Source organism: Saccharothrix lopnurensis, from assembly GCF_042658445.1.
In the GTDB taxonomy this organism is placed as follows: domain Bacteria; phylum Actinomycetota; class Actinomycetes; order Mycobacteriales; family Pseudonocardiaceae; genus Actinosynnema; species Actinosynnema lopnurensis.
The window spans coordinates 1-57,671 of the sequence record NZ_JBHSQO010000046.1; the positions used below are offsets into that span (position 1 = coordinate 1).

Sequence of the window (57,671 nt, forward strand, 5' to 3'; positions counted from 1 at the left end):
ATGCTCCGAAACAAGACCCACTACCGGCATCCCGAGAAAACTCCCGCCCCGGCTGCGGCTTGACAACCACATAGGGATACCCCCCGGTCTTGCCGGTGGCCGGGTCGGCGGCTTGCACGGTGTCACCGGGCGCGACTTGTTCGATCCGCTTGCTTTCACCTCGGCGGCCTTCTCGGCGGCGGCCTTGCCGGTGCGGAAGACGGCCTCGGCGATCAGGCCGGCGCCCTGGGGCAGGGTTGCTGGTGCAGCGGCCGGTCGGGCGTCGTAGCGGGCCTCGATCCGTCGCCCCTCCGGCGAGACCACCGCCGCGAGCAGGCCGGAGTTGGTCTGCCCCGGCGAGATGTGCTCGTAGCGGGTGACCTTGCCGCGCTGGTCGGTCGTGGTGGTGCGCAGGCCGCGCTCGTCGTACCTGGTCTTTTCGTCGAACCCCTGAGGCGCCACGCGTCGGTCGGGTTGCCGTTGAGCAGCAGGTTCCGGTTGAGCGAGCCGTCGTAGCGATGGTTGTGGGTGTCGCCCGCGCGGCGCCGGGTGTGGAGCGGCACGTTGCCGCGGTAGCCGTCGCGGACGACCACGCCGTCCGCGACGGTCGTGGTCGACCTCTGCTCGCCGGCGTTCCAGGCGAACGTGGTCGCGTTGTCCAGCGCGCCGGTCTGCCGCGCCATGCGCCCGTCCGCGCCGTACTCGTTGCGCAGCAACCTGGTGCGGTGCGGCTGCGGGTCCGTCACCTCGGTCAACCGACCCTCGGCCGAGTAGCCGTAGGGTCATTGGCCGCCGCGGGCGTCCTTGTGGATGCCCAACCGGCCAGCCTGGTCGTACTCGTACTGCGTCTTGCGGTGACCAGGCAGGGTGATCGAGCGGATCAGGTCGCCCTCGACGCCCACGCGGACCTGCGCGTCGAAGCCGTGGACCAGTTGGCTCACCGTGACCAGCCCCAACCGGTGCCGGTCCCGCGCAGTTCCCCGGCGGGCGCTGGTAGGCGCCGTCAATGAAGCGGTACAGCACGCTCCCGCCGTCGTCTGCCAGCACGATCGCGCCCTGATCGGTCCGCGTCACGCGCATCCCGCAGGACCACGCCCAGCCCGGCTCGAACACCTCGGGCCGGGTCAGCGTGGAGGAAAGCCCACCGAACGACGCCATCGCCAGGTCCGGCTCGACGCGGGTGAACGCGCCGGTCGCCGTGTTCACGTTGTCGCCGCGGAACGCCTGCCGCGCGCCGGTCGTGCCCAACGCCGTCCCGCAACCACAGCCGGATGTCCGCTCGACCGGAATCTCCGGTACCAGGACCGTCGTGCGCGGACGCGTGTCCGGTCCTGCTCGGACACGACCTCGCCACCGCCGTCCAAGACTGCCACCAACGTGACGGAGTGCTCCTCGCCCAGGTCGAGCACCCAGCCCTTGGCGGCGCCGAACGTGCGGCAGAAGTGCCGCGCCGCACCGCAGCCGACCGCAGCCGCACCGGCTCACCGGCGGCCTCGACGCCCACGAGCACGGCCGGTGGCCACTGCTCCGGCGGCACCGCCTCGTCCGGCCTGGCCGACGCGGGCACCGGTCGGTCCACCGGTCCCGCTCCCGCACTCACCTCGGGCACCTCGCCCCGCGCCGCATGCACCCACGTCACCGGTTGCAGCAGGCTCCCCGCCGGCAACACCACGCACCCCGTCCCTCCACCGCTCCCCTGCACGCCGAAATCGATCAATACGCGAATCGCGCGCAGCACAAAGCCGGACATGGAGGAGCCGGCCGAAACAGAATCGACGCACGCCGGATTCAGCCGATAAATGCCGAACCGCGACGGCGGGGTGTCGACCATCGCGACCGTCGAACACATATGCGCAAATCAGGCGATCGACATGCCAGTCGCCCCTCATGCCAGAGCTGCAACACCAGCCCTCAGCACACCGCATCGCTCAATACTTCAGCTTCGTAATGATCGACTCGACTTGAGCAGCACGGTTCTGCTTCGCATAAAGATCAAGCGCTCGCCGCCACTGCACCCTGGCCGCAGCAAGGTCCACGACGGCGTAAGCATCCCCCAGGCTGGCCATGACATCGGCTTCCTTGTAGGTGTTCTCCAGGTAGCGGAACTTCCGCACGGCTTCCCGATAATGCGCTACGGCCTGGTCGTGGTGACCGCTCATGTGAGCTATGTGCCCCAGGCAAGCCGCCGATTCGGCGACACCGTAATGATTGCCGTGCAACCGCTGCGCCCACATCGACTCCAGGCCGGAGCTCCGGGCCTCGGCGTAGTTCCCCACTCCCGCCTGCGCCCACGCCACGGTCGTGAGGCCGAGCGCCGTTCTCAGCGGGTTTCCGACCCCCCGGTACCGGTCCAGGGCTTCCAGGGCGTGGTCGACCGCTTGGCGGTGCCGGCCACGGCGAGAGGAGTTGCGGGCGAGTGTGCGCAGTGCCGCCGCTTCGCACGACAGGTCGACGCCGCGCGCCAGGGCGACGGCTTCGTGGAGGTGGTCCTCGGCCTCGTCGAACCGGCTCAGTCGGGAGCACGCCTGCCCCATCTGCCGATGCGCCCACGCCAGTCGCCATCGATCGCCCAGGGCGTGCGCGGCTTCCAGGGCGGTCGTCCAGGTGTCGTAGCAGTCGTGCAGGTGTCCCCGCCACCGCTGGAAGTCCACGAGGTGCCAGGCAACGCTCCAGGCCCGGTCGTACCACCTCCGCCTCAGCGCCTCCTGTTGGACGGCCAGCAGGTTGCGGTGTTCCGCGCTGAACCACGGCAGCACGTCGGACGCCTCGATGCGGGCGACCGGTCCGACGATGTCGGCCGCCGTCTTGTACGGGGCCAGGAGGAGGTCGGCCGCACGCGCGGTGCCCAGGTAGTGGTCGACGAGCCGTCGGAGCGCGGCGTCGTCGTCACCGGCCAACTCGCGGGCGTACAGGCGGACGAGGTCGTGCATCCGGTAACGACCCTCGTCGGCCCACTGGACGAGGTTCATCGTCTCCAGGTTGTCCAGCAGCGGGACGACGTCGTCCACGGGGCGGTCGGAGAGGGCCGCCAGGGCGTCCACGTGGAGGTCCTGACCCGGGCTCACGGCCAGCAGCGCGAAAACCTCGCGCGCCTCGTCGCGGAGTGCCGCGGCCGAATTCGCGAGCACATCGCGCACGCTCCCCGAGCCGTCCCTGGTCCTCATCGCGTCAAGACCCCGGGCTGCCAATTCCCGGGCGAGCGTCGACAGCGGCAGGGCCGGGCGGTCGATCGCACGCCCGGCGGCGATCAGCAGCGGCAGCGGCCACCGCCCACAACGCCGGGCGATCTCGGCCACGGCTCCGGGCTCCCCCATCGGCCGGTCGTCGCCGTCGGGCAGCGATCGCCCGAACAGGGCACCCGCCTCGTCGGCGCTCAGCGCCCCCAGCCGCCGCAGGTCGAACCCGCTGCCCCGGAGGCCGTCCAGGTGGGCGCGACCGGCCGCGATCAACACGGCGTTCGACGGTCCCGGCAGCAGCGCCCGGACCTGCTCCAGGGAACCCACGTTGTCCGCGAAGACCAACACCCTCCGCACGCTGAGCACAGTCCGGTAGTGCTTGACCAGCTCGTCCGGATCGCGGGGAATCGCCTCGTCCGGCTCGCCAAGCGCCTCCAGGAAACGCCGAAGCACCACAGCGGCCACCGGTCGGACCTCCGCCGCGTCGGCACCGCGCAGGTCCACGTACAACTGGCCGTCCTCGTAACGATCCCGACGCGAGTGCGCCCAGTGGAGGAGGAGACCCGTCTTCCCCGTCCCCCCGACCCCGCTCACGTACGGCGCGTGCCCGTCGGCGACCGCCTGGTCCAACCACCGCAACTCCGCGGACCGCCCGACGAACGGCGAAGGCCCCCTCGGCAACTGCGCGGGCCTGTTCGGCGGGCGCCTGGGGACCGAGATGTGGATGCCACCCGCGATCGCCCCCGCCTGCACCACGACCCCGACGGAATCGGCACCAACCTCGTTGCGCCATAAGGCGGCATCATCACCAGCCCTGTCCACGCATCAACGGTATCCCACCGAACAGGACACCGGAGCACACTGCCACGCAACCTCTGCTCCCGGTTATCTGCGCAACCCGAGAGTCGACTTCAACCGAGTCTGAAGAGACGACGGCGAATTCAGGCGGTGGAAGCATCTGCTTCGATTTCGGTGAACACCTCGCTGGTTTTTCCAGTCGTGGATCTTTCGGGGTCGGCCGTTGATCTCGGCGGCGATGGCGGCGAGGTAACGGGGATCGGAGGGGATGTCGACGCCATGGGCAGGAAATCGCGTACAATGCAGTTGAGCTTCTCGTTGCTGCCGCGTTCCCAGGGCGAGTGCGGGTGGGCGAAGAACACCGGCAGCTCGGCCGCGGCGACCTCGGCGTTCATCGCCACCTCCGACCCGCAGTCCCAGGTCAGGAAGCGTTTGATCGAGGCCGGGAGATCGCTGACGGCGGCGATGACCGCGTCGCGTCCGCGCAGCGGGACCGGGACCAGGAAGCGGCTGGTGCGTTCCACCACCGTGGCCAGCGCACTCCTGTCGCCCTTGCCGGTCACCAGGTCCCCTTCCCAGTGGCCGGACACGGCGCCGGTCGTCGGCCTCGACGGGGCGTTCGTCGAGGTAGTGGAGCCCGCGGATGCGCGGTGCCGACGCCGGACGCGGGCTGCGGCGGGTCGTGCGGCCGGCCCGCAGCGCGATCTCCTTGTACCGCAACAACTCGGCCAACCCTCGGGAGGTCCCGAACCAACTGCTACGCCTAACGGTTCATCGGCACCGTCAGACGCGAAGCCACCGACCACCTACGCATGATCAATGAATTCCACCTGCGAGGCGGCACTCGACCGCTACGCACCCCACTACAACCACCGCAGATCACACCAAGCCCCACAACCCACACCACCACGACCAGACCAGCCGATCACAGAGCCGGGCCGCACCTCGATACGCCGCCGGACAGGATCCTCGGCGCCACCGCGCACCCGACCGCCTCCTGTGTCACCCAAGCCGCCAGGGACCTCGTCATGGACCTCGAGGACGAGGGCCGACGCACGAGCACCTCCACAACATCCACCGACCCCACCAAGGCATCACCAACGCCCGACCACTACACCCGCTACCACAGTCGGCCACCGAGCAAGCACCTTCCTGACATCCGGGTCTCGATCGATTCGCTCCAAAGAACCGAACCTCACCGGGTCAAGATCGATTGTAGTGACACCACCGGCACCCCTATCGTTTACAGTTGAGAAAAGAAGGAGACATCGATAAGCTCGCACACTCCTCCTCCTTGACTCTTCTGTGAATTTCGCCCCAGCGGTGATGACCTCCAAGGACAACTCCACCGCGCGAGACAACGATCCCATCCCCCTCCGCAGCGTTGTTTATCGTACCCACAAGTTCCTCGTTGCTCAACTCTTCGTGGTACCACTGCAACGCCGGGTTCCGAGTCGACTACCTTTCGGTATAGTTCCCAGCGATATCACCAGCCTTCTCATGACGTGTCGACCACCGGTCATGGGCGAGAACGGACTCAAACCCGTCCTCACACAACAGGTGCGCAAATCTTCGACGGCGAGGTTGTGCATCATCGCCATTAAAGCCCATATCGAAACAGCGGCAATCGCGAGACCACCAAAATCAGGCGCAACACTGACCGGCGATGGCAGCGGTACGCCGCCGACCAGCCCACGGCGGCCTGATCAACGAGTACGAACCCACAGCAGCCTAACCGCAGATCCGTGTTGGTCGTCGCAGCCACCTACACGGGTCTGCCCCGGGGCGAACTGGCCAAACCGCTCTAGCACCGCGTCGACTTGACCTTCGGGATCATCACCATCGACCCGCAAGACGGCGCACTACCGCGCCAACCAACTTCCGACGCACACCTGGCTGACCCACGGTCGAAGGCGACACCCACGTCGAAGCCGCTTGACCGACTTTCTGACTAGTCAGAGGCCATAGGCCGCAGCGCCCATACAGCCGGGTGACCACCTCCGAGCGCGCCGATGAAGGCAATCGTACGAGCAGCACCATCGTCAGACAGCCGACGAAGAAGTCTCAGCCTACTTTGTCCTCTTTGACGACCGGGACACACTGTCGATCGATTTCACCGGAAATCTCACCACGAATCCACTTCAGCACGAAGCGCTTCAACCGAATCTTCAACACAGAGAAGGAGAACCTTGAACGGAATCCCTTCGCCGTTAGGTTTACCGACCGGGTTTGCCCACTCCTGTGCAGCTTGCGACAAAATCGAGAGGAGACTTCCGCGCTCCTCGGCTCCACCCAGGAGGATACTTTCTGCATGATCGATAATAACTAGGTAGCGGTCAGCCGGCCACCACGAAAGGTCACGCAGGCAGTCGGACAGCGCGTCCCAATTCCAGCCGAAGTACACCGGAAACCTCAGCGCCCTTGAAAACTGATCGAAAACGTCATGCGTCTCGATCATTGCCGCACCATCCAAGCGAGCCACGGCCACCGAACCCGATGGCGGCATCATGGCAGCAAACAAAGATTGGCATTCGACAGAGACCACCAAGAGCGAAGGTCCACCGAGACCCCACAGTTCAAGGTTCTTCATGATCCAGGCACCGCCACAATCCAAGTCTGATAGTGAGTCGGAGTATAGTAGATCGATCCATCTGAGCCTGTCACGATCCGCTCACCGCCAGGTCTCGGGTTCGCCGACGACTGCACCGTGCCCCATTCTCGGTATTCGACGGGTTTGCCGGTGCTGCTATATTTTGGAAGTTGGTGTCCGCCACCTTTCCCCGCATTATTGAATACGCGCGGCACAGAAGGTCCCACAAATAGCTCGCCAGCAGCTTGAGCTTCAACACCGTAACGCCGAATATCGCCGATTACAGCCCAGGATTCTTCGGGTATGCCGGTCGGCATCCAGCCGGAGATAGCCGAGACATCTCCCAGAACTGTCTCACATCCACTATTATGCACCAGGACCGGGGTGTTGCCGGCGAGCACGTAGTACGTGTGGATGTTATCAACTGTGAGGTTGTACGTCCGCAGGTCGGCGCTGTAGTGGCGCGCGCCGAGCACGCTGGCCCGTCCGTTGCCGCGTGTGGCGAGTTGTTCGTCTGCGGTCAGGTCGGCCGCGTCTTCCCAGACGCCTTCACCGGCGTTGTAGAAGGGGTGGTGGGCGGTGGCGCGGATGGTCCTCGGGCCGTCCGGTGTCGCGATGGTGAGGTCGACGTAGTCCTTGTCGGCGTCGGTGATGTGGACGGCGACGACCTCGTGCGCTTCGAGGTCCCCGCCGCCGGGTTCGTTGTTGGCGACCTCGTCGCCGACCTCGATCTCGTCGATGCGTTTGGTCGTGCCGTCGGCCATGAGCACGTGGGTGTCGCCGGTGAAGCTGTTGACGCACTTGACCGCGGTCTTGCCCTCGTCGGCGGCGTCGCCGAGCTTCTTGCCGCCCTTGGCGAGTTTGACCAGGCCGGCGACGACACCGATGATCGGCACGGCCGCCGCGCAGGACATGGCCGCGTCGCCGTACTCGCCGTGACCGGCGTGGATGCCGCAGTTCGCGGCATCGGCCGCGTCGCCGAGGCCGGGCACGACCGTGCCGATGGCATCGATCAGCAGCTGCAACTTCTCCCGGGTCATACCCCCGTTGCAACCCGGACAAGCCGCATAGCCGGGGTCCGGTGCGCTGCTGGTTCCGGGACCACAGGGCATCGCGGCGTAGCTGCTGTTGTGGCAGCCCCGCTGGGGGGCCGGTTCGTTCGAGTTGGTGACCGACACCGTGGTGGGGGCGGGGCCGGTGTTGTCGTGGCCGAGACCGTTGGTCGTCCGCTTGCCGTTGCACACCCCGTCCGGGCACATGTAGGACGCCAGGCCGGCGGGGTCGGTGAAGGTGAGCGGGTTGTTGTTGGCGTAGGCGTAGCCGTGCAGGGACTGCGGATCGGTCAGGTCCATGAGCGGGTCGACGGAGATGAACCGGCCCAGTGCCGAGTCGTATTCGCGGGCGCCGAGGTGGATGAGGCCGGTGTTGTCGACGGTGCCGCCGACGAAGCCCTTGTCCAGCTTCTGGGGCCAGGTGCCGTTGCCGCCCCGGACCTCGCCGAAGGGCAGGGTGCGGCGGATGCCGGTGGTCTGGGTGGGGTTGTTGGCGATGGTGATCTCGGCGGTGCCGTGGCGGTCGGCGGAGATCCAGGTGAGGCCGCCTACCGGGGACTGGCTGTAGACCCGCATCGCGATCGGCTGACCGGCGTGGGTGTAGTAGCGGGTGCAGGTCTTGACGCCCGAGGTGGAGACGCGCAGTTCCTGGCCGGGCAGGTACAGGGTCCGGCCGCCCGGGTCGCGGCGGATCAGGCGTTGGCCGTCGGCGTCGTAGGTGAACGAGGTCTCGCCGGAGGCGTCGGTGGAGGTGGCCAGGCGGCCCTCGCGGTCCCAGGTGAGGGTCTGGGTGCCGTTGGCCGAGGGGCGTGAGGTGGTGTTACCGGCCGCGTCGTAGGTGTAGTCGGCGGTGCGGGTGCCCGTGGTGTCGGTGGTGGAGGTGCCGGCGACGGCGTGGGTGCTGGCCTTCGGGGTGTAGGTGGTGGTCCGGTCTCCGCTACCGGTGCCGTGCTCGACCAGCGCCGACCGGTCACCCGCGGCGTTGTAGGTGTAGGAGTGCCGGTACTTGGCGGGACCGCCCAGGCCGGTGGTGGTCGGGTTCTGGGCGCAGTTCCCGGACGCCGGGGTCCAGGCGTCGGTCAGGCGTTGCAGGTGGTCGGTGCGGAAGCACTGGGTGTCCCCGCTGACGGTGTCGGAGACCTTGGCGAGGTTGCCGTAGGGGTCGTACTCGTAGTTGACCTTGGCGACGTCGGTGGGCGCGAGTTGTTTCGAGGTCCAGATCTGCTTCAGGCGCCGGGTGGGGGTGTCGTAGTCGCGGACGATGTCGACGGTGTCGCGGTCGCTGCGCAGGGTGTAGGCCGCCAGCTCGCCGAAGGCGGTATAGGTGGTGGCGGCGACGAGGTCGGTTTCGTAGGTGCCGTAGCCGGTGCGCACGGCCGCGGGTTGACCGAGGCTGTCGTAGCGGTAGCCGAGCGTTTCGCGCTTGAGGTCGGCAACAGCGGGGATGCGCGACGAGGACGGTGCGCCGGCGGCGCCGTAAGTGTTGACGTAGTTGTAGCTGCCGGCCAGGCCTCCTTCGCCGGCGGGAATGGTGTAGGTGGTGCTGATCGGGTTGCCGTCGTGGTTGAAGCTGAAGTGCTCCTTGGTGTAGGCGTCGGCGCCGATCCAGCGGGTGGACTTGATCTGGTGCCCGTAGAACGTCTCCCCGCTGGAGAGGGTGTCGTAGGTCCACTCGGCGCGCAGGGGTCCGGTGGTGGTGTCGTCGCGCGTGCTGGTCCTGCGGCCGAGCACGTCGTAGGTGTGGGCCAGGGTCTGGCCGCGGCTGTCGGTGGTGGAGGTCAGCTGTCCGGCGTCGTCGTAGACCGAGGTCGTGGTGCCCTTGTCGGGGTCGAGGGCGCGGACCTGCCGACCGCGCAGGTCGTAGTCGTACTCCCAGCGCTTGCCGCCCGGGTCGACCACGGTCTTGAGCCGGTCCAGCCGGTCGTGGGTGTAGGCGATCTTGTCGAATCCGGTGGCGCTGCCCGCGGCGACCCCGGTGTGGTGGTGCCGCAGTTCGGTCGTGCGACCCAGGGTGTCGGTCAGGGTTGAGGTCACCACACCGCCGGCGGGCGGCGTCACGTCGACGCGGTCGCCGGCGTAGGCGGTGGTGGTGCGGTGCACGAGCTCACCGCCGGGGCTGGCGACCGAGACGTTCTTCTTGAGCGCCTCCTCGACGACGCGGCCGGCACCGTCGTAGGCGGTGGTGATCTGGCTCGGGATGACCTCGGAGGGCTGCGTCGACGGCACGTACAGCTCGGCCGCCGGCGGTTTCGTGCCGAGGTAGGGGTTGTTGACCCGGGCTGCCCGGCCGACGCTGTCGTAGAACACGTCGGTCACGACGGCGTTCTGGCTGCCGCCCGAGGCGTCCAGCCGCTGGGTCTGGCGCAGCCGCAGCAGGCTGTCGAACACCTCGTAGGTCGTGGTGTAGGCCGCGGCGGCGTTGAGCGTCTGCGTGGTGGTCACGGACGGCGCGGTGCGGCGGACCGAGTAGGAGTGCTTCGCATAGGGCGTCCCGCCGGCGCGGAAGTACCCGGGCTTCCAGACCGCCGTCACCCGTCCGAGGGGGTCGTGGTCGAACTCCGTCAGTTGCCGGTTCTGGTCAACGATCAGGGTCGGCGAGCCCCAGGCCGGTTGCAGCGTCGTGGTGGTGACCCAACCGGCCGCGTTGGTCGTGGTGTTGCCGGTGACCGGACCGCCCGCCTCAGGGGTGTAGGCGGTCGTGCTGGTGCCCTTGACGTCGGTGATCTTCGTGACGCGGCCGTAGGCGTCGTACTCGCCGACGGCGTCGGTCAGGTACGTCGAGACATCGCCGGTGTGGGACTTCAACGACTCGACCTTGGTGATGTCGCCCTTGACCGGCGGTACCCCGAGGCCCTGGTTGTCGTAGTAGGTCCTGTCGTCGGAGACGACGTCGGCGTCGGGCGCGCCATCGGCCTCGGCGGTGGCGCAGTCGACGGTGAAGCCGCGCTTGCGCGACACCGCGCCGACCAACCACGCCGTGGTGTTGCGGGCGTAGTCGATCAGCTCGCACTTCTCGTCGCCGCCAACGGCGTCGTCGCCTCGGCTCTCGGTGCGGACGGGGTCGCCGTAGGTGTCGTCGAAGGTGGTGTGGACGCTGGTGGTGCGGTGACCGCGACCGGCGTCGAGCGCGGTGCGGGTGTGCTTGGCGGCGGTGCCGGTGCGCCGGGCGTGGACGGTGCTGTCGTTGATCGTACGGCCGGCCCTGGGTGAGGACTGCCAGGGCTGTGTGACGGTGGCGGAGACCTCGGCGCCACCGGGGCCGTTGTAGACGATCTCCTCGCGCGGGATGCCGGCGAAGGCGTCCTCGTCGACGGCCTCGGGAACCGGGCCCACCGCGAGGGCGGGCATGGTGGCGGGTCGGGTACCGGTCGGGGTTTTGTCGCCGTGCATGCCGCGGAAGTAGCGGGTCTCGGTGGAGGTGCGCTCGGCGTCGCGGCCCCTGGTGACGCGCACCGCGCCGTAGCCGCGCCACACCGACCAGGTCAGGTCCTCGACCTCGGCCAGGCCGTCGTCGTCGGCGTGGCGCCAGGCAGGATCACCGACGTAGTCGTAGTGCGTGGGTACGGCGGTGTTGCCGCCGGTCATGTCCGTTTCGAGGATGTCGGTGACGACGTACTTGTGGAAGTAGTCCAGGATCGGGTCCTGCGCGCCCTCCGGGGTCCAGCGAACCGGGTAGCAGCGCAGGGCGTTGTCGTGCAGCGCGGTCGCGTTGGGCATCCGGGATCCGGGCACGCAGTCGGGCTGGGAGTAGGTCACGTCGAGTCGGCCGCCGGTCTCGCTGATGACCCTCTTGACGCGCCACCACTTCATCGCGGCGTGCTGGTCGGAGTGGGTGTCGACGCGGTTGGACAGCTGCACGCCCTCGAAGGTGATGTCGGGGACTGCGGCGGAGCCGCCCACCAGGCCCTCGTGCGCGATCTTCTCCAGCCACAGCCCGGCGCGGGTGCCGTCACCGGGGTCGGGGAAGGAGTGGGTCAGCGTCCACTTCTCCACCGGGTTGCCGCCGACCTTCGTGGTCACCGCGGCGAGGCGCTTGGTGGTCCAGAACGTCGGGGAGCGGGTGGTGCAGGGGCTCGCGGCGCACTCCCGGTCCCAGGGCACGTCCGGCCAGTGCTGGGCGTCGTGGACGCCGCAGTCGGCCAGGCACCGGTCGGCCGTGTCGAACACGACCTGCATCGGCGCGTCCTCGGTGCGGTCGGTGCGGGTGCCGTAGTCGATCCGCTGGAGGTGGGAGGCGCGGTCGTACTCCACCAGGTCCGTGGTGGAGCCGTTGCGGGCGTACTTGTTCGTCTCCTCGCCGTAGGTGTAGGTCATCGTGTTGCCGTGGAGGTCCACGACGTGGTCCAGGTTCCACCGGTACGCCTGGGTGCAGAAGGACGCGGCGAAGGTGCCCGCCTTGCACGGCTCGCCCGCGTGGTTGCCCACCACCGGGACGGTGAGGGTGGACTGGCCGGCGCGGCCGAACCAGTACTGCGTGCCTCCGCTGGTGGTCACTACCCAGTGCTCACCGTTGTGCGCGCCGTTGCCCGTGCCCGTGCGGCGTTCGACGAACGTGCCGTCGTCGTTGCGCAGGTACCAGCGGTTCGAGTCCGGACCCGCTTTGATCAGTTCACCGGCGTGGCCCGCCATCGACAGCGTCGCGTTGTCGGTGGCCCAGCAGCGGTCGCCCGTCTTCACGGTGTTGAGCGCGCCGTCCTCCATGTCCTCGGAGCACGACCTGTACCGGCGCTCGATGAAACCGCTCGCGAACTCGAAGCCCTCACCGATCCATGAAGGCTGGTTGTTCGACGCCACCATCCGGCCGTCCACGCTGGACGACGAGTAGGACAGCGCGAGCGAGGGGGTGGGACCACCCAGCGACGGCGGCACCCGCAGCGGGTAGCTCCAGGTGAACTCGCCGGTGTTGCCTCCGGTCGCCCAGGTCGCCGAGGGCGTCAGGCTCGTCGCCGTGTAGGTACCGGAACCGCTGGACGTGCCAGCGGTGAGCGCCAGCAGCGCACCGGCTTCGGAGGTCGCGTGCGACGCCATCACCACGCCGCTGTCCGTGTCGTTGTACGACGGGACGGTCTCACCGCGGCATTCCGGCCTGTCGGGCGTGGACAACGCGCAGTCCGGGAGCCGGACCAGCTCCAGGCGCGAAGCCCAGTCACCGCCGTAGGCCCAGCGGAACTTCGAGTAGTCGACCTCGACCTTCGCGCCACCGGACACCCGGAACAGCAGCCCCTCGACACCGGCCGCGTTCGTTCTCGCCCGGTCGAACGTCTCGACCCCCGCCTTTCCCCCGCCCTCGTCGGTGGGGATGACGCGGATCGACGGTCTGCTCGCTGATCTGGCTCCGACGCCCGACACCTCGACCGTGCCCGCGTCGGGCCACACCGGCGCCGGCGCGCTGAACGGCGTGCCGGTCCGGGCCGGTTCGTCGGGGACGGGAGCCGCCCAGGCGCCCTTGACCGGTCTCTCCTGCTGCGGCCGGGGCGGCTGGTAGGGCGCCGCCGCGGCGGGCAGCGCGGTGACGAGGGTCGAGGTGAGGGTGGCCACGAGCATGACGGCCAATCCGCGGCGGAAGTTCGCTGTGCGCATCACGTGTCTCCCGGTGTCGATCAGCCGAAGAACGCTCGGGCGGGTTCGTGCCAGCCGTGACCGACCTGTGTGCTGCCCCCGTAGGGGAAGCCGTTGAGGCCGTTGGTGTTGAGGTGGGACCACACGGTGCCGTCCGGGCGCACGGCGATGATCTCGGCGCGGCCGTCGCCGGTGAGGTCGGCGAAGCGGGTGCGGGCGGGTTCCCAGTCGATGCCGATCTCCTGGGGTTCGTCGAAGGTGCGGTAGCCCAGGCCGGACTGGTTGCGGTAGCCGGAGACGGTGCGGTCGTCGTTGACGGTGATGAACTCGGCCCGGTGGTCGCCGTCGACGTCGGCGAAGCGGACCCGGTCCGGGGCGTGCGAGGTCACCGCGACGATCACCGGGGTGGTCGAGAACGCGGTGGAACGTCCCAGGGCATTCATGCCGTAGAGGTTCCGGTAGGCGCGGACCCGGCCGTCGGAGTCCAGCGAGATCCGCTCGGCGCGACCGTCCCCGTCGAGGTCCGCGAACCGAAGTCGGGCCGGATCGGTGGAGGACGCGGTGCCCACCAGCACGCCGGTGCCGAAGGGGAAGCCGTTCATTCCGTTGACGTTCGGGTAGGCGCGCAGCGTGCCGTCGGTGTTCACGCCGATGATCTCGGTGCGGCCGTCGCCGTCGAGGTCGGCGAACCAGGTGCGCTCCGGCGTCCACCCCCACCCGATGTGCTGGGCCGCGTCCGGGTAGCCGCCGCCGACGTTCTGGAACGCCCAGACGTCGCCGTTGGCGTCGACCCGGATGATCTCCGCGCGGGCGTCGCCCGACACCGAGGCACTGGTCGGCGCGGTGGTGGTCAGCGGCGCGCCCTCCAGGACCCCCTGGTGCACCCTCAGCTCGTCGATGTCACCGAACCAGTAGGCGCCCGCGCTGCCGCGGCCGACCGACAGCACTCCGGTGGAGTTCCAGCCGACCACTCCGGTGGTCGTGCCCTGGAGCACGTCGTTCACCCACAACCGCAGGGTGCGCGTCGACGCGTCGTAGGTCGCGGTCAGGTGGGTCCACGTGTTGACCGACGCGTTCGCCGTCGACGACGCCCGCCACCACGTGGTGGGGTTCGTCGGCGCGTTGGGCATCTCCGCGACCCATTTCGCGCCGTCGTAGCGCAGGGCGAACGGGTCGACGCCCGACGGGCCCCGCTGCACCACGACCGTTCGTTGGGCGCCTGCCTCGGCCAGCCGCGCCCACACGTCGACCGAGAAGGACTGGTCGGTGTTGAGGACCTGCTCGCCGCTGCCGGCCGAGCCCGTTCCGTCCAGGTGCAGGCCACCCCGCTGGACACCCAGCCCCCAGCTCGCCCCGGGAGCGAGCGTCAAGGCGAGGTCGTGGAAGTAACGGGAGGTGTCGTGGGCGGTCGTGCCCACCATCTCGTTGAACTCCCACTTGCCGACGGTGCTCGCCTGCTCGGAGTCGACGAGGGTTTCCGCCTCCGGGTGCGTCAGCGTCCGGTCCCACACCCGCACGTCGAGCAGCTCGCCGGTCCACGCCTCGGCCGGGGTGCCGTTGAGGAGGCGTCGACCGATCCACAGCTCTCCCGGAGCGTCGAAGCCCGCGGTGATCACGTCGGTGGCGCGTTGGAGCGCGCCGTCGACATAGAGCCGGACCTCACCGTTGAACGCGTCGTAGGTGCCGATCAGGTGCGTCCAGACACCACCTGCCGCCGGGGCGTCGGACCGCGCCGTCCGGTGTACCGGGTTCGCGGTGTCGGCCTCGGCGCGCGCGAACACCCACTTGCCGTCCACGCCGTCGTAGCCGAGGCGGAACGCCGCCGTGGTCGTGCCCTGCTGGCTGATCACGGTGCGGCTCCCGGAGGTGCCCGGGGCGGGCTTCACCCAGGCCGACACCGAGAAGCCCCGCGTGGTGTCGAGCAGCTTCGACGCCGAGCCGAACCCGGAACCGGCGAAACCGGCCGCGGCCTCGCCGCCGACCGCCTGCCCCGGCAGGCCCGGGGTGACACCCGACAGGACCAGGTCATGCCCGTTGTCGGTCACGTCGTACGCGGGGTCGTCGCCGAACATCCACTGCCCGACGTGCTTCGCCGCTCCGGCGACGGTGAACTGGTAACCGCGTTGGCTGGTGCGTCCGGCGCGGTCTACGGCCTTGACGTAGAGGGTCTTGGCTCCCGCCGAGGGCGGGGTCCAGCGCACCGACACCGCCGCACCCATCGAGGCAGCGGGAACCGTCATCGAGGGTGGGTCGGTGAAGCCCCACCGGTAGGAGATGACGTCCGGTGAGCTGGTGATGGTGAAGGTGTCGGCCACCCCGAGGGAGCCGCAGCCCTCCGGCGGGCACCCGGTCGGCTTGTAGACCTGTGCCGCGACGGTGGGTGCGGTGGGGTTGGTGAGGTCGACGGCGAACTCGCACCACCCCGTCGGGGTGGTCCAGGCGGTGCCGTCGGAGGCGGCGGCACGGTAGGCGTAGACGCCGTCGGCCAGGCCGATGCCCGCGGTCGGGGTGGGTGCGCCGCCTTCTCCGGTGCCGACGACGCCGGGGTAGAGCAGCCAGCCGTTGCCCTGGCCGGGCACGTGGGCGATCAGGTCCGGGGCCGGGTCGCCGGTGGTGGTCGGGGTGACCGCGGCGGTGGCGTTCTGCCAGCCGCCGTTGCCGATCAGGTGACGATAGGGCGTGCCGGTGTAGGGGGAACGGGTTCCGCTGCCGGGGTAGAGCCACAGCTTGCCGTCACCGTCGGTCACCGCGTAGATGTCGGGGTTGCCGTCACCGGTGCGGTCGGCCACACCGTAGTAGCGGAACCCGGTCCACCCCTCCCCCAGGGAGAACCTGGTCCACGTGGTGCGGTCGGCACGGGTTCCGTCGCCGGGGAACAGGTAGAGCGCGCCGCTGGAGTCCAAGCGCGCGACGAGGTCGGTGTTGCCGTCACGGTCCCAGTCCGCGATGCCGGCGAAGGTGTAGCCGCCGAACCCGGAGCCGATCCTCACCGGCGCCTGCGGGGCGCTCCGCGTGCCCTGGCCGGGGTAGAGCAGCAGCTCGCCGGCCGGGTTGCGGGCGATCAGGTCGGGATGGCCATCGCCGTCCCAATCGGCGACGCCCGCGATCGTGTAGGGCGACCAGCCGCCGCTGCCGATCCGCACCCGCGCTCCCAGCCGCGTGCCGTCACCGGGGAACAGGTACAGCACGCCCGCGCTGTCGCGGGCGATCGCGTCCGCGTGCCCGTCGTCGTCCCAGTCACCCGCCGCCAGCAGCGTGTCCGAGCCGTCGAGCACACCCGAGGGCAGCCCCGGCGGGGCGGGCGGGGTGGCGTCGGCGGTCGCGCCGTTGGACAGCGGGTAGCGCTCGGTCGACCACAGGACCGGGGCGTGCGAGCCGTCCTCGCGCACGCGTGCCACGTCGAAGCGGGCCAGCAGGCTGTCGGCCGCGTCGTCGTCGCTCACCCGGGCCCGCAGCGTGGGCGTCGCGGTGGGCACGAACGGCCGCCCCGCGCCGGTCGCGCACGCCCGACCGTCGGCGGTCAGCGAGTCCGGGGTGTTGGCGAGGCTGTTGTAGTCGATGGCCAGCACGGGGGTGGCGGCGTTGAACCGCTTCCACTGGTTGACCGTGCCCTCGTCCCACGCGCGCAGCCCCATGGTGAGGAAGCTCCACTGGTTGTCCACGCCGCGCCGCACCATGTGGGTGACGTCGAACTCCACGTCCCCGGTGCCCTGGCAGCCGTAGGCGGCGTCCGCGCGGCGGTTGGCCGGGGCCGAGGCGGTCCAGGCGTCGTCCCACCACGGCTGGTTGTTCCAGGTCGTGGCCGGGCTGATGTCGTTGGTCAGCCACACCCCCGCGTTGCTGCCGGGGTTGCACGTCCAGGTCCACTGCTGCTGCAACCGCAACGACGCCCCGTAGATCACCTTGCCCTGCACGTGGGACAGGTCCATCCGGAAGAACGACCGCACCCGGTACTGCGCGCTCAAACAGGTGTTGGACACGCTGATGCTGTCGCACGTGCGCCCCGAACCCGCCCCGCCCTTGAGGTCGGAGTACGTCAAAGCGTTGTTGTTCTGCCAGAACGACGTGCCCGCCACGTCCGAGCGCTCCAACACCGTGGTCCACGCGTTGTCCCGGATGTGCCCCGTCCACGACGGGTCGATGAAGACCGGGAAGTTCGTCCCCGGGTCTGCCAACATCGCGCTGTCGGGCACCACGGTCAACTGCCCGTCCTCCACGCTGACCGGCATCGCCACCCGACGCGGCTCCCCCGGTTCCGCGACCGCCGCCCGCGCCGACACCTGGGTCGGGGCGGAGTCCCACATCACCGGAACCGGCGAGGTGAACACGACCTCCCCTCCGGGCCCCCGGGCCACCAGCCCACCCTCGCCGGACTGCTCGATCTCGACACCGCTGGTGGTGATGCCGAACGTCACCGCGTCCAACTCCGGGTGTTCCGCAGCCGCCCGCGTCTTGACCACCAGCACCTGGGAGAAACCCAACGCCGAGGCGGTGAACCGCAGGTCAACCCCCGGCAGCACCTCCGGGTAGGTGACGCTCGGCCCCGACAACACCGGCTCGGGCAACGCGCCGACCGACCAGGTCAACGCCAGCTCGCGAGCACCGTCACGCACCCGCGCCACCGGCCCCACCCCGCCGCCGGAGAACACCACGGGCAACACCGACGCCCTCGGCGCCACCGAGTCCTCCCCCGACTCCCGCAGCGTCAGGTCGACCGGCGTCCACGTCCCGTCCGCGTCGCGGGCCCAGCGCGGGTCGGCCGACTCCTCCGTCGTGTACCCACCAGCCGGGCGGGCGAAGGTCTGCGCGGTCTCGGTACGCGCGCTCAGGATCTCCACCCTGGTGCCACACCGACGCGCCATCTCCACCGCCGCACGCGCGTCGAACTCGACAGTGGTGCACGGAGGCGACTGGGCCACCGCAGACGGCACCACCACAGTGGACATCAGCGACAGGGCAGGAATCACAGCGCGCAGCACAAAACCGCGCGCCGCCGAACGGCGAGCGTGCACAGGTGGTTCCCCCCAAGGTCAGCGCGCGCCCCCCGACGACACGCAACCCATCAGCCGTTGAAGCATGCCGAACCGCCCACACCCGGCCCTAGCACCAAATGGGTGACGAACGATCACATATGCCCCACCAGGGGTGATCCACACCACGGGCAAGCAGAAGATCACCCCTCGGCCACACGGCACGTCAGCGACGCCAACACCCGACCGCTGAAGCAGAGACCACCAGCAAGGCCCTGGTGAAACCACGTCGCGGGCCGGAAGCAGCGTTGGGGAAACTCGCGAACCAGAGTCACCGAAGCAACCTCCACCCACCCGAAGAAGCCAACCGAGCCCGGACATGTTCACCGGACCTGATACACCTCAGGCTTGAGAATGGTTCGTGTCGCCGTCTGGCGACCATCGAGCATCCTCTGCAACACCTCAGCGGCGCTCTCGGTGAGGCGGTGAGGATCCTGGACCACCGTGGCTCGCAGCGGGCTTGCGGCGGTTGCGATGAGGTGTCGGGCTTCGGGGATCCCGTCGATGCCGATGACAGTGGTCTCTTTGGTGAGCGGTGATTCCGTCGCGCGCAGTGCGTCGACCGCTCCCAGCGCCATCTCGTCATTGGTGCAGAACACCGCGTCCAGACGGGGTGACCGCACGGCTTGGGACCGGATATGGGCCTGGACCGCGTCATAGGCACGTGAGCGGTTGAACGCGCAGGTGTCGTCGATGCTGATCGACACGTTGCCCAGACCTCGTCGCAGAACGGCCGCGCAGGAATTCTGGCGGTCGGCGTGCTCACGGCTGGCGACAATCAGCACGTGTGGCCGCCGCACACCACGTCGCCGAAGGTGGTTCACCAGCCAATGACCCGCTTCCGCCCCGAGGTCGGCGCTGACGTAGCCGACGAACGCGGTGTTGGCGGGGTACTCGTTCTCGTCGTCGAACGGGTCGACGTCGGTGAACACCACGGGCAGCGCCAGTTCGGCACAGAACTCCACCAGCAGCGAGCGCATCCGGTGCAGTTCGGTCGGGACGACGAACCCGCCCAGGTAGCTGTCCTTGGTGTTGAGCACCCTCCGCAGGTCATGACCCTGCGACGCGGCGTCGTAGTCCCGGTCGGGCACCTTCAACACCAGGTTGATGCCCTTTCGGTCCAACGCCCGGTGCAGACGTTGCACGAACTCGGCGACCCAGTACTTCTGGCTGAAAGCCGAGGTGACGAGGAACGCCTGGCGCGCGCCCGCACTCCGCCTCCGCCGGCGCAGCAGAAGCGGAACGGCCACGAACGACGTCACCGCCGGCATCGTCCACGCGGGCACCGGCTCGAGCAGCACACCGCTGCGGATGACGATGACGCCGCCAACGACCACGACCACGCTGCACACGACGACCACCACGGTGATCCCCAACGATGCCGATCGGATCACCGACGCCCGGTGGTGGACGTGCTGCTCGAACGTGACCACCGCGTCCCGACCGGCCTGGACGACGGCACCGGAGGACGAAGCCCGACCTCGCTGCCGGACAGCACGACCACGACGATCCGACGTCCCGAGAGAGTTCCGCCGCGCGGCGGCGTCCGATCCGTCACCATCGTCAGCCTGGGAACCTTCGCCCATGACGGCCCCCCTTGGCGCCTCGACGCCATCACGTGCAAGACCAAGGCATAGCCGATTCCAGCCGTGCTGATCACGCACTTCTGCGGACAAGGCGTCTCCGCGTTCGGTTGCACCTGAGGTCGGAGGTGCGTGGCCTGGCGTAACCAGGTAGAGCAAGAGGGCACCCGTGACTGCTGGACGACCGAGTCGTACGGCAAATCGAGCGACGACGGCCAGACCAACAGAGCGGGTCCAGGATGCCGACACCGGCACCTCGCAGACGCCGACGGCCGTGGTCCCCATGCTCGGGGACCACGGCGTCATGCCGTGCCGATCGTGCACGACCGGCAGGAGGAAGCGCGACCACGACCGCGATGCCGCCCGACGAGCCGGAGGACGGCGAGACACACCATCCGCAAGCCCAGGTGTTCCACGCACCCTCGACGACCGAGATCCCTTGATCGCAGGTCTCCTACCACCCGCCCGCCCCCGGTCGGCCGGTCGTCAGTCCCGCGGTGCCAGGTAGCCGCGGGAGAAGGCGGCGGCCACGGCGGCGGCCCGGTCGTTGACGCCCAGCTTCGCGTAGACGTGCAGCAGGTGCGTCTTGACCGTCGTCTCGCTGATGAACAGCCGCTTCGCCGCCTCGCGGTTCGTCGAGCCCCGGGCGATCAGCTCCAGCACCTCCAGCTCGCGCCGCGACAGCGGCGCCGGCGCGGGTCTGCGCACCTGGCCCACGAGCCGGGTCGCGACGGTGGGGGAGAGCACCGCCTGCCCCCGTGCCGCCGCCTCCACCGCGCGGACCAGTTCCTCCCTCGGCGCGTCCTTGAGCAGGTAGCCGGTGGCACCGGCCTCGATGGCCGTCAGCACGTGGCTGTCCGTGTCGTACGTGGTGAGCACCAGCACCCGTGACGGCACGCCGCGCTTCGCCAACTCCCTGATGGCGGCGACCCCGTCGGTCCCGGGCATCCGCAGGTCCATGAGGATCACGTCGGGGCGGAGCCGTTCCCCGGCCGCGACCGCCTCCGCGCCGTCACCGGCTTCGCCCAGCACCTCGAAGCGGGGATCGGCGCCGAACATGCCCCGCAGCCCGTCCCGCACCACCGGGTGGTCGTCGACGATCAGCAGCGAGATCAAGTTCCGCTCCCGGCGGGGATCGCCGGCACCGTCACCGTGATCGCCGTGCCCCCACCCGGCTCGGACTCGACGTCCAGCCGCCCCGCGAGGCGGTGCACCCGCTGCCGCATGCCGGCGAGCCCGAAGCCCCCGTCCGGGGAACCGCCGGCGCGCTGGGCGTCGGGCGCGAAGCCCACTCCGTCGTCCAGGACGTCGAGCGTCACCAGGTCCTCCATGTACGACAGGGTCAGGGCGACCCGACCGGCTCGTGCGTGCTTGGCGACGTTGGCGAGCGCCTCCTGCGCGGTCCGCAGCAGCGCCACCTCGACGTCGGTGTGCATCGGCCGGGCGTCGCCGGTCGTGGTCAGCACGGCCTCGACGCGGTTCACCTCCGACCAGCGCCTGGCCACGTCGCCGATCGCGTCCGGCAGGCGGGCCTCCGCCAGCGCGGACGGCCCCACCGCGTGCACCGTCCGGCGGGCCTCGGCGAGGCTCTCGCGGGCCAGGCCCACCGCGTTCGCCACGTGCCGCCGCGACGTCGCCGGGTCGTCCGACGCCTGCTCGGCGGCCTGGAGCTGGGTGAGGATGCCGGCCAGGCCCTGGGCGAGGGTGTCGTGGATCTCCCCCGCCATCCGCTGCCGCTCGTCGAGCACCCCGGCCTCGCGGGCCTGCACCAGCAACTGGGCGTGCAGGCCCGCGTTCTCCGCCAGCGCGTTCTCCAGCTCGGCGTTGGTCCTGTGCAACTCGACCAGCGCCCGCTTCTGCCGGTGGTTGCGCCGGTCGGACATCACGTCGGCGTGGAAGGCCGCCGTGGCCAGCACCGCGGTGATGGTGCTGACGGCGGGCCACTTCCACCACTCGTCGGCGGTGATGCCGGCCGCCCCGCCCACGTACGAGATCGCCGCGACCGCGGACGTGACGGCCACGCCGACGTACCGCCACCGGCCCCGCAGGTGCTGGAAGGCGTGCACGTAGCCGATGAAGGCGAAGAAGCCGAACCAGGGCGTGAGCAGCACCAGGCAGGCGGTCAGCGCCACGAGCCCCGCGTAGTACAGGCCCATCAGCGGGCGGTTGCCGTGCGACTCCGGGTGGAGCGTGTGGAACCACAGCACCCACGCGGTGAGCACGGTCGAGAGCCCGAGCACCGAGGGGAGGTGCGCCTGTGCGGCCCAGAGCGGTTGCAGCAGCGTGAACAGCAGGCTGATGACCAGCAGCGGGTACGGGAGCGCCTTCAGGATCGCGCTCTCCCTGCGCTCCCAGCGGTCGAACTCCTCGCGCAGCTCCGCCTCGACGCCCACGACCTACTCCCAGCGGAAGTACCGCGCGGCCGGAATCCCGGCCAGGACCGCCCACCCCACCACCACGGCCAGGTGCAGCGGCTGCGGCCAGTGACCGGCCGTGGCGTCCTGCAATGATTGCACGCCCGCGCCCAGCGGGGTGAAATCGCTGATCACGCGCAGGACGTCGGGCATGCTGTCGCGCGGCAACCAGAGGCCGGCGAAGAACACGAGCGGGAAGAACACCAGCGTCCCGATCGCACCGGCGCTCTTGCCGGTCGACGCCAGGGACGCGACGAGCAGGCCGACCGTGAACATCGCCAGCGCCGTCGGCAGGTAGCCCACCAGGTAGGCGGGCAGGTGCCGGGGCAGGCCCACGCCGAACGCCAGCCGGCCGATGGCGAGCACGACCAGCGCGGTCGCCGCGGACAGGACCAGGGCCATCAGCAGCTGCGCGCCGAGCAGGACCCGCGGCTCGACCGGTGTGGTCCGCATGCGCCGCAGCACGCCCTTCTCCCGGTAGGTGGCGAACAGCAGGGGCAGGCAGTTGAGCGCGAACATGGCCAGGCCCAGCGCGACGGTGATCGGCACGTACAGGTCGATCGCCCTCAGGCCGGCGGCGTCGTCGGAGGGTTCGCGCATCGCGGGGATGGAACCGAAGACGACCAGCAGGAGCGGCGGGAAGGCCAGCGTGAAGAACACGAGCACCGGCTCGCGGAAGAACAGCCTGGTCTCGGTGGCGGTGAGTCGGGACAGGGCGGACACGGCGGTCTCCTCAGGGGGTGGCGGGGCGGCCGGTGAGCGCGACGAACGCGTCGTCCAGCGAGGTCTGCTCGACCCGCAGCTCGGCCGCGGTGATCCGGTGGCGGGCCAGCACGGTGGTCACCGCGAGCAGCAGGTCCCCCGTGCCGGTCACGACCAGCCGGTCCCCGGCCTGCTGGACGGAGGCGACCTCGGGCAGCGCCGTCAGCACGGCGTGGTCCAGCGGCGCGGACGGGCGGAAGCGGAGGCGCTGCCGGTCACCGATCCGGGAGACCAGCCCGGCCGGGGAGTCGAGGGCGACGACCCGGCCGGAGTCGATCACGGCCAGCCGGTCGCAGAGGCGTTCCGCCTCCTCCATGAAGTGCGTGACCAGCAGGATCGTCACGCCGCGGTCGCGGACGCCCGCGATGAGGTCCCACGCGTCGCGGCGGGCCTGCGGGTCCAGGCCGGTGGTCAGCTCGTCGAGCACCGCCACCCGCGGATCGCCGATCAGCGCGAGCGCGATCGACAGCCGCTGCTTCTGCCCGCCGGACAGCCGCCGGAACTGCGTGTCGAGCCGGTCGGTCAGGCGCAGGACGTCGACCAGCTTCCGCCAGTCGGCGGGCCCGCGGTAGAAGGAGCTGTAGAGCTCCAGCGCCTCGCGGACCTTGAGCTTGTCGGGCAGTTCGCTCTCCTGGAGCTGCGCGCCGAGCAGTTGCCGCAGCTCGCCGGTGTCGTGTCGCGGGTCGAGGCCGCAGACGCGGATGGTCCCGCCATCCGGGGTGCGCAACCCCTCGACGCACTCGACGGTGGTGGTCTTGCCGGCCCCGTTGGGGCCCAGGATGCCGAAGATCTCGCCCTGCTCGACGGCGAAGCCGACCCCGTTCACCGCGGTGTGGTCGCCGTAGCGCTTGACGAGGCCGTCAACCTCGATGATCGCCATGCCGAAAGCGTGCCGGGCGCGGGGGCGCGCCGGATCGACCGCGAGGGCGGGGATCGGCGCGGACGCGGTAGACCCCTTCCATCCTCCGAACGGAGGATGGAAGGGTGGGTGGTGACGTGCTTGTAGCTCGGTTCGCCGGGCGGCACCCGCCAGCGGTCGGCGGTCTCCGTGTGGCGTGAGGAGGCGCTGTGCCTCGGCGAGCCCCGTGTCGACCCGGATGTGCCGCGTGCTCACGACCCCGGTCGGTCGGTGCTGCGCGTAGCCTGCGCAGCTCCTTCGAGTCGTCCCCTGGGTTCGACCGACTTTGACACCTCACACGTTGGCCGAGCCGCAGGCGTGGGGCGTTCCGGCGTGATGCGAGACCTCACCCGGCCAGGAAATCCTCGATCGCCCGGGCTACCGAGGCCGGGGTCGACTCGTCGTTCGGATCGTCCATCCCGAGCAACGACAGGTCGAGCACCACGGTGACCGAGTCCCCGAACTCCTCCCTCACCGCCTGGAGGGACCGGAGGACCGCATAGTGGGCAGGACTGACCTCTGCGAAGTCCTCCCTGGTGACGAACTCCCCGTCCCGTTCGACGACCGGGCGGAACGGTGGGACGACGATCCACTCCGGCAAACCGTCGCCCCGCGCGTTCGGCAGGATGTGCGCCGCCTCCCTGTCCGGGCGGCCGCCGTAGCGGTCAAAGGCCCAGACACCGGACATCACGAGCACGTCGGCCCGGACCGACCGGCCGCCCCCATTGACGAACCCGATTGCCGTCGACGCGGGGAGCAGCCTGGCCCAGAGGTCCAGGGTGGACTGCCGGGAAGAGGTCACGCAGATCTTCATCGACCCGCCTCGGGACCGACATGGACGGCATGATCCCGACTCGGCCGATCGTACTCATCGCATCTTCCCGGAACGCGAACGCGTCGATCCCGCCACCGCAGAAACAGAATCGCACAGGAAACGCGGCTACCGGGAGGCGTTGCATGCGGTTCAACACTGTTGAACCGCATGCAACGCCTCCCGTCTTGCTCCCGCAGTTCGCTCCCACATTCTCCTTGAGGTCTCGAATCGCCATCGATGCGGGGTGAACTAGGCCGGTGCGACGCCAGACTTCCCCGTCAGCATGATCAACGATCCTGCGGCGGCCTGAAGTGCAGGTCAAGAGGTGTGGCCAGCTTCTGGAACCCACTGGTCACGGCGCAGATGAACTGTTTCGTCCAAGCGGTCACAGATGAGGGTCATCAGGACCAGTTTCTGGAAGCTAGCGCTCCCAGACGAAGTCTCCGGACAGCCCGGAGGCGTTGAGGTCGGACATCCGGTCGATGACGTCCAGACATCGGCTGCGGATATCGTCACGGCTCTGGCGGTAGAGCCTGAGCACGATGGTGACCATGTCATGGCTGACTGCGGCGGTTGCGGTCCGCATGTCGCCCAGATCTCCTCCGGCGATGCCGATAGCTCGGTCGCAGGCATCGAGGATCGCTTCGGGGAGTAGCGCCAGGCTGTCTTCCAAGGCGCGGAAAAGGTTGTCGAAGTGCTCGGCGAAAGCCGGGCTCGTGGTGAATGCCGAGACCAGGGCCTGCGTGGTGGCTGCGTCGGTTCGGTCGAGTGAGGTGACGGCAGCAGCTGCGGCCTCGCGGACGGTTGGGTCACTGTCGTTGAAGAAGCGTGTCACGAGATCGGGTCTGATCTCGGGAGCGCTGGCCATGGTGGTCGCAGCACCTCGTCGGGCGGCGACGGCGAGCATGTCCGGATCTGTGGGGATGGAGGAGTCGAGACGATTCCTACCGAGTGCGTTGGCCCAGACGTGGCCCGCCCGTTCGGCGACTGTGTCCGGTCCCGCCAGTGCGCGCGCGAGGTGTCCGGCGAACCGCTGTGGGTCGCGGAGTGTCGCGTAGGTCAGCAGCCTGGTAGCCGGGTGGGAATCGAAAATGTCGATCTTTGGTTCGCTGAGCAGTTGGTCTGCAAGGTCCAATGCTTCATCGATGTGGGTGTTGAACAGGGCTAGAACAGCCCCGGTGGTCTGCGTGCGGACGGCCATGATCGGGTCGTTGGCCAATCGGGCCACTGTGGGCAGCAGGCGGTCACAGAACTCGGGTCGGGCGAAGAGCACCTGGCCGATCGCTTCGGCGACTGCGCCTCTAGTGCAGTTCATGCCCGCGCTGTGGAGATCACCGTTGTAGTACCACTGGCCGGATTGCGACGCGGTACGTGCTGTCTCGTGCTCAGGATCGCCGTCCTGGGAGTAGCGCTCCAGAAGGCCCAGCAAAACTTCGTCGATGTCGCCCAGATTTGCTCGGACCGCACGGCATACGGCACGGCCTGCCGCCGGGCCCGCAACCTGATGGGCGTGGGCGCAGAGTTCGGACAGCAGCGGGGTGGGGATCTTGCCGGCGACCGCTTCGACGACGTGGACGATGTGGTGGGCGGGGACGTCGGCGTCGAAGGTCAGGGACAGGCGGGCGAAGCGCTCCGGCTCAGTCTGAGCCGTGCGACCGAGCATCCGGGCCAGCTCCAGAACTCCGCCGACCGGCGCAGTCGTGGAGTAGTTCCTGGTGTTGTCGCGGTACTTCTCGATGGCCCGCAGCCAGTCCTGGTCGGTCATGAACCGGGATGCCTTCTCGGGCACGGGCGGTCCGACGAAGTGCGCCATCAGCGGCGTGGGCGCTGCGGGTGGGTCCTGGGGGAAGCGGCGTTCGAGTTCCGCGATGCGGCGTGCGCAGTCCGGGAGCAGTCGCTCTCCGGCGATCGCGGTGAGCAACTGGTACTGGCTGTAGCCGTGCGCGGAGCGGCCCTGTACCGCGGTCTCCCACGGCGGGTAGTACTGGAGCAGCATCCGGCACAATGCGGTCAAGTGGTCGTCGTCGCAGTGGCGTGAAGCGGCTTCGATGAGCTGACGGGTGGCCCATCGAGGACTGTCGCTCCAGCCCAGGCGAAGGTTGCGAGGGTCGGACAGCAGCCAGTCGACTGCCTCGTCGGCGGATTGTTCCGCACCGGCGGTGTATGCCCGGCAGGCCAGGAAGCGCAACGCCTCCAGGTTGCTGCCGGCGAGTGCCCTGATCACGTTGTCGTCTGCGGTCACCATGCGGGAGGCGGTGGCGCGCAACGCTTTTTCGACACCGGTGAACAGGGCGTCGTCGATCTGCGGGTTGACCTCGATGACGCGATAGCTCCATCGAGGGCTGGTGAACAAGGCTTCCGGATCGTCCCGGAAGCCGGTGGCCTTGATGACGTCGACCAGGAACGGAAGGACTTCGATAAGGAACTGCTCCGGTGCGGCCTCGGCGATCTCGGCTATCGTGGATTCCCCGCCGCCACTAGAGCTGTCATTGAGATGTCCCGAGGCGAACGGGTCGTGGCTGCCGTCCTCCTGGGCTCGCACCTGTGCACGGCGCAGGTACGCACCGATGATACGCGCGGCTCCACACGGCTCGTCGTCCTTGAGGCCGTAGAGGATGCTCCAGAAGTCGCTGTTGGTCGCGATGGGCCCACGGGCGTGGTCGAGCAAGCCGTGCTCGACCAGTTCCACCGTGAGGTCCACCAGTCCAGGGGTGAGGGACCATTCGACCATCGACCTCAGCCGGTTGTTCCACTCCGGCGAGGTACCGATGTGAGGACGGACGAGTTCGGCGACGCGCTCCGGCCGTTCCCTGGCCGCGATGACCAACTGGTTGGCCGCACCGACCTTGTCGGGATCGCGGAGCATCATCTCCCAGCGATCTGCCCGGTCCGCCGCGTCGAACCACCGCGCGGAGGACAACAGCGCGGTCAGCTTCCCGTTCCGCCGGCAATCACCGAACGCCAGTGGTTCCAGCTCCGACCAATCGTCACTATCGGCATCGAGCCCACCCAGCACGCCGACGACCACGTCCAAGAGGTGCGACCGGACGGTGGTGCTGGTCAGCAGCTCGCCGACCGTCGCGCGAAAGGCTCGCCGGTCGGTACCGGCGAGGTGTTCCAGCACCTGGCGAGTCTGCGCTCGGCGGAACAGGTGCTGGCCGGACCGCACCAGGAACCGGTGCAGGTTCTCGCCCTGAGCGACGAAGGCCCTGGCGAACACGAAGTCGAAGTAGGTCTCGTGGCAGAAGCTGATGGTGACCGTGTCGTCCAGAAGAACGCCTGCGGACGCCAGCGCCGATACCTGCCGGCGAGGCACCTCGTCGAGTACCGCTGTAGGTACTTGAAGGACTTCGTTGTCGCTCATGTACGACATGAGCGTGCTGGTGATCGCAGCCCAGTTCAAGCTGCCCAGCTCCATCTCGACCGCTTGCCGGGTCTGGGTGGTGAACTGCTCGTACAGGTCAGGCAACGTCCGATACGTCAAACGCTGGGATTCGGACGACAGCCTGCTGAACACGGCGAGGTGCAGCGGCAGACGCAACAGTTCCAAGGTAGAAGGCTGGATCGACGCCACATCGACACCACCGGCTTGAAGGGCGTCCTTCACAGCGGTCGTTTCAAGGCCGACGATCTCCATGCTGCCGACCCGCGACTCATCAGACAACAGCCACCGCATGCGTGGATCGGCTTCGAGGTCGACCGTTCTGACCACGAGCACGAGCTTCACACGCGGATGCCGCTCCGCCTCCTCCAGCATTTCGGCTACCGCGTCATAGCTGTCCGGCATCCGACCGCTGTAGGTACTGACCGCGTCCAACTGGTCGACCACGACCACGCGCCGGGCATCACCGGCGGTTTCGTCAACCACCACGACCGGAGAATCCGGCAGGCCACAGGAGCCGCCCAGTTCCTCGGCTGAGGAGGAGACTTGCTTGATCGCGTCCATGCGGACCACTGCGGCCGTCCACCCAGCTTCGATAAGTTCCGTCACGGCATCGGCCAAGATGCTGCTCTTACCCGAACCTGCCCTCCCGTGAACAACAAGCACCTGGCGCGAGTCCGTGGCCAGCCACCCTACGAGGTTCTGCACCGCTGGGTGCACAGCCATGAACCGCGGTCGGGTTGCCCTGTTGCGACGACGATGCCGCTCGACGGTCCTTCCAAGCGCTTCCCACTCGTTCAGGGAGGAACGCCGCTTACCCTCCAGCCCTTCGGACATGATCAGGTCACCGTGAACGGTGACATCCCTGGCCTGAAGGACATTGCCCATGACGTTGCGCACGGAGTTGGAGACGACCTCGGCGCCACCCAGGGGGGTGCCACCCTGAACTTCCCGCTCAGACGATTCCGTCTTCCCGCGACGACGGTGGGCTGCCAACTGCTGATCTCCCTTTCTCAGGGGCGGAAGGAGTGGAACGAGCTACACCGATCCATGAGGGCACCGACGAAGGCGGAACCGTACCCTAGGCGTATAGCCACATATGCAGACACGGCGGATCCACTCGTACGCCAGTGTGACCGCTCATTGGCGCGACTCCCTTCGCCATGACGCTGCACACTACGCCGAGGGTCCGACAAAACAAGGCGATCCCAGGTGGCCGCAGCAGGCCGGAAGCCCGGTACCAGCCTTTGCTTCTCCACAGGACCCGACCGAGGTAATGCTACTTTGCGTATAACATTGACTACTTCAGGTAGCGCACCGATCGGCGACGCATGCCGCGCGACATCGACTCACCCCACAGTCGGAGAACCACGGCTTGGCGGCACCCGCCACGAACAGCCTGTGGACAGTCGGAATAATCCAACGTATCTTTGCTTGCATGAACGGCTTCGTGGCCGGTGACGCCAACCCCGATCTGCTGATCGCTGCACGTGAGGCACTTGGGTGGACGCAGAAGCGGCTGGCTGAGGAGTTGACCCGGCTGGCGAAGGCTGAGCCGGAGATCAGCCAGGGCTACGTCTCCCGCGCTGAGAGGGGTTCGCTGACGGTCGCCGGCGAGCGGCTCGAGTTGTTCGCGAAAGCCTTGGATGTGACCCCTGACTTCCTTGTCAGCGATGCGAAGCTGTGGTCGCTGGGCGAAGGGTGCCTCTACCACCGCAACCGCGCGTCGACGAAGGCATCGGCACTGCGGCGGCTGCATGCCCGGATCAACCTGCTGCGCCTCCACCTTCGGAGACTCGCGGTCGACTCCACCGTGCCCCTGCGGGAGTTCACGCTCGTTCCGATGCGCGTCGGCGGCATCGACGGCCCGGAGGACGCGGCACGCGCACTGAGGCGCACGCTCGACCTGCCGGACGGACCAATCGACTCCGTGACCGCGGTCGCCGAGCAGGTGGGTGCGCTGGTGGTGCCGATGTCACTGGGCGGACGCGAGGTGGACGCGACCAGCCTGCATCCTCCGGGGGAGGCGCCGGTGTTCGTTGTCAATACCGACGCGCCCGCCGAGCGTCAACGGTTCACCCTGGCTCACGAGTTGGGTCACATCGCGTGCGCTCCTACGCCGGATTTGGACGTCGAGGAGATGGCTCAGGCGTTCGCCAGCGAACTGCTCGCACCGGCAGCCCAGGTGCGAGGCGATCTCCGCGCCATGCCTATCACTCCAGCCCGGTTGTTGCAACTGAAGGCGCAGTGGCGCATGTCAGCGGCCGCGCTGCTGCGCCGCGCGGTCGACTTGGCCGTGATCACTGACTCTCGGTACCGCACGCTCAACACCCAGATGTCCGCGCTCGGCTGGAAGACCGGAGAACCTGAGCCGCTGCCGGACGAGGTGCCGGCGGTGGTGCCCGCCCTCGTGGCCGCCGCAGTCCGGTCAACCGGCGGCGTTGACGCCGCGGCCGCGAAGGCGGGAACGACCACCGAGAGCCTTCGGGCAATGCTCGGCGACGATGTGTTGGGGGCAGACGATGACTGATCTCCACGACGGGAGCGCCTCCCCGTCGAAGGACGGCCCGGCGAGCCCGCTCGCGCAGCTCGCCGATTTCCCCTCGCCGAAGCGCCCGGCCGGCAGTGTCGGGGTACTGCTCAATCGCCTGCTGATCTACGCGCGCCCGGATCAGGTACCCGCGCTGCGGCCGCACGTCAACCTGGAACGCAGCGGGTTCGTCATCGCCGGCGCCAAGACGAACGGCCGCATGAAGTTGCTCGCCGAAGACGGATTCGAAGGCATCGTCCTGGCCGATCCCGCCGCATACGAGAAGCACGTCGCGACAGTGGACGCGCCTTTCTGGTCCCCCGAGGACCAACTGCTCCCGACGAGCCTCGAGGACATGCTCGACCAGCAGTTGATGGCGGGTGCACCGACGGCGCTCACCCCCACCAAGTTCATCACCGCAGGCGACACCGACTCGCTCAAGGCAGCGGCACGGCAGGTGAAACTCCTGCGGCGCAACGACGTGATCTTCGTGGCACCACTGGACATATCCTTCCTCGACCGGAAATTCATCCGCCAGACGACAGCGATCCTGGCCGACATCGGCTGCCCGGTCGCGCTCGTGCTCGGCAAGCAGTTCGACCCGCTCGCGCACGCCGCGGCACGCATCATCCCGAACCTCAGGATGCTCGCCGCGACGATCGAGCTCATGCCGATGCGAACGGACTTCAACGCGTTCGACCTGGTCGCCCACGGTGCCTTCGCCGGCGCCATCGGCACCGGCGGATCCGTCCGGCACACCGTCGAGCCGCCGCAGAAGTCCATGGCGTTCAAACAGGATCCTTCACCGAGCGTCCTGATCCCCGAGCTCATGTGTTGGTGGAAGGGCAACAAGCTGGCTGAGCTGTTCGGCGCGAAGGAGCACCTGGCTCCACGCTGCCCTTGCGAAGTCTGCGCCGGGCGGCGTCTGACGAGGTTCCTCCGGCGGACCGACAAGAACGAGGCCATGGCGCACGCCGTGGCCGTCTGGTCGGGGTATGCGGCGGACATGCTGGACGCGCCGACGCTGCGTCAGCGCGCCCAGTACTGGCAGAACGTCTGCCGCAACGCGCTCGGCAACCACAAGCTCATCCCCACCCAGCTGAAACTGGCGAAGCCGCTCAAGCCGCAAAAGCCCTTGGAGGTCTGGGCCGAGCTGCCGCTCTGGCCGACCGACCAACCGTGAGTGTCAGCGGTCGAGCGAGTGACGGTAGACGCGCTCGCAGAAGCGCCACCACGCCACGGTCGGACGCCACTCGGACAGAGCTTCCGGTTCCAGCACCACCATCGGCGCGGACCGCGGGCCTACCGCGACGCCGACGCCGTACCACGATGCCTCGGCGAGAACCTCGTCAGCATTCTCGGGAAGCTCTCGGGCGACGAACATCCGTGGACAGTAGGCCGCGAACTCGGACGCACGCACCAAACCGTCACGCCAGTGTGAGGCGTACACGACGGCGAGCAGGGGGACCATGGCGGGAACGACAAGCCGGGTCACCGAGCGGCGCGTGAAGTTCACCACTCCGCTAGGCGCCCGCCGGAGCACGCGAAGACTCGACGGACCAACCACGGAAAGGGGCACCGCTTCCCCAGAAGGCAACCCCATGAGAACGTCGAGCAACTCCATCGAGTCGAGACAGCCAAGCCCGTGACTGCGTCGACGACCATGTTCGGCGTGATCAGTGCGGTGGACGATCGTCGCCGAGGTGCCGAAGATCCGCACCTTCGTCGACTTCGTATCCCTGTCGGGCAGGGTGAACGCGGTGCCTGACGTCGCTCCCGTCGTGTGCGCTGGGTAGGTCATCGTTCAACCCTCTTCAGGAGGGTCGAGGCGACGCGGGGAGCAGTCTGCACGGCATGATCCTTCCTTAGCACGCCGACGCTTGCCCACCTCAGGTACCAGGTTCCAGCCACGATCCGCGGAACCGCACCCAAGCCCTGAAATCGAACACCCGTTCGGAACAATGTGCAAGCCTGCGCGGATTCGCTCACGCAGGTCCGTCAGCGACGCGAGAGTCGGCACCCGAGGGCCGCACTCGATATGAGGTTCATGCACTCGACCACTGCGAACAATCCCTTCAAGATCGAATCGAGTGCACGAAGAAGCCCCGTTGACCAGGCTTGACGCCTAGATCAACGGGGCTTCTCTCGACCGTCGGGACGACAGGATTTGAACCTGCGACCCCTTGACCCCCAGTCAAGTGCGCTACCAAACTGCGCCACGTCCCGGCCACACCCCCGCTGTGGGGTGCGCGCATAGCTTAGCGCACCCCCAACGGGCACCCGACACGACCCCCCGACCACGGTCGCGTAAGGCGTCTAGCTGCGGTTATGACGGAGACCCGCAACCAGGCAGGCCCCGTGTCCCCTCGATCCAGCCGCTCCCCCGGGAGTCGACGTCCCTCACTATGCGGTCGCCCGCTTGTGCGCACCACCGCCAAAAGTCGAGTCGTTCGTGCCGGCGGGTGGACCCACGGGCAGGGTCGCCTCCACCGTGAAGCCGCCGCTCGCGCGTCTCGTGATCAGGGTGCCCCCGGCCAGCGCCACGCGTTCCTCCAGGCCGTGGAGGCCGTGGCCGCCGGGGGACGAGGGCTGGGACGGGGCGCTGGTCGGCGGCCCGTTGGTCACGGTGACGGTCAGGTGGTTGCCGCGCGGGGTGAGGTTCACCTCGGTGGGGGCTCCCGGGGCGTGCTTGGTGACGTTGGTGAGGGCCTCCTGGACTACCCGGTAGGCCGCTCGGCCGGTGGCGGGTGGTGGGGCGCCGGTGGTCCGGTCCTCGTAGGCAACGGTCAGGCCCGCCGCCCGTGCTCTGTCGACCAGGTGGGGTATGCCGTCGTAGCCGGGGATCGGTTCGGTGTTCAACAGGCCGAGTGCCGCCCGCATCTCGGCCAGCGACTCCTTGGCCAGGGCCCGCAGGCGCAGGGCCGTGTCCCGGGTCCCCCGGTCGTCCGTCGTGGCGGCCAGGGCCGCGGACTCGACGGCGATCAGGGTGGCGTGGTGGCCCACCGCGTCGTGGATCTCCCTCGCTATCCGCGCTCGTTCGGACGCCTTGGCGCCCTCCTCGCGCGCCTCCAGCTCCGCCGTCCTCGCCCGGGATGCCTCGGCGAGGCTGGCGGTCAGGCGCCTCCTGGTGGTGATCAGGGCGCCGAGTGCGGTGGGGGCCCCGGCCATGAACAGGGCGAAGGCGAAGGTCAGGAACGCCTGGTTGGGGGCCAGGGACTCGTGCGCCACGACGAACGTGGCGGGGACGGCGGTGGCCGCGGCCACCCAGGCGATCATGACCGGCGGGCTGGACCTGCTGCCCACCCGGTACAGCGCGACCACGGTGGGCGGCCAGCCCAGGCCGCCGACCAGCGCGGGCAGGCAGGGCAGGGCGGCCAGGGACGGGTTGAGGCGGCGCAGGGGCAGGGCCAGGCAGGCGAGCAGGGCGGCGGGGACGGACCAGGTGAAGGGCACCTCGCCGGCCATCAGGACCATGGCGGCGGGCACGACCACCACCAGCAGCTCCAGCAGGATCACCACGCGTTCACCTGGTGGGCCACCAGCGCCGCCTGCACGCGGTTCTCCACGCCGAGCTTGGTCAGGATCGTGGAGACGTAGCTCTTGACGGTGGCCTCGCTGAGGCCCAGCCCGGCCGCGATGGCGCTGTTGGGTCGGCCACCGGCCACCAGCGCCAGGACCTGGCGCTCACGGGCGCTCAGGCCGTCGAGCTGGGGGTTCTCGCGCGGTCTTCCCCTGAGCCTGGGCAGCAGGCGGACGGTGATCCGGGGGTCCAGCACGGCTCCCCCGGCGGCCAGGTCGAGCACCGCGCGCACCAGGGCGTCGGGTTCCGCGTCCTTGAGCAGGAAGCCCTGCGCGCCGAGCTCCAGCGCCTCGGCCACGTAGTCGTCCAGGTCGAACGTGGTGAGCACGGCCAGCGCGGGCGGGTCGGACCAGGTCAGCAGTTCGCGCAGCGCGGCCAGGCCGTCGACGCCCGGCATCTGGACGTCGACCAGGGCCACGTCCGGTCGGTGCCGCCGGACGACGTCCAGCAGTTCCGCGCCGTCCGCGGCCTCCGCCACCACCTCGACGCGGCCGTCCGCTTCGAGCAGCACCCTGAGGCCCCGGCGCAGCAGCGCTTCGTCATCGGCGAGGACCAGTCGCACCGGCACGTCGCCAGGCAACCGCATCCGGCCCGCCGGGGCAACAGGTCACTTCCTGGCGCGCTTCTCCCGCACCCGCACCGACACGCGGACCGGGCTGCCCCGGAACCCGAACTCCTCGCGCAGCTTGCGCTCGATGAACCGCCGGTACCCGGCCTCCAGGAAACCGCTCGTGAACAGCACGAACGTGGGCGGGCGGGTGGCCGCCTGGGTGGCGAACAGGACCTTGGGCTGCTTGCCGCTGCGCACGGGCGGCGGGGTGGCCGCGATGAGGTCGTTCAGCCAGGCGTTCAGCCGCCCGGTGGACACCCGGGTGTCCCACGAGTCCAGCGCCGTGCGCAGGGCCGGCGCGAGCTTCTGCACGGAGCGGCCGGTCAGGGCCGAGATGTTCACGCGCTCCGCCCACGGCACCCGGACCAGGCCCCGCTCCAGCTCGCGCACCATTGCGTTGCGCCGGTCCTCGTCGACGAGGTCCCACTTGTTGAACGCCAGCACGCACGCGCGCCCCGAGTCGACCACCATGCTCAGCACCCGCAGGTCCTGCTCGCTCAGCGGCTCGGCCGCGTCGAGCAGCACGACCGCCACCTCGGCGGACTCGATCGCGGCCTTGGTGCGCAGCGACGCGTAGTACTCGGCGCCGGAGGCGAAGTTCACCCTCTTGCGCAGCCCGGCGGTGTCGACGAACCGCCACACGTCGCCGTCGAGCTCGACCAGGGAGTCGACCGGGTCGACGGTGGTGCCGGCGGTGGCGTCGACGACCGACCTGTTCTCGCCGGTGAGGCGGTTGAGCAGGGACGACTTGCCGACGTTGGGCCGGCCGACCAGCGCCACCCGGCGGGGGCCGCCGCGCTGGGCCTCGAACGTGTCGCGCGGCGTCTCGGGCAGGGCGCCCAGGATCCGGTCGAGCATGTCGCCGGAGCCGCGGCCGTGCAGGCCGGACACCGGGATCGGCTCGCCGAGCCCCAGCGACCACAGCGCGGCCACGTCGCCCATGACGCGCTCGTCGTCGACCTTGTTCGCGACCAGCAGCACGGGCCGCTTGGAGCGGCGCAGCAGCTTGACCGCGGCCTCGTCGTTGGTGGTCGCGCCCACCGTCGCGTCGACCACGAACAGGATCGCGTCGGCGGTGGACATGGCCAGCTCGGCCTGGGCCGCGACCGAGGCCATCATGCCGGTGGCGTCGGGCTCCCAGCCGCCGGTGTCGACCACGGTGAACTTGCGGCCGTTCCACAGCGCGTCGTAGGCGACCCGGTCTCGGGTCACGCCCGGCACGTCCTGCACGACCGCCTCGCGGCGGCCGATGATGCGGTTGACCAGGGTGGACTTGCCGACGTTCGGCCGGCCGACCACGGCCAGCACGGGCTGCGGCGGCGCCGCGGAGCCCTCCTCGCCGGTCTCGTCGTCGAACGCGGTCCAGTCGGACTCGTCCGCCCAGGTGCCGTCCAAGTCCGTCATCGTGCTTCTCCTCGTTGGCTGTCGAGCTCGGCCACCAGGGTGGCCAAGCGGTCGCGGACCTGCTCGGTGGCCTTCACGAGCGCCTGCCGACCGCGGTCGTCGGGCAGCTCGAACGGCTCGCCCACGAGCACGTCCACCAGGGGCCGGAACCTCCTGCGGGTCCCGGGCGGGCGCAGGGTGCCGCGGACCGCGACGGGCACGACGACCGCGCCGGTCGAGCGGGCGAGCCAGGCCGCGCCCCGCTGGGCCTCGGCCACGTCGCCCGCGCCGCGGGTGCCCTCGGGGAACACGGCCACCAGGCCGCCGTCCCGCAGCACCCCCTGCGCCGCCAGCAGCGGCGCCCGGTCGGGTTCGCCGCGGCGCACCGGCAGCTGGCCGATCCACCGCAGCAGCGTGCCCGCCACGCCCTTGAACATCTCCTGCTTGATCAGGAACACCATGCGGCGGGGCACCACGCCGAACAGGATCGGCCCGTCGACCATGGAGCTGTGGTTGGCCACCACGACCACCGGCCCGCTGGTCGGCACCCGCCCGCCGCCGTGCACGCGCACCCGGAACGGGGTGCGGAACGGCCCGCGCGCGATCCACCGGCCGAGGTCGTGCAGCCGGGGCAGCGCCCCGTCGGGGAGCTGGTCGGTCACCCGCGCACCCGTCCGCTCGGCTGGGCGAGCAGGCCGCGGTCGGACACCAGCTCCAGCAGCGCCGCGAGCACGCCCGGCAGGTCGAGGTCGGTGGTGTCGAGCACGACCGCGTCCGCGGCGGCGCGCAGCGGCGACACCGCGCGCGAGGAGTCGTGGGCGTCGCGGCGCTGGACGTCGGCCAGCGTGGCGCCCAGGTCGACCTGGCGGCCGGACGCGGCGTCCTGCTTGGCGCGGCGGCGGGCGCGGGCCTCGGCGTCGGCGGTGATGTAGACCTTGAGCGGGGCGTCGGGCGCGACGACGGTGCCGATGTCGCGGCCCTCGACCACGATGCCGCCGACCTCGTCGAGGGCGTCGGCGATGATCCGCTGCTGCTGGGCGACCACGAGCGCGCGCACCTCGGGGACGGCCGAGACCGCCGACACCGCGAGGGTGACCTCGGGGCCGCGGATCTCGGCGCCGACGTCCTCGCCGTCCAGGTGCGTGGTGGAGCGGTCGGGGCCGGTGCCCTGGACCACCCCGGCGGCGCGGGCGACCTCGGTGGCGCGGTCGGTGTCGGCCGGGTCGACGCCGGCGCGCAGCACGGCCAGGGTCACCGCGCGGTACATCGCGCCGGTGTCCAGGTAGCGCGCGCCGAGGCCGGCCGCGAGCCGGCGCGCGACGGAGGATTTGCCGGTGCCGGACGGCCCGTCGAGGGCCACCACGCCACGCAGCTCACCGTGTGCCACGGGTTGTCCTCCTCAACGCGACTGCGGTCGTCAACCCCGCAATTGTGCCCGGTGCGGGCGGTCACACCCGAACCCGGGTCGTCCCAGGTCCGCCAGCAGCAGGCCGCTGCGCGGCTTCGGCGTGAAGTAGGTGCTCTTGCGCGGCATCCGCCCCCCGGCCGCGTGCACGGCGAGCACGTCGCCCAGCGGCACCGGGGCGATCAGCACGACGAAGTCCGCGCCCGGCACGACCTCGTCGGTGACCGGCCGCACGCGCGGGGCGCCGAGCCCCAGCGCCCCGGCCAGCAGCACCGACTCCACGGCCGCGTGGTCCACCCCGCCGGGCGGCAGCGACACGGCCACCGCGCCGTCCCGGCCGACCGCGACCACCACCCCCGGCGACGGGCGGGCGTCCCGTGGCGCCGGCGCCACGGCCAGCCCGCGCGCCCGCCGCGCCGCCGCCGCGGCGGCCACCGCCAGCACGGCCTCCGCCACGGCCCGGTGGATGGGGCCCACGCGCAGGTCCGGTCCCGCCGTGACCAGCGCCAGCAGGCCGGGCGTGCCGGCCGCGGCGGCCACCCGGTGGTTGCCGTCGGCGACCATCAGCGGGTGTTCGCCCGCGGCGGCCAGCAGCGCGTCCTGCCGCTCGCCCGGCCCGACGAGCCACAGCCGGTGCCGCCGCCCGCCCGGGTCGACCACCGAGGCGGCGGGCTCGTCGTCCACCTCGGCCACCAGCCGGGTCAGCGACACCTCCCGCCCCACGGGCACCAGCAGCGCCGCGCTGGTCGCGCACCCCAGGCCGGCCAGCACGCGGGCCCGCTCGGCGACCACCTCGGGGTAGACGTCCTCGGTGTGGCCGACCGCGGCCGGGTCCGCCACGCACAGCAGGCCGTAGGCGGTGCCGTCCGGGCCGTCCACCCGGTAGGGGGCCACCACGTCGCGCACCTCGCGGTAGGCGGTGGCGCGCAGGCGCGCCAGGTCGGCCAGCGCCCGCGGCAGCGCGTCCACCAGCGACAGCCCCTCAGCCAGCGCCCGGGGGGTGCGGTGCGGGTGCTGCACGGCCAGCAGGGTGCCGGGACGGGCGCGGGCCAGCGCCGCGACGACCCGCTCGGGTTCGGCGAACTCGTCCACGTCGGGACCCGGCACCCGGTCCCGCACCACCCAACCCCGGCGAACCGGACCAACCCGTACGACCATCCGACTAGACTCCCGCTCGTGAACGTCGAGGTGACGCCGCTTCCGGGGATCGGCACCCGGCAGGACTTCATGATCCGCGCCGGCCGACGCATGGGTGTCATCACCCACCGCGACGGCAAGTTCGAGCTGATCGTCTCCCGGAAGGACGACCCGGACGACTGCATGGCGTCCATAGCGATGACCTCCGCGGAGGCCGCCACCCTGGCGGGCCTGCTCGGCGGTCCGCAGCTGGTCGCGCACCTCCAGGAGCAGCACCGCGACGTCGCGGGCATCTCCACGCAGCAGTTCCCGGTCGTGCCCGGCTCCCGGTTCGACGGCAGCCCGCTGTCCGAGACCGAGCTGCGCACCCGCACCGGCGCGTCGATCGTGGCCGTGGTGCGCGCGAACGGCGTGCACCCCTCGCCGCGCCCGGACTTCGTCTTCGCGGGCGGCGACCAGGTCGTGGTCGTGGGCACCGCGGAGGGCCTGGCGGCCGCCGGCGAACTGCTGGGCGGTGGCTGAGCACCTTGCACAGCACAGCAATCGCGCTCATCCAGCTCGGCGCGGTCTTCTTCGGGCTGGGCCTGCTCGGCAAGATGGCGTGGCGGATCGGCATCTCACCGATCCCGCTCTACCTGATCGGCGGCCTCGCGTTCGGCGAGGGCGGTCTGATCCCCCTGCACGGCATCGAGGAGTTCGCGCACCTCTCCAGCGAGATCGGCGTGGTCCTCCTGCTGCTCCTGCTCGGCCTGGAGTACTCGGCGGCCGAGCTGATGACCGGCCTGAAGCGGTCGTGGATGGCCGGCGTCCTGGACATCGTGCTCAACGCGACGCCCGGCGTGATCGCCGCGCTGGTGCTGGGCTGGGGCCCGGTCGGCGCGCTCGCGATGGGCGGCGTCACCTACATCTCCTCGTCCGGGATCATCGCCAAGGTGCTCGGGGACCTCGGCCGGCTGGGCAACCGGGAGACCCCGGTGGTGCTGTCCGTGCTGGTGTTCGAGGACCTGGCGATGGCGGTCTACCTGCCGATCCTGACCGCGGTGCTGGCGGGCGTCAGCTTCGTGGGCGGGATGACCGCGGTGGGCATCTCGCTGGCCGCGATCACGGTGGTGCTGGTGATCGCGCTGAAGTTCGGCCGGTACGTGTCGGCGCTGGTGGACAGCCCCGACCCCGAGGTGTTCCTGCTCAAGGTGCTGGGCGCGGCGCTGCTGGTGGCGGGCCTGGCCTCGCAGCTCCAGGTGTCGGCGGCGGTCGGCGCGTTCCTGCTGGGCATCGCGATCTCCGGGTCCACGGCGGAGAACGCCACCCGGATGCTGGAGCCGCTGCGGGACCTGTTCGCGGCGATGTTCTTCGTGGTGTTCGGCCTCAACACCGACCCGGCGTCGATCCCGCCGGTGCTGGGGCTGGCGGTGGCGCTGGCGGTGGTGACCACGGCGACCAAGGTCGCGACCGGCTGGTGGGCCGCGAGGTGGCAGGGCATCGGCCGGATGGGCCGGGCGCGGGCGGGCGCGGCGCTGGTGGCGCGCGGCGAGTTCTCCATCGTCATCGCCTCGCTCACGGTGGCCTCCGGCGCCGTGGACGGGCGGCTGGCGGCGCTGGCCACGGCGTACGTGCTGCTCATGGCGGTGCTGGGCCCGGTGGCGGCCCGCGTGGTCGAGCCCCTGGCGAACTTCACCCGAAAGCGTGAGGCTGAACCGACCCCGGCCTGACCTGTATCCACCGGCCGGCCGGCCCCTCCACCACGGCGTGCGGACCACGCCCGCGCAGGTCCAACCCGTACGGGTGCTTGAGCGCGGGCGTGGTCCGGGGTTACACCTGACAGCCGCCACACCCCGGAGGGGGTCGTCATGTCACAGCCAACGGGTACCGAGACCACGGGGCGCTACCTGGTGCTCCTGGAGGACAGGTCGGTCGCGGCCGGCGCGGTCGAGATGAACCGGGTCGCCGGCATCTCCGCGGCCAGCACCGCGGACCACCCCACGGCGGCGGACCTCGCCGCCGCGGACGGCATGATCTTCCAGGACCTGGGCGTCGCGGTGGTCGACGCGACGCCGGAGCAGGTCGCGCGGCTCTCCCGGGCCGCCGAGTCGTCCGGCCCGATCAGCGTGGTCGAGGCCGAGCGCGTCGTGCAGGCTTACACGACCACCGGGGAACCCGCCGCCGCGGTCGACGAGGGCGTGTTCACCTGGGGCCTCCAGGCGGTGGGCGCCAACCTCTGCGCGGCCACCGGCAGGGGAGTCCGGCTGGCCGTGCTCGACACCGGGTTCACCACCGCGCACGCCGACTACGCGAGCCGCACGGTGGTCACCCAGTCGTTCATCAAGGGCGAGACCGTCGACGACGCGCACGGCCACGGCACGCACTGCGTCGGCAGCGCGGCGGGCCCGCGCAAGCCCGCCGCCGGCCCCGGCTACGGCGTCGCCCACGAGGTCGAGATCTACGCGGGCAAGGTGCTGTCCAACGCGGGCTTCGGCTCGGACAGCGGCATCCTGGCGGGCATCGAGTGGGCCATCTCCAACGGGTGCGCGGTCATCTCGATGTCGCTGGGCGCGGCCGTGCGGCCGGGCACGCCGTACTCGCAGGTCTTCGAGCAGGCCGCCACCCGCGCCCTGGCCCGGGGCGCGCTCATCATCGCCGCCGCGGGCAACGAGAGCCGGCGGCCGGGTTCGGTCAACCCGGTCGGCCACCCGGCCAACTGCCCGTCGATCCTGTCGGTCGGCGCCGTCGACGTGGACCGCGCCATCGCGCCGTTCTCCTGCGGCACGGTCGACACCATCGGCCAGGTCGACCTGGTCGGACCGGGTGTCGACGTCTACTCGTCGTGGAACAAGGACGACGGCGCCGGCATGTACAAGCGCATCCAGGGCACCAGCATGGCCACGCCGCACGTGGCGGGCGTGGCCGCGCTCATCGCGGAGAGGTACGGCGCCCGCGGTTGGGAGCTGTGGGCGAGGCTGGTGCAGTCCGGTCGCCGACTGGGGTTGCCTTCCACGGATGTGGGTGGAGGATTGGTGCAGGCTCCCTGACGGCACCGACGGAGGCGACCGTGGCAGGTTTTCGGCACAGGGTGGTCGTCTCGGTCGCCGACGACGGGCTGGCGGACCTGCCGGCCGTCGTCTCGGCCCTGCGCGAGGCCGGCATGGAGGTCGACGACGTGCTGGAGTCGCTGGGCGTGGTCACCGGGTCGGTGCCCGGCCCGGCGGCCGGGGCGGGCGGCGCGCTGGGCGCCGTGCCCGGGGTGGCCTCGGTGGAGCTGGAGCGCGAGGTCGGCCTGCCGCCCGGTGAGTGAGCGGCGGTCCCGGGCGCGGGAACGCGGCACGGGAAAGGCGGGCGGTCCCGGCGAGGGGCCGCCGGCCGACCCGCCCGGCCGGCGCTACGCCCCCGGCACCGGCTGCTCCCGGCGCGCCAGGTGGCACACCGCCGCCAGCCTCAGCGTCGTCCAGTCCGCGTTGGGCCAGTCCACCCGGGCGGGCTGCCGCCAGCCGTGCGACGCCGCGCCGTCCAGCACGCCCCTGGCGTACCCGGCCAGCAGCACCGCCTCGTGCGCCACGGCCGACACGCCGTGCGCCAGGATGTCGCGCACCGCCGCGCCGTGCTGGTCGACGACGGCCAGCACCCCCGGCACCGGCGCGGTCGCGAGACCGAGTTCGTCGCTCAACCGGTCCAGGAACCGACGAGCGGAGAAGTCCCTCCACACGCTCACAAGGCGGACACCCTACGCTGTGCGGGGCACTCGACCCAAAGTCGAACAGGTGTTCTAAGATCACGCCGGGTCGAGCCGGATGCGCAGAGAGGAACCACAGGATCGTGCAGGCGGACACGCTCGCAGAACAGGAAGTGAAGGTGGACGCAGCGGCGCCCGCCGCCGCGCCCGTGCAGGAGCAGGAGGTCGCACCCGTGCCGCAGGAGCAGCAGCCCGAGGCCAAGGAGCAGCCCGAGGTCAGGGAGCCCGAGGTCAGGGGTGAGGAGACCGAGGCCAAGCCCGCGAAGCGGCCGAAGTCGACCGCGAAGAAGACCCGCACGGTCGAGCTGACGCTGACCGTGACGGGCACCGCGGACGGCGAGTGGCAGGCCGACCTGGTGCACGGCACCAAGCGGGTCGTGCAGGGCCTGTCCATCTCGGCCGCCGCCGTGGCGCGGGCGGCCAAGGAGCTGCACGACGACATCGCGGGCGGCATCGAGGAGGTCATCGAGACGGCCCGCGCCCAGCACCGCACCCGCATGGAGGAGCTGGAGGCCGAGCTGGCCAAGGTCAAGGCGGCCCTGGCCGAGCTCAGCGACGAGGACTGACGTACCGACGGGGCCGGTCCGACCGGCCGGCCCCCGCCGGGACCGGGACCTCAGCGCGACGGGTCCAGCACCAGCTTGCCGGTGGTGCGGCGGGCCCGCAGGTCCTCGTGCGCCCGGCGCACCTCGGACAGCCCGTACTCGCCGCCCGGCACGGCGCGCAGGTCACCGGCCAGGACCAGGTCGAACAGCTCGGTCATGGCCCGGTGCACGACCCGGCCGGGCAGCCTGAACGCGTGCGGCAGCCACATGCCCGCCACCGCCGCGGAGCGCGCCAGCAGCGTGCCGGGCGGCACGGGCGTCGGCTGCTGCCTGCTCGCCATGCCGTAGAACGCGAGCCGCCCGAACGGCGCCAGCGCGGCCAGGCTCTGGTCTGTCACCGCGCCGCCGGTCATGTCCAGCACGACGTCCACCCGGCGCCCGTCGTTGGCCGCGCGCAGCGCCTCGGTCATGTCCGGCGCGGTGGAGTCGACCGCGACGTCCGCGCCCAGCTCCAGCGCCAGTTCGCGCTTCTCCTCGCTGCTCGCGGTGGCGATGACCCGCCCCGCGCCCCACCGCTTGGCCAGCTGCACGGCCAGCGTCCCGACCCCGCCGGCGGCGGCGTGCACGACGACGCTCTCCCCCGGCTCCAGGTGGGCGCTCCGGCGCAGCAGCAGCCACGCCGTGGCGCCCTGCACGACCATGCTCAGCGCGGTCAGGTCGTCCACCCCGTCCGGCACGTCGAACGAGGTCGCGCCGGGCACCACCGCCTTCTGCGCGTACCCGCCGCCGCCGGCGGTCAGGGCGACGACGCGCCGCGGGCCCACCCGACCGACGACCTCGCCGCCGGGCACGAGCGGCAGCTCCATCTTCGCCAGGTACGAGTTCTCGGCCTGGTGGGTGTCGGCGTAGTTCAGGCCCGCGCGGTCGACCTCGACGAGGAGTTCGCCCGGACCGGCGACGGGGTCGGGCAGCTCGACCTCGGTCAGCACCTCGGGGCCGCCGAACTCGGTGATCTGGATGGCTCGCACGGTGGTTCAGCTCTCCTCGTTGGTCAGGGCGTCGTGGCGGAGGGTGACGCGCTCGCCGGAGGCGGTGCGCGGACCGGGCGGGTTGGGGAACCGGAACGGCGCGCTGGGCCTGCCGGCCTGCACGAACCAGCATTCACCCGGCTGCCCGGAGCGCAACACGGACACGAAGGCGTCGACCACGTCGTCCACGCCCAGCACGGGCATCCCGGCCGACTCCAGGGTGTCCCTGAAGCCGGAGATGATGCCGGTGTCGGCGAACGACGGGCAGACCGCGTTGACCGTGACGCCCTCGGCGGCGAGCAGCGGGCCCAGCCCGCGCACCAGGCCGACGACGGCGGCTTTGTTGGCCCCGTAGAGGGGGTCCATCGGCATGGGCATGAGCCCTGCCATGCTGGCGGTGGCCACGATCCGCCCGCCGCGCTCGCGCAGCGCGGGCAGGGCGGCGTGGACGCCGTACACCACACCGTCGAGGTTGATGCCCATGACGTCGCGGTACCGCCCGGGGTCGAAGTCGTCGCCGAGGCCGAAGCCGGTGCCGATGCCCGCGTTCAGCACGGCGAGGTCCAGGCCGCCGAACCGCGACACGGCCAGCTCCACGGCGGCCGCGGACGCCGCGGGGTCGCGGACGTCGCAGCGGGTGTACGCGCCGCCGACCTCGTCGGCCACGGCCGCGCCGCGCTCGTCGTCCACGTCGGCGACCACGACGGACGCGCCGCCGGCGGCCAGCCGGCGCGCGAGTCCCGCCCCGATCCCGTTCGCACCCCCGGTGACCAGCGCGACCTTGCCGGCGAACTCCACAGCGCCTCCCCTGGTTGGCATTCCGACCAGTCGGTATGCTTCCCTCGCCCCGCCCTGGCGTCAAGGGAACGCCGCCGGGTAGGTTACTAAGCGGTTGCTTAGGTCGTTGGCGGCGTCCGCGACCCGGGTCCGCGGCTCGTGCTCGCGGGGCGGGCCAGGGACGAAGCTCGTACATCGCAGATCAAGGAGGACTGACGTGGCCGAGACCGACAAGCGGGTGGCGATCGTCACCGGGGCCGCGCGGGGCATCGGCGCCGCCGTGGCCACGCGGCTCGCCGAGGACGGCCTCGCCGTCGCGGTGCTGGACCTCGACGAGGGCACCTGCGCCGAGACCGTCGAGAAGATCCGGGCGGCCGGCGGCACGGCCCTCGCGGTGGGCGTGGACGTCGGCGACAGCGCCGGGGTCGAGGCGGCGGTCCGGCGGGTGACCGACGAGCTGGGCGCGCCGACCGTGCTGGTCAACAACGCGGGCGTGCTGCGGGACAACCTGCTGTTCAAGATGACCGACGAGGACTGGGACGTCGTGATGAACGTCCACCTGCGCGGGTCGTTCCTGATGAGCCGGGCCGTGCAGGCGCACCAGACCAAGGCGGGCTGGGGCCGGATCGTGAACCTGTCGAGCACCTCCGCGCTGGGCAACCGGGGCCAGGCGAACTACTCCGCCGCCAAGGCCGGCCTCCAGGGCTTCACCAAGACGCTGGCGATCGAGCTGGGCAAGTTCGGCGTCACGGTCAACGCGATCGCGCCGGGCTTCATCGCCACCGACATGACCGCCGCCACCGCCGCCCGCGTGGGCGTCGACTTCGAGGACTTCAAGAAGGGCGCGGCGGCCGCCATCCCGGTCAACCGCGTGGGCACGCCCGAGGACATCGCGCACACGGCCTCGTTCCTGGTGAGCGAGGGGGCCGGGTTCGTGTCCGGTCAGGTCGTCTACGTCGCCGGCGGACCGAGGGACTGAGGACCATGCGGACCTTCGAGAACCTCGACGAGTTCGCCGCCGCCGCGGGCGAGCACCTCGGCTTCGGCGGGTGGCACGAGATCACCCAGGAGGAGATCGGCCTGTTCGCCGACGCCACCGGCGACCACCAGTGGATCCACCTCGACCTGGAGAAGGCGGCCGCGGGCCCGTTCGGCGCGCCCGTCGCGCACGGGTACCTGACGCTGTCGCTGATCCCCCTGCTGGTGCGCGACGTCTACACCGTGCGGGGCCTGCGGATGGCCGTCAACTACGGCCTGAACAAGGTCCGCTTCCCCACCCCCGTGGTCGTCGGCTCGCGGGTGCGCGCGGGCGTGGAGCTGGTCGAGGTGACCGCGGCGGCGCAGGGCAGCCAGTCCGTGGCGCGGGTGACCGTCGAGATCGACGGCAACCCCAAACCCGCCTGCGTGGCCGAGACCGTGACGCTGCTGATCGCCTAGCCGCCGACCGCCCGACGCGGACCACCCGGCGCTGACCACCCGGCGCTGACCACCCGGCGCTGACCACCCGGCGCTGACCCGCCCGATCCCCTAGCGGAACCGCCGGGCCAGGTCCTCCAACCTGGCCCGGTACCCCGCCCGCGCCGCCTCGTCGCCGGGCGACATGTTGTCCCGCTCGCGGCGGTGGCCGACCGCGCCGTCGAGCTGCTCGCGCAGGACGTCGAACTGGCCGAGGTGGCGGTTGGTCTCGGCGATCACGTGCACGAGGACCAGGTGCAGCGTCGGGTGCCGCCGCTCCTCGCCCCACCACGGGACGTCGGCCCGCGCGTCGAGGTCCAGCCCCTCGACGGTGGCGTCCGCGTGCGCCCAGGCCCGCCGGTAGAAGGCGACCACGTCCTCGCGGGACTCGTCGGCCGTCGCCCACATGTCGGAGTCGGGCTCGTCGTCGTCGTAGGACAGGGGGTCGGGGAACGGGCGGTCGAACACCTCGCCGAAGTACCCGGTCTCGACGATCGCCAGGTGCTTGACCACGCCGAGCAGGTTGGTGCCGGTCGGCGTGAGCGGGCGCCGCACGTCGTACTCCGACAGCCCCTCCAGCTTCCACAGCACGGTCTCGCGGGCGGTGCGCAGGTAGTGCAGCAGGTCGGCCCGGGGGTCGGTCACCGGCTCTCCTCGACGGGTCGCAGGGATGTGAGCAGCAGGTCCGCGAAGTGCCGGCCGACCTGCTCGGCCGACAGCGGTCCGTCGGCGCTGTACCACTGTCCCAGGTGGTGCACCGAGCCGAAGAAGTAGTGCACGATCAGGTCCGCTGGCACGTCGGCGCGGAACACCCCGGTCCGCTGCCCCTCCTCCACCAGCGCCCGGAACCGCTCGTGGTAGCGGCGGCGCTCCACCCGCATCTCGCGCCGCTTGTCCTCGGCCAGGTGGTCGGCCGAGCGGAAGTACACGCGCGCCTGGTCGAAGTTGTCCACCGAGGTGACCACCACGTCCACCGCGGCGGCGCGCAGCCGCTCCGCGACCGGGGCCGGGCCGGCCGCGATCCGCTCCAGCCGCTCGGTCTGCATCCGCAGCAGCCTGCCGTAGATCTCGTAGAGCAGGTCGTCCTTGGAGCCGAAGTAGTGGTACATGGCGCCCTTGGTGACGCCGGCCAGGTCCACGACCTCCTGCACCGCGACCCGGTCGTAACCCTTGGCGGCGAACAACCGCGTCGCGGCCTCCACCAGCCGCTCCGGTACCGATGCCATGGTCCAAGCATCGCACGCGGGGCTCGGCCGAACACCGCGATGGGCGGGACGGGCGCTCCTCCCGGGCCGCCCGGACCCCGCCGCCGGCACCGCTCAGCCGCCCAGCGCCACGCCACCGTCGACGACGAACGTCGCGCCGGTGGTGTAGCCGCCCGCCGGCGAGGCCAGGAACACCACGGCCGCGGCCAGCTCCTCCGGGTCGCCGATCCGGCCCAGCGGCAGCCGGGCGAGGTGCGCGTCCAGGTAGCCCTCCGGGTAGTCGTCGGTCATCTCGGAGGCGAAGTAGCCGGGCGCGATCGCGTTGACCCGGATGCCCTTGCGGCCGGTCCACTGCGCGGCCAGGTCGCGGGTCAGGCCGAGCAGGCCGGCCTTGGACGCCGAGTAGGCCGCCTGCGGCAGGCCGCCGGAGACCAGGCCCAGCACGCTGGAGACGTTGACGATCGAGCCGCCGCCGGTCATCACCGCGGCCGCGGCCTGCGCCATCCAGTACGCGCCGTTGAGGTTGACCTCCACCACGCCGCGGAACTGCTCGGGCGTCTCGCGCGAGGCGGGCACGGCCGAGGCGACGCCCGCGTTGTTCACCAGCACCGACACCCGCCCGAACGCGGCGGCGGCGCGGGCGACCTCGCGGCAGTCCTCGGGCCGCGCCACGTCGGCCGGCACGACCAGGGCGCGGCGGCCCGCACCCTCGACCAGCGCGGCGGTGTCCCGGAGCCGGTCGGCGCGGCGCGCGGCGAGCACGACGTCGGCGCCCGCCTCGGCCAGGCCCTTGGCGAAGGCCACGCCGAGCCCGGAGGACGCGCCGGTGACGATCGCGACCTGCCCGTCGAGCCGGAACCGGTCGAGGATGCCCATCAGGAGAGCCTTTCCAGGATGATCGCCATGCCCTGCCCGCCGCCGACGCACATGGTCTCCAGGCCGAACTGCGCGTCACGGGCGCGCATCCCGTTGATCAGGGTGGTCATGATGCGGGCGCCGGTGGCGCCGAACGGGTGGCCGAGCGCGATCGCCCCGCCGTGCACGTTGAGCCGGTCCGGGTCGATGCCGAGCGCGCGTTGGCTGGCCAGCACCTGCACGGCGAACGCCTCGTTGATCTCGACCAGGTCGATGTCGCCGATCGACAGGCCCGCGTGGGCCAGGGCCTGCCGGGTGGCGTCGACCGGGCCGAGGCCCATCACCTCCGGGCTCAGGCCGGAGACGCCGGTGGCGACGACGCGCGCCAGCGGGGTCAGGCCGAGCTCGGCCGCCCTGGTGTCGCTCAGGACGACCACGGCGGCCGCGCCGTCGTTGAGGGGGCAGCAGTTGCCGGGCGTGACCGTCCCCTGTGGACGGAACGAGGGCTTGAGCGCGGCGACCGCGTCGTGGGTGACGCCGGCGCGCGGGCCGTCGTCGGTGTCGACCACCGTGCCGTCGGGCAGGGTCACCGGGGTGATCTCGCGCGCGTAGAAGCCGTCGGCGATGGCCTTCTCCGCCAGGTTCTGCGAGCGCACGGCGAACTCGTCCTGCTCGCGGCGGCCGATGCCGAGCAGCGTGGCGACGTTCTCGGCGGTCTGCCCCATGGCGATGTAGTAGTCGGGCGGTTCGCCGTCCTCGCGCGGGTCGCGCCAGGTCGCGTTGTCCGCCGCGGTGCGCTCGGTGCGGGCGCGGGCGGCGTCGAACAGGGGGTTGAGGTGCGGGTCGCCGTGGCGGTAGCGCGAGACGCACTCCACGCCCGCGCTGACGAACGCGTGCCCCTCGCCCGCCTTGATCGCGTGGAAGGCCATCCGCGCGGTCTGCACCGACGAGGCGCAGAACCGGTTGACCGTGGTGCCGGGCACGGTGTCCAGGCCGAGCTGGACGGCGACGCGGCGGGCCACGTTCTGGCCGTGCTCGTCCTGGGGTTCGGCGCAGCCCAGGTGCAGGTCGGTGATCCCGGCCGGGTCGAGCCCGGGGACCTGGTCCAGGGCCGCCCGGACCACCTGGGCGGCCAGGTCGTCCGGGCGCAGGTCGACCAGCGACCCCTTGCGGGCGCGGCCGATGGGGGAACGCGCGGTGGCCACGACGACGGCCTCGGGCATCTGCTCTCCTCCGCTCTGCGGTCCGCGGGCCCTCACAGCTCCAGGTCGCGGCCGATGAGTTCCTTCATGATCTCGTTGGAACCGGCCCAGATCTTGGTGACGCGGGCGTCCATCCAGGCGCGGGCCACGCGGTACTCGGTCATGTAGCCGTAGCCGCCGTGCAGCTGCACGCAGGCGTCGAGCACGTCGTTCTGGACCTCGGCGCTCCAGTACTTCGCCTTGGCCGCGTCGGTGGCCGTCAGCTCGCCGCGGGTGTGCGCCTCGGTGCACCGGTCCACGAACGCCTGGGTCACGTCGATCTTGGTGACCAGCTCGGCCAGCAGGAACTTGTTGTGCTGGAAGGAACCGATGGCCTGGCCGAACGCCTTGCGCTCCTTGACGTAGGCGATCGTCTCCTCCAGGATCTGCCCGGCGTGGGCCAGGTTCGCGATCGAGGAGCCCAGGCGCTCCTGCGGCAGGCGCTGCATCATGTGGACGAAGCCCTGGTCGACCTCGCCGATCACGTTCCCGTCCGGGACGCGGACGTCGGTGAAGAACAGCTCGGCGGTGTCGGACTCGGGCTGGCCGACCTTGTCCAGCTTGCGCCCGCGCTCGAAGCCCGCCATGCCGGTCTCGACGGCGAACAGGGTGATGCCGCGGGCCTTCTTCTCCGGGCCGGTGCGGGCGGCGACCACGACGAGGTCGGCGGAGAAGCCGTTGGTGATGAAGGTCTTGGAGCCGTTGAGGACCCAGTCGCCGTCCCGCCGCACGGCGGTGCTCCTGAGCGCGGCGAGGTCGGAGCCGCCGGACGGCTCGGTCATGCCGATGGCGGTGACCAGCTCGCCCGAGCAGAAGCGCGGCAGCCAGCGCCGCTTCTGCTCCTCGGTGCACAGGTCGACCAGGTAGGGGGCCACGACGTCGTAGTGGATGCCCAGGCACGAGGACATGGCCGCGCTGACCTTGGACAGCTCCTCGCCGAGGACGGCGTTGAAGCGGTAGTCGCCCGCGCCGCCGCCGCCGTGCTCCTCGGGGACCTCCAGGCCCAGCAGCCCCTGGCGGCCCGCTTCGAGCCACACCTCGCGGTCGATGTGGCGCTGCTCGATGAACCGGTCGTGGTGGGGCTTGAGGGTGCGGTCGACGAACGCCCGCACGCTCTCGCGGAACGCTTCGTGGTCGGGTCCCAACAGCGAGCGACGCACCTCTCCAGCCTCCATACTAAGCGGTTGCTTAGTCACCAGACTGCGGTATCGTCCGTGCTCGTGTCAAGGCGCGACGAGTTCGACCGGCTGGATGCGACCTGGTCGTCGGTGACCCCGCCGGCCGCGCGCCGGATGCTCATCGCGGCCGCCGCCGCGTTCTCGGTGCGCGGGTACCACGCCACCACCACCCGGGACATCGCGGCGCAGGCCGGCATGTCGCCCGCCGCCGTCTACATCCACTACCGGTCCAAAGAGGAACTGCTGTTCCAGATCTCCCGGATCGGGCACACCACCTCGCTGGCGCTGCTGACCTCGGTCGCCGGGGACGACCCCGCGACGCGGCTGGCGTCGGCGGTGCGGGCGTTCGCGTCGTGGCACGCGGAGTACCACGTGACCGCGCGGGTGGTGCAGTACGAGCTGAGCGCGTTGACGCCCGAGCACCTGGCCGAGGTCGTCGAGGTGCGGCGGCGCATCGAGGGCGCGGTGCGGGACATGGTCGAGGCCGGCGTGGCGGCGGGGGTGTTCGACGTGCCCGACGTGCGGGGCGCGACGCTGGCGGTGCTGTCGCTGTGCATCGACGTGGCCCGGTGGTTCCACCCGGACCGGGGGCGGACGCCGGCGCGGATCGGGGACCTGTACGCCGACCTGGTGCTGCGGATGGTCGGCGCCGAGACCGCGCGCTGAAGCGCACCGCCCGGCCCGGGTGCCCGGGTGGGGCGCTCGGCCCGGTCGCTCGGCCCGGTCGCTCAGGTCGTCACCCAGCCCCGCTCCCGGGCCGGGTCCGAGCCCGCCCAGTGGTCCCCCACCGGCCACATCACCGGGATGCCCAGGTTCGCCAGGCCGTCGAGCACCCGGTCACCGGGCCGGTCCGGGAACACCACCACGTCGTCGCCCCCGGTCTCGGTGTGCGTGCGCACCAGCCGGGCCACCCACTTCACCGAGGCGTTCGGCTCCGCGAACGGCGGGTCGACCAGGAACGCCCGCCGCCGACCGCCCGCGTCCCCGGCCCGCAGGACCACGTGGCCGTCGCCGGAGTGGTAGTCCGGGATGAGGTCGCGGGTCAGGAACACCTCGACGAAGTTGAACGCGAGCACCTGGAGCGCCGAGGTGTTCGCCTGCCGGAGCGCGCGCTCGACGTCGTCGACCGACTCCTCCCGCACCACCGGGCCGAGCAGCTCGTGCGCGTGCCGCAGGAAGGCGTCCGGCCGCATGGTGAACAGCCGCACCCCGGCCACCTCGCGCAGCTCCTCGTACAGCTCGGGCCGGGGTCCCCGGGCGTTGCCGTGCTCGTCGAGGCGCCACCAGCCCTCGGCGGCCTCGCCGGTGACGAGCAGGACGTCCCGCCCGCGGCGCGCGGCCTCCGCGAGGACCTGCCGCCACACCAGGTAGTCGCCCTCCCCGCCGGGCGGGACCCGGTCGCGGTCGCGCCCGGCGGCCTCCGTCAGCGCCGCGCGGTGCTCCTCCGGGGGCAGCGGGTCGCCGACGCGGCCGAAGAGCAGCCCGTCGAGGTCGGCGACCACCGGGTCCTCCTCGGTGTCCACCGCCGCCTCCTGGCGGGTGGCCTCGGTCAGGCGCGCCACCACGTGCTCGTGGGCGTCCCGGAGGACCCGCTCCAGCACCGGCAGCTCCTCGGGCCCGAGCGACACCCGGTCCGCCCAGGACCGCAGGCCGCGCACCGCCTGCTCCTCGGCCTTGCGCAGCGCCCTCGCGGCCCGCGCGGTCACCTGCTCCGCCTCGCTCAGGGCCGCCTCGCGGCGGCACCAGAAGTCGGCCAGCACCTGGTGCGGCACCCACAGCCGGCCGCGGGTGCGCCGGAGGGCGCCCAGGAGGTCGGACCGGGCCTGCGGGGTGCAGCGGTAGAGGCTGAGCAGGGTGTCGGTGTCGAGCACGACCAGACCGCGCGCGAGCAGGTCGCGGTGGTGGTCGGGACGGGCGGTGCGGTAGGCGCCGAAGCCGTCGAGGATGCCCCTCGACTCGGCTGACGACTCATCGGCCATCCGGGAATTGTCGTACCCCGCCGGTAACGTGAAAGCAGGGGTCCCCCTGCGCGGGGGACCCCTCGACGTGCTCGGGCCGGTTCGCCGGCCGGCGAACCGGCCCAATCCGGTCCGGTCAGAACCTGTCCGAACCGGTCCGATCCGCCGGTCGGCGCGCTAGCGGACCGACCTCTTGCCGTAGAAGCCGGCCACGAGGCTCACGCCGACCGCCGCGATGAGCACCTGCACGATGATCTCGATCCAGTCGATGCCCCGCGTGTCCTCGACGCCGAACGCCCTGGCCACGAACGTGCCCAGGAACGCGGCCACGATGCCGACCACAAGGGTCAGCCACAGCGGGATGGCCTGCCTGCCCGGCGCGACGAGCTTGCCGAGCAGCCCGATGACGAGCCCCACCACCAGGGCGCTGATCACACCGCCGATGCCCATGACGCCTCCCGCGGTCCGTCCACCTCGTCGGGGCCCGCGCACCACCGGGGCCCCGACGTCCATCCTCCCACCGAACACCCCGGCGGCCGCTCGCTCAACCCACGTCACCGAGTTCGATTCACCCGACTCGGTGAACCTCCGGGATGACCGCCCTACAGGCCGTAACCGCCGAAGGAGCGCCGGCCCGCCACCTTCTCCATCCACTGGTGCAGCAGCGCCGCCCAGTCGGAGCGCAGCACCTCGTCGTGGGACATCGCGAAGTGCCCGAACGTGTCGCCGCCCGCGCGCAGCAGGCCGCCGCGGCGGTCGGCCTCCAGCACCACGTACAGGTGGTGCGGGTCGGTGACGAAGGTCAGCTCCAGCTGGCTGATCTTGGCCAGGAACTGCTGCGGGGGCAGGAACTCGATCTCCTGGTAGAACGGCAGCTGCTGCGGCACGCCGTGGATGCGCCCCTGCTCGGAGTCGGCCCGCTGGAAGCGGAAGCCGAGCGCGCCGAACGCGTTGAGCACGTGCTCCTGCGAGCGGATGGGGTGCACGTTGAACAGGTCGAGGTCGCCGGGGTCGACCGCGCCGCGGACCTCCAGCTCGGTGCGCAGGCCCATGGTCATCCCGTGCAGGACCTGCCCGTGGACCACGGTCAGCGGCGTCTCCAGCGGCACCGGGAACCGGAAGGGCAGCGACAGGTTCTGACCGGGTCCGACGCCGATGCCCCGCCCGACGACGACCTGGGCGAACTCGACGTCGCGGCGGTACTCGTTGTCGCCGCTCTCCACCTCGACCTTGGTGACCAGCGACAGCTTGACGTGGTCGATGTCGACGGCGTGGTCGCCGCCGGCGATGCGGACCTCGCCGGTCAGCACCTCACCCGGCCGGACGTTCGGGTTGGTCAGCACCGTGTCGACCGTGGGACCGCCGACCCCGAACGCGCGCAACATCCTCTTGAAAACCACGGTGGTGCCTCCTGAACAGCTCCGGCGATCACGCCCTGGGACCCGAATGTCGTAATGACGCGTCGCCGGGTGAATCGGTTGCCCCTGGACGAACGCCAAGCCAGGTGCCAGTATGCGACCGGCGTCACATACTAAGCGGTCGCTCAGGAGGTTGTCGTGCCCACGCTGCTCGTCGCCAACCGGGGGGAGGTCGCCGTCCGCGTCCTGCGCGCCGCCGCCGACCTGGGGTGGGGCTCGGTCGCGCTCGTCACCGACGCCGACGACGCGCACGCCCGATTCGCCGACCGCGCGGTGCGGCTGCCCGACGCGCGGTCCTACCTGGACGTGGACGCGGTGCTCGCCGCCGCGGGCGGGTGCGACCTGGTGCACCCCGGCTACGGGTTCCTGGCCGAGGACGCGCGCTTCGCGCGGCGGTGCGCCGAGGCCGGGCTGACCTTCGTCGGGCCGCCGCCCGAGGTGCTGGAGCTGCTCGGCGACAAGCGACGGGCGCGCGAGCTGGCCGCCGGGGTGGGCGTGCCGGTCCTGGCGGGCGCCGAGGACGGGTTCGAGGAGTTCTTCCGCGCGCACGGCGCCGTGGTGGTCAAGGCCGCGGCGGGTGGCGGCGGCAAGGGCATACGGGTGGTACGGCACCTCGCGGACCTCGCGGCCGCCGTGCGGCGGTGCCGGTCCGAGGCGCTGGCGGCGTTCGGCGACGACGCGGTGTACGTCGAGGAGCTGGTGGAGCCCGCCCGGCACGTCGAGGTGCAGCTGGTCGGCACCACCGTGCTCGGGGACCGCGACTGCTCGCTCCAGTCCCGGCACCAGAAGCTGGTCGAGATCGCGCCCGCGCCGCACCTGTCCCCCGACCTGCGGGCGGCGCTGCACGGCGCGGCGGCCGCGATCGCCCGCGCCGTCCGCTACACCGGCCTGGGCACGGTGGAGTTCCTGGTCCCGCCGGACGGGCGGTTCGCGTTCCTGGAGGCCAACCCCCGGCTCCAGGTCGAGCACACGGTCACCGAGCAGGTCACCGGCCTGGACCTGGTGCGCGCCCAGCTGCTGCTGGCCACCGAGGTCGAACCGGACCTGGCGCACACCCCGCGCGGCTGGGCGGCGCAGCTGCGGGTGAGCCTGACCTCGACCGGCCGGCTGTCGGTGTTCGTCCCGCCGACCGGACCGGGCGTGCGGGTGGACACGCACGCGTCGACCGGCTACCGCGCGGGCCTGGGCTTCGACCCGCTGCTGGCCAAGGTCGTGGTGCACGCCGACGACCCGGGCACGCTGCTCAAGCGGGCGCGGCGGGCGCTGGACGAGTTCACCGTGGACGGGGCGAGGACCAACCTCCCGTTCCTGCGCGGGCTCCTGGACCACCCGGACGTGTGGCGGGCGACCACCGGCCTGGTGGACTCGCTGCCGCGCGAGGACACCGGGGCGCGCGCTCCCGTGCGGGGCACGGTGGTGGCCGTCGAGGACGGCGCGGTCGTCGTCGAGGCGATGAAGATGCAGCACGTCGTGCCGGTCGGGGACGGGCGCGTGCTGGTGTCGGTCGGGGACACCGTCGCCGAGGGCGCGCTGCTGGCCGAGGGCGTGGACGTGGCGGTCGAGGAGAAGGCCGTCGAGGTCGACCTGGACGAGGTGCGCCCGGACCTGGCGGAGGCGTTGGCGCGGCACGACTTCGCCCGGCCCGGGGCGGAGGCGCGGCGGCACGCGGCCGGGCGGCGCACGGCCCGGGAGAACATCGCCGACCTGTGCGCCGACTTCGTCGAGTACGGCGGGCTGGCCATCGCCGCGCAGCGCGGGCGGCGGTCGCTGGACGAACTGGTCGAGCGCACCCCCGCGGACGGGCTGGTGGCGGGCGTCGGGCGGGTGAACGGCGAGCGGGTCGTGGCCCTGTCCTACGACTACACGGTGCTCGCCGGCACGCAGGGCATCCGCAACCACGCCAAGAAGGACCGGATGTTCGAGCTGGCCGGGCGCCAGGGGCTGCCCGTGGTGCTGTTCGCCGAGGGCGGCGGCGGGCGTCCGGGCGACACCGACCACGGCGGCGTCAGCAGGCTGGACTGCGCGGCGTTCCACCTGTTCGCCAGGCTGTCCGGGCTGGTGCCGCTGGTGGGCGTGGCCTCGGGGCGGTGCTTCGCGGGCAACGCGGTGCTGCTGGGCACCTGCGACGTGGTCATCGCGACCCGCGACGCCACCATCGGCATGGGCGGGCCGGCCATGATCGAGGGCGGCGGCCTCGGCGTGTTCCGGCCCGAGGAGGTCGGGCCGGTCGACGTGCAGGTGCCCAACGGCGTGGTCGACGTGCTGGTGGCCGACGACGCCGAGGCCGTCGCGGTGGCGCGGAAGTACCTGTCGTACTTCCGGGGGCCGGTGGGGGCGTGGGAGTGCGCCGACCAGCGGGTGCTGCGGCACGCCGTGCCGGAAAACCGGGTGCGCGCCTACGACGTGCGGACCGTGGTGGAGGCGCTGGCGGACACCGGGTCCGTGCTGGAGCTGCGGCCGTCGTTCGGGCGCGGGGTCGTCACCGCCCTGGCGCGCGTCGAGGGCGAGCCGCTGGGGATCCTCGCCAACGACCCGGCGGTGCTGGGCGGCGCCATCGACTCCGACGCGGCGGACAAGGCCGCCCGGTTCCTGCGGCTGTGCGACGCGTTCGACCTGCCGGTGCTGTCGCTGTGCGACACGCCGGGGTTCATGGTCGGACCGGACGCCGAGCGCACGGCCACCGTGCGGCACCTGACCCGGCTGCTCGTGGCGGGCGCGAACCTGGACGTGCCGTTCGGGTTCGTGGCGCTGCGCAAGGCGTACGGGCTGGGCGCGCAGGCGATGGCGGCGGGCAGCCTCAAGGCGCCCCGGTTCGCCGTGGCGTGGCCCAGCGGCGAGTTCGGCCCGATGGGGCTGGAGGGCGCGGTGCGCCTGGGCTACCGGCGGGAGCTGGACGCCATCGACGACCCGGAGCAGCGCCGCGAGGCGTTCGAGGCGATGGTCGCCGCCGCCCACGAGCACGGCAAGGCGCTCAACGTGGCCTCCGCGTTCGAGATCGACGACGTCATCGACCCGGCCGACACCCGGCACTGGGTCACCTCGCAGCTCACCTGCGGGCCCAGGCCCGCCCGTACCGGCAAGAAGCGTCCGTTCCTGGACACCTGGTGAAGGGAAAACCATGGTCACGACCGCCCCGCCCGACCAGCGCCGCACGCTGCGCAAGCTCATGGCCGCCGGGCTCGTCGGCTCCTCGCTGGAGTGGTACGACTTCTTCATCTACGCCACCGCCGCCGCGCTGGTGTTCCCGAAGCTGTTCTTCCCGGGGGCGACGCCGCTGGTCGGGCTGCTGCTGTCGTTCAGCACGTTCTGGGCCGGCTTCGTCGCCCGGCCGCTCGGCGGGCTGGTGTTCGGGCACGTCGGCGACCGGTACGGCCGCAAGCCCGCGCTGGTGACGTGCCTGGCGCTGATGGCGGGCGCGACGTTCCTGATCGGGCTGCTGCCGACCAGCGCGTCCATCGGCGTGGCGGCGCCCGTGCTGCTGGTGGCGCTGCGGTTCCTCCAGGGCATCGCGGTCGGCGGGCAGTGGGGCGGGGTGGTGCTGCTGCTGACCGAGAGCGCCGGACCCGGGCGGCGGGGGTTCGCCGGGACGTTCGGGCAGGCCGGGG

At 71.1% G+C, this 57,671-nt stretch carries 44 protein-coding genes, 1 tRNA gene and 1 pseudogene (1 of these 46 running past the window's edge); 13 read left to right on the forward strand and 33 right to left on the reverse strand.

Features of this window, described 5'->3' with window-relative positions; translation table 11 throughout:
• Nucleotides 1–441, reverse strand: a 441-nt coding sequence (locus ACFP3R_RS30215) for a hypothetical protein (protein ID WP_380640902.1), incomplete at its 3' end; no start/stop codon positions are given.
• A gap of 147 nt (nucleotides 442–588) precedes the next feature.
• Between ACFP3R_RS30215 and ACFP3R_RS30220 the strand changes: the two genes are divergently transcribed.
• Nucleotides 589–753, forward strand: a complete 165-nt coding sequence (locus tag ACFP3R_RS30220; protein ID WP_380640904.1) for a hypothetical protein — start codon at nucleotides 589–591, stop codon at nucleotides 751–753.
• 8 nt (nucleotides 754–761) lie between these two features.
• On the opposite strand, the gene ACFP3R_RS30225 is transcribed toward ACFP3R_RS30220, so the two are convergent.
• The 13 genes and pseudogenes from ACFP3R_RS30225 to ACFP3R_RS30285 form a co-directional block, all read right to left on the reverse strand.
• Nucleotides 762–920, reverse strand: a complete 159-nt coding sequence (locus ACFP3R_RS30225; protein WP_380640906.1) for an RHS repeat domain-containing protein — start codon at nucleotides 918–920, stop codon at nucleotides 762–764.
• 987 nt (nucleotides 921–1,907) lie between these two features.
• On the reverse strand, nucleotides 1,908–3,665 hold the full coding sequence (locus ACFP3R_RS30230) for a hypothetical protein (protein ID WP_380640908.1): 1,758 nt from the start codon (nucleotides 3,663–3,665) through the stop codon (nucleotides 1,908–1,910).
• 431 nt (nucleotides 3,666–4,096) lie between these two features.
• Nucleotides 4,097–4,658 (reverse strand): annotated as a pseudogene (locus ACFP3R_RS30235) (IS30 family transposase); the annotation flags it as partial.
• A gap of 1,420 nt (nucleotides 4,659–6,078) precedes the next feature.
• The gene (locus tag ACFP3R_RS30240; RefSeq protein ID WP_380640912.1) at nucleotides 6,079–6,543 is read right to left on the reverse strand and encodes a barstar family protein; all 465 of its coding nucleotides are present in this window, start codon (nucleotides 6,541–6,543) and stop codon (nucleotides 6,079–6,081) included.
• Nucleotides 6,540–13,175: an RHS repeat-associated core domain-containing protein gene (locus ACFP3R_RS30245; RefSeq protein WP_380640914.1), complete on the reverse strand. Its 6,636-nt coding sequence runs from the start codon at nucleotides 13,173–13,175 to the stop codon at nucleotides 6,540–6,542. Before ACFP3R_RS30245 ends, ACFP3R_RS30240 begins: the two co-directional genes overlap by 4 nt.
• Before the next feature lie 20 nt (nucleotides 13,176–13,195).
• Nucleotides 13,196–17,992, reverse strand: a complete 4,797-nt coding sequence (locus tag ACFP3R_RS30250; protein ID WP_380640916.1) for a LamG-like jellyroll fold domain-containing protein — start codon at nucleotides 17,990–17,992, stop codon at nucleotides 13,196–13,198.
• A gap of 515 nt (nucleotides 17,993–18,507) precedes the next feature.
• On the reverse strand, nucleotides 18,508–19,617 hold the full coding sequence (locus ACFP3R_RS30255; RefSeq protein WP_380640918.1) for a sugar ABC transporter substrate-binding protein: 1,110 nt from the start codon (nucleotides 19,615–19,617) through the stop codon (nucleotides 18,508–18,510).
• 636 nt (nucleotides 19,618–20,253) lie between these two features.
• Nucleotides 20,254–20,883 (reverse strand): response regulator, encoded by a 630-nt coding sequence (locus tag ACFP3R_RS30260; protein ID WP_380640920.1) that lies wholly within the window; start codon nucleotides 20,881–20,883, stop codon nucleotides 20,254–20,256.
• Entirely contained in the window at nucleotides 20,880–22,160 is a 1,281-nt protein-coding gene (locus ACFP3R_RS30265) for a sensor histidine kinase (protein WP_380640922.1), read from the reverse strand. Before ACFP3R_RS30265 ends, ACFP3R_RS30260 begins: the two co-directional genes overlap by 4 nt.
• A gap of 3 nt (nucleotides 22,161–22,163) precedes the next feature.
• Nucleotides 22,164–22,904 carry an ABC transporter permease gene (locus tag ACFP3R_RS30270; protein ID WP_380640924.1) on the reverse strand — a complete coding sequence of 247 codons (741 nt, stop codon included), beginning with the start codon at nucleotides 22,902–22,904 and terminating at the stop codon, nucleotides 22,164–22,166.
• Between the two features lie 10 nt (nucleotides 22,905–22,914).
• Complete coding sequence (locus tag ACFP3R_RS30275) at nucleotides 22,915–23,823, reverse strand: ABC transporter ATP-binding protein (RefSeq protein WP_380640926.1); 909 nt, start codon at nucleotides 23,821–23,823, stop codon at nucleotides 22,915–22,917.
• A gap of 364 nt (nucleotides 23,824–24,187) precedes the next feature.
• Entirely contained in the window at nucleotides 24,188–24,655 is a 468-nt protein-coding gene (locus tag ACFP3R_RS30280) for a hypothetical protein (protein ID WP_380640928.1), read from the reverse strand.
• Nucleotides 24,656–25,076: 421 nt separating this feature from the next.
• Nucleotides 25,077–28,937, reverse strand: a complete 3,861-nt coding sequence (locus ACFP3R_RS30285; protein ID WP_380640930.1) for an nSTAND1 domain-containing NTPase — start codon at nucleotides 28,935–28,937, stop codon at nucleotides 25,077–25,079.
• Nucleotides 28,938–29,475: 538 nt separating this feature from the next.
• Here ACFP3R_RS30285 and ACFP3R_RS30290 point away from each other — a divergent pair.
• Together ACFP3R_RS30290 and ACFP3R_RS30295 are read left to right on the forward strand one after the other, a co-directional pair.
• Nucleotides 29,476–30,567, forward strand: a complete 1,092-nt coding sequence (locus tag ACFP3R_RS30290) for a helix-turn-helix domain-containing protein (RefSeq protein ID WP_380640932.1) — start codon at nucleotides 29,476–29,478, stop codon at nucleotides 30,565–30,567.
• The gene (locus tag ACFP3R_RS30295) at nucleotides 30,560–31,750 is read left to right on the forward strand and encodes a hypothetical protein (protein ID WP_380640934.1); all 1,191 of its coding nucleotides are present in this window, start codon (nucleotides 30,560–30,562) and stop codon (nucleotides 31,748–31,750) included. The genes ACFP3R_RS30290 and ACFP3R_RS30295 overlap by 8 nt, the downstream gene beginning before the upstream one ends.
• 3 nt (nucleotides 31,751–31,753) lie before the next feature.
• Here ACFP3R_RS30295 and ACFP3R_RS30300 read toward each other — a convergent pair whose 3' ends face one another.
• From ACFP3R_RS30300 to ACFP3R_RS30335, 8 genes are all read right to left on the reverse strand, one after another.
• Nucleotides 31,754–32,368, reverse strand: a complete 615-nt coding sequence (locus ACFP3R_RS30300) for a hypothetical protein (protein ID WP_380640936.1) — start codon at nucleotides 32,366–32,368, stop codon at nucleotides 31,754–31,756.
• 351 nt (nucleotides 32,369–32,719) lie between these two features.
• Nucleotides 32,720–32,793, reverse strand: a tRNA-Pro gene (locus ACFP3R_RS30305).
• 177 nt (nucleotides 32,794–32,970) lie between these two features.
• A complete protein-coding gene (locus ACFP3R_RS30310) occupies nucleotides 32,971–34,086 on the reverse strand; it encodes a sensor histidine kinase (protein ID WP_380640938.1) in 1,116 nt (371 codons plus the stop codon).
• Entirely contained in the window at nucleotides 34,080–34,733 is a 654-nt protein-coding gene (locus ACFP3R_RS30315) for a response regulator (RefSeq protein WP_380640940.1), read from the reverse strand. Before ACFP3R_RS30315 ends, ACFP3R_RS30310 begins: the two co-directional genes overlap by 7 nt.
• Nucleotides 34,734–34,754: 21 nt before the next feature.
• On the reverse strand, nucleotides 34,755–36,161 hold the full coding sequence (gene der / locus ACFP3R_RS30320; RefSeq protein WP_380640942.1) for a ribosome biogenesis GTPase Der: 1,407 nt from the start codon (nucleotides 36,159–36,161) through the stop codon (nucleotides 34,755–34,757).
• Entirely contained in the window at nucleotides 36,158–36,802 is a 645-nt protein-coding gene (locus ACFP3R_RS30325) for a lysophospholipid acyltransferase family protein (RefSeq protein ID WP_380640944.1), read from the reverse strand. Before ACFP3R_RS30325 ends, der begins: the two co-directional genes overlap by 4 nt.
• Entirely contained in the window at nucleotides 36,799–37,527 is a 729-nt protein-coding gene (gene cmk, locus ACFP3R_RS30330) for a (d)CMP kinase (protein ID WP_380640946.1), read from the reverse strand. The genes ACFP3R_RS30325 and cmk overlap by 4 nt, the downstream gene beginning before the upstream one ends.
• A 30-nt stretch (nucleotides 37,528–37,557) precedes the next feature.
• Nucleotides 37,558–38,703, reverse strand: a complete 1,146-nt coding sequence (locus ACFP3R_RS30335) for a DUF1015 family protein (RefSeq protein ID WP_380640948.1) — start codon at nucleotides 38,701–38,703, stop codon at nucleotides 37,558–37,560.
• 18 nt (nucleotides 38,704–38,721) lie between these two features.
• Here ACFP3R_RS30335 and ACFP3R_RS30340 point away from each other — a divergent pair, with 18 nt between their 5' ends.
• The 4 genes from ACFP3R_RS30340 (at nucleotide 38,722) to ACFP3R_RS30355 (ending at nucleotide 41,971) form a co-directional block, all read left to right on the forward strand.
• Entirely contained in the window at nucleotides 38,722–39,204 is a 483-nt protein-coding gene (locus tag ACFP3R_RS30340; protein ID WP_380640950.1) for a cation:proton antiporter regulatory subunit, read from the forward strand.
• A gap of 5 nt (nucleotides 39,205–39,209) precedes the next feature.
• Nucleotides 39,210–40,391 carry a cation:proton antiporter gene (locus ACFP3R_RS30345; protein ID WP_380640952.1) on the forward strand — a complete coding sequence of 394 codons (1,182 nt, stop codon included), beginning with the start codon at nucleotides 39,210–39,212 and terminating at the stop codon, nucleotides 40,389–40,391.
• 138 nt (nucleotides 40,392–40,529) lie between these two features.
• Nucleotides 40,530–41,708, forward strand: a complete 1,179-nt coding sequence (locus ACFP3R_RS30350; RefSeq protein ID WP_380640954.1) for a S8 family serine peptidase — start codon at nucleotides 40,530–40,532, stop codon at nucleotides 41,706–41,708.
• A gap of 20 nt (nucleotides 41,709–41,728) precedes the next feature.
• Entirely contained in the window at nucleotides 41,729–41,971 is a 243-nt protein-coding gene (locus tag ACFP3R_RS30355) for a hypothetical protein (protein ID WP_380640955.1), read from the forward strand.
• Between the two features lie 84 nt (nucleotides 41,972–42,055).
• On the opposite strand, the gene ACFP3R_RS30360 is transcribed toward ACFP3R_RS30355, so the two are convergent.
• A complete protein-coding gene (locus ACFP3R_RS30360) occupies nucleotides 42,056–42,385 on the reverse strand; it encodes a DUF6401 family natural product biosynthesis protein (RefSeq protein WP_380640957.1) in 330 nt (109 codons plus the stop codon).
• Nucleotides 42,386–42,525: 140 nt separating this feature from the next.
• Between ACFP3R_RS30360 and ACFP3R_RS30365 the strand changes: the two genes are divergently transcribed.
• Complete coding sequence (locus ACFP3R_RS30365) at nucleotides 42,526–42,972, forward strand: DUF6319 family protein (RefSeq protein ID WP_380640959.1); 447 nt, start codon at nucleotides 42,526–42,528, stop codon at nucleotides 42,970–42,972.
• A 50-nt stretch (nucleotides 42,973–43,022) separates the two neighbouring features.
• Here ACFP3R_RS30365 and ACFP3R_RS30370 read toward each other — a convergent pair whose 3' ends face one another.
• Nucleotides 43,023–43,979 carry a quinone oxidoreductase family protein gene (locus ACFP3R_RS30370; RefSeq protein ID WP_380640960.1) on the reverse strand — a complete coding sequence of 319 codons (957 nt, stop codon included), beginning with the start codon at nucleotides 43,977–43,979 and terminating at the stop codon, nucleotides 43,023–43,025.
• Between the two features lie 6 nt (nucleotides 43,980–43,985).
• A complete protein-coding gene (locus tag ACFP3R_RS30375; RefSeq protein ID WP_380640961.1) occupies nucleotides 43,986–44,777 on the reverse strand; it encodes an SDR family NAD(P)-dependent oxidoreductase in 792 nt (263 codons plus the stop codon).
• Nucleotides 44,778–44,973: 196 nt separating this feature from the next.
• Here ACFP3R_RS30375 and fabG point away from each other — a divergent pair, with 196 nt between their 5' ends.
• Entirely contained in the window at nucleotides 44,974–45,735 is a 762-nt protein-coding gene (gene fabG / locus ACFP3R_RS30380) for a 3-oxoacyl-ACP reductase FabG (RefSeq protein ID WP_380640962.1), read from the forward strand.
• A gap of 5 nt (nucleotides 45,736–45,740) precedes the next feature.
• Entirely contained in the window at nucleotides 45,741–46,193 is a 453-nt protein-coding gene (locus ACFP3R_RS30385; protein WP_380640964.1) for a MaoC family dehydratase, read from the forward strand.
• Between the two features lie 90 nt (nucleotides 46,194–46,283).
• Here the strand turns inward: ACFP3R_RS30385 and ACFP3R_RS30390 are convergent, their stop codons facing one another.
• From ACFP3R_RS30390 to ACFP3R_RS30410, 5 genes are all read right to left on the reverse strand, one after another.
• The gene (locus ACFP3R_RS30390; protein WP_380640966.1) at nucleotides 46,284–46,856 is read right to left on the reverse strand and encodes a DinB family protein; all 573 of its coding nucleotides are present in this window, start codon (nucleotides 46,854–46,856) and stop codon (nucleotides 46,284–46,286) included.
• Complete coding sequence (locus tag ACFP3R_RS30395; RefSeq protein WP_380640967.1) at nucleotides 46,853–47,437, reverse strand: TetR/AcrR family transcriptional regulator; 585 nt, start codon at nucleotides 47,435–47,437, stop codon at nucleotides 46,853–46,855. The genes ACFP3R_RS30390 and ACFP3R_RS30395 overlap by 4 nt, the downstream gene beginning before the upstream one ends.
• Nucleotides 47,438–47,530: 93 nt before the next feature.
• Nucleotides 47,531–48,292, reverse strand: a complete 762-nt coding sequence (locus ACFP3R_RS30400; RefSeq protein WP_380640969.1) for an SDR family NAD(P)-dependent oxidoreductase — start codon at nucleotides 48,290–48,292, stop codon at nucleotides 47,531–47,533.
• The gene (locus tag ACFP3R_RS30405; RefSeq protein ID WP_380640971.1) at nucleotides 48,292–49,494 is read right to left on the reverse strand and encodes an acetyl-CoA C-acetyltransferase; all 1,203 of its coding nucleotides are present in this window, start codon (nucleotides 49,492–49,494) and stop codon (nucleotides 48,292–48,294) included. The genes ACFP3R_RS30400 and ACFP3R_RS30405 overlap by 1 nt, the downstream gene beginning before the upstream one ends.
• A 32-nt stretch (nucleotides 49,495–49,526) precedes the next feature.
• A complete protein-coding gene (locus tag ACFP3R_RS30410) occupies nucleotides 49,527–50,672 on the reverse strand; it encodes an acyl-CoA dehydrogenase family protein (RefSeq protein ID WP_380640973.1) in 1,146 nt (381 codons plus the stop codon).
• Between the two features lie 132 nt (nucleotides 50,673–50,804).
• On the opposite strand from ACFP3R_RS30410, the gene ACFP3R_RS30415 reads away from it, so the two are divergent.
• A complete protein-coding gene (locus ACFP3R_RS30415; protein ID WP_465270003.1) occupies nucleotides 50,805–51,356 on the forward strand; it encodes a TetR/AcrR family transcriptional regulator in 552 nt (183 codons plus the stop codon).
• 62 nt (nucleotides 51,357–51,418) lie between these two features.
• On the opposite strand, the gene ACFP3R_RS30420 is transcribed toward ACFP3R_RS30415, so the two are convergent.
• The 3 genes from ACFP3R_RS30420 to ACFP3R_RS30430 form a co-directional block, all read right to left on the reverse strand.
• The gene (locus ACFP3R_RS30420) at nucleotides 51,419–52,669 is read right to left on the reverse strand and encodes a PIN-like domain-containing protein (RefSeq protein WP_380640977.1); all 1,251 of its coding nucleotides are present in this window, start codon (nucleotides 52,667–52,669) and stop codon (nucleotides 51,419–51,421) included.
• A gap of 156 nt (nucleotides 52,670–52,825) precedes the next feature.
• A complete protein-coding gene (locus ACFP3R_RS30425) occupies nucleotides 52,826–53,098 on the reverse strand; it encodes a GlsB/YeaQ/YmgE family stress response membrane protein (protein ID WP_380640979.1) in 273 nt (90 codons plus the stop codon).
• A 152-nt stretch (nucleotides 53,099–53,250) separates the two neighbouring features.
• Nucleotides 53,251–54,048 carry a sporulation protein gene (locus ACFP3R_RS30430; RefSeq protein WP_380640981.1) on the reverse strand — a complete coding sequence of 266 codons (798 nt, stop codon included), beginning with the start codon at nucleotides 54,046–54,048 and terminating at the stop codon, nucleotides 53,251–53,253.
• Nucleotides 54,049–54,204: 156 nt separating this feature from the next.
• On the opposite strand from ACFP3R_RS30430, the gene ACFP3R_RS30435 reads away from it, so the two are divergent.
• Nucleotides 54,205–57,174, forward strand: a complete 2,970-nt coding sequence (locus ACFP3R_RS30435; RefSeq protein ID WP_380640983.1) for an acetyl-CoA carboxylase family protein — start codon at nucleotides 54,205–54,207, stop codon at nucleotides 57,172–57,174.
• A gap of 10 nt (nucleotides 57,175–57,184) precedes the next feature.
• Nucleotides 57,185–57,671, forward strand: partial view of an MFS transporter gene (locus ACFP3R_RS30440; protein WP_380640985.1) — the start only. Its footprint extends 812 nt past the window's final position; 487 of the gene's 1,299 nt are visible here — the first part of the coding sequence; its start codon is at nucleotides 57,185–57,187; the stop codon falls past the right edge of the window.

Excerpts from the sequence above, each read along its gene's own strand:
- ACFP3R_RS30240 (WP_380640912.1), bottom strand. The coding sequence starts at position 6,543 with ATGAAGAACCTTGAACTGTGGGGTCTCGGTGGACCTTCGCTCTTGGTG.
- ACFP3R_RS30245 (WP_380640914.1), bottom strand. The coding sequence starts at position 13,175 with ATGCGCACAGCGAACTTCCGCCGCGGATTGGCCGTCATGCTCGTGGCC.
- ACFP3R_RS30275 (WP_380640926.1), bottom strand. The coding sequence starts at position 23,823 with ATGGCGATCATCGAGGTTGACGGCCTCGTCAAGCGCTACGGCGACCAC.
- ACFP3R_RS30280 (WP_380640928.1), bottom strand. The coding sequence starts at position 24,655 with ATGAAGATCTGCGTGACCTCTTCCCGGCAGTCCACCCTGGACCTCTGG.
- ACFP3R_RS30290 (WP_380640932.1), top strand. The coding sequence starts at position 29,476 with ATGAACGGCTTCGTGGCCGGTGACGCCAACCCCGATCTGCTGATCGCT.
- ACFP3R_RS30295 (WP_380640934.1), top strand. The coding sequence starts at position 30,560 with ATGACTGATCTCCACGACGGGAGCGCCTCCCCGTCGAAGGACGGCCCG.
- ACFP3R_RS30300 (WP_380640936.1), bottom strand. The coding sequence starts at position 32,368 with ATGACCTACCCAGCGCACACGACGGGAGCGACGTCAGGCACCGCGTTC.
- ACFP3R_RS30315 (WP_380640940.1), bottom strand. The coding sequence starts at position 34,733 with ATGCGGTTGCCTGGCGACGTGCCGGTGCGACTGGTCCTCGCCGATGAC.
- der (WP_380640942.1), bottom strand. The coding sequence starts at position 36,161 with ATGACGGACTTGGACGGCACCTGGGCGGACGAGTCCGACTGGACCGCG.
- ACFP3R_RS30335 (WP_380640948.1), bottom strand. The coding sequence starts at position 38,703 with ATGGTCGTACGGGTTGGTCCGGTTCGCCGGGGTTGGGTGGTGCGGGAC.
- ACFP3R_RS30350 (WP_380640954.1), top strand. The coding sequence starts at position 40,530 with ATGTCACAGCCAACGGGTACCGAGACCACGGGGCGCTACCTGGTGCTC.
- ACFP3R_RS30385 (WP_380640964.1), top strand. The coding sequence starts at position 45,741 with ATGCGGACCTTCGAGAACCTCGACGAGTTCGCCGCCGCCGCGGGCGAG.
- ACFP3R_RS30395 (WP_380640967.1), bottom strand. The coding sequence starts at position 47,437 with ATGGCATCGGTACCGGAGCGGCTGGTGGAGGCCGCGACGCGGTTGTTC.
- ACFP3R_RS30400 (WP_380640969.1), bottom strand. The coding sequence starts at position 48,292 with ATGGGCATCCTCGACCGGTTCCGGCTCGACGGGCAGGTCGCGATCGTC.
- ACFP3R_RS30405 (WP_380640971.1), bottom strand. The coding sequence starts at position 49,494 with ATGCCCGAGGCCGTCGTCGTGGCCACCGCGCGTTCCCCCATCGGCCGC.
- ACFP3R_RS30415 (WP_465270003.1), top strand. The coding sequence starts at position 50,805 with ATGCTCATCGCGGCCGCCGCCGCGTTCTCGGTGCGCGGGTACCACGCC.
- ACFP3R_RS30420 (WP_380640977.1), bottom strand. The coding sequence starts at position 52,669 with ATGGCCGATGAGTCGTCAGCCGAGTCGAGGGGCATCCTCGACGGCTTC.
- ACFP3R_RS30425 (WP_380640979.1), bottom strand. The coding sequence starts at position 53,098 with ATGGGCATCGGCGGTGTGATCAGCGCCCTGGTGGTGGGGCTCGTCATC.